General features: G+C 46.1%; 54 protein-coding genes (2 of these 54 only partly in view). 8 read left to right on the forward strand and 46 right to left on the reverse strand.

Annotation, left to right across the window (positions count from 1 at the left end; translation table 11 throughout):
* The 3 genes from DVH26_RS20705 to DVH26_RS20715 all read right to left on the reverse strand — a co-directional run.
* Positions 1–115 carry the 5' portion of a DinB family protein gene (locus DVH26_RS20705; protein ID WP_239624847.1) on the reverse strand. 377 nt of this gene lie to the left of the window's left edge, so only the first 115 of its 492 coding nucleotides appear in the window; it begins with the start codon at positions 113–115; its stop codon lies beyond the left edge, outside the window.
* A 617-nt stretch (positions 116–732) separates the two neighbouring features.
* Positions 733–1182, reverse strand: coding sequence for a pentapeptide repeat-containing protein (locus DVH26_RS20710; protein ID WP_239624849.1), 450 nt, complete (start codon positions 1180–1182; stop codon positions 733–735).
* A gap of 194 nt (positions 1183–1376) precedes the next feature.
* Positions 1377–2582 (reverse strand): FAD-dependent oxidoreductase, encoded by a 1206-nt coding sequence (locus DVH26_RS20715; RefSeq protein WP_239624852.1) that lies wholly within the window; start codon positions 2580–2582, stop codon positions 1377–1379.
* Between the two features lie 227 nt (positions 2583–2809).
* Between DVH26_RS20715 and DVH26_RS20720 the strand changes: the two genes are divergently transcribed.
* A complete protein-coding gene (locus tag DVH26_RS20720; protein ID WP_239624854.1) occupies positions 2810–3304 on the forward strand; it encodes a MarR family winged helix-turn-helix transcriptional regulator in 495 nt (164 codons plus the stop codon).
* A 318-nt stretch (positions 3305–3622) separates the two neighbouring features.
* Here the strand turns inward: DVH26_RS20720 and DVH26_RS20725 are convergent, their stop codons facing one another.
* The 5 genes from DVH26_RS20725 to DVH26_RS20745 form a co-directional block, all read right to left on the reverse strand.
* Entirely contained in the window at positions 3623–4192 is a 570-nt protein-coding gene (locus DVH26_RS20725; RefSeq protein WP_239624856.1) for a YdeI/OmpD-associated family protein, read from the reverse strand.
* 174 nt (positions 4193–4366) lie between these two features.
* Positions 4367–4837, reverse strand: coding sequence for a hypothetical protein (locus tag DVH26_RS20730; RefSeq protein ID WP_239624859.1), 471 nt, complete (start codon positions 4835–4837; stop codon positions 4367–4369).
* Positions 4776–5627 (reverse strand): DUF5683 domain-containing protein, encoded by an 852-nt coding sequence (locus tag DVH26_RS20735; RefSeq protein ID WP_239624861.1) that lies wholly within the window; start codon positions 5625–5627, stop codon positions 4776–4778. The genes DVH26_RS20730 and DVH26_RS20735 overlap by 62 nt, the downstream gene beginning before the upstream one ends.
* A gap of 307 nt (positions 5628–5934) precedes the next feature.
* Positions 5935–6438 carry a DinB family protein gene (locus DVH26_RS20740; RefSeq protein WP_239624863.1) on the reverse strand — a complete coding sequence of 168 codons (504 nt, stop codon included), beginning with the start codon at positions 6436–6438 and terminating at the stop codon, positions 5935–5937.
* 109 nt (positions 6439–6547) lie between these two features.
* Positions 6548–7486, reverse strand: a complete 939-nt coding sequence (locus DVH26_RS20745; protein WP_239624865.1) for a helix-turn-helix transcriptional regulator — start codon at positions 7484–7486, stop codon at positions 6548–6550.
* A gap of 306 nt (positions 7487–7792) precedes the next feature.
* Here DVH26_RS20745 and DVH26_RS20750 point away from each other — a divergent pair, with 306 nt between their 5' ends.
* A complete protein-coding gene (locus tag DVH26_RS20750) occupies positions 7793–8413 on the forward strand; it encodes a cysteine hydrolase family protein (RefSeq protein WP_239624868.1) in 621 nt (206 codons plus the stop codon).
* A gap of 299 nt (positions 8414–8712) precedes the next feature.
* On the opposite strand, the gene DVH26_RS20755 is transcribed toward DVH26_RS20750, so the two are convergent.
* The 4 genes from DVH26_RS20755 to DVH26_RS20770 all read right to left on the reverse strand — a co-directional run bounded on the left by DVH26_RS20755 (position 8713) and on the right by DVH26_RS20770 (position 13606).
* Complete coding sequence (locus DVH26_RS20755; protein WP_239624870.1) at positions 8713–9105, reverse strand: YmaF family protein; 393 nt, start codon at positions 9103–9105, stop codon at positions 8713–8715.
* Positions 9106–9489: 384 nt separating this feature from the next.
* Positions 9490–12024, reverse strand: coding sequence for a right-handed parallel beta-helix repeat-containing protein (locus DVH26_RS20760; protein WP_239624872.1), 2535 nt, complete (start codon positions 12022–12024; stop codon positions 9490–9492).
* 114 nt (positions 12025–12138) lie between these two features.
* Positions 12139–12930 carry a nucleotidyltransferase domain-containing protein gene (locus tag DVH26_RS20765; protein WP_239624874.1) on the reverse strand — a complete coding sequence of 264 codons (792 nt, stop codon included), beginning with the start codon at positions 12928–12930 and terminating at the stop codon, positions 12139–12141.
* 262 nt (positions 12931–13192) lie between these two features.
* Positions 13193–13606, reverse strand: a complete 414-nt coding sequence (locus DVH26_RS20770) for a nuclear transport factor 2 family protein (protein WP_239624877.1) — start codon at positions 13604–13606, stop codon at positions 13193–13195.
* Positions 13607–13836: 230 nt separating this feature from the next.
* Between DVH26_RS20770 and DVH26_RS20775 the strand changes: the two genes are divergently transcribed.
* The gene (locus DVH26_RS20775) at positions 13837–14241 is read left to right on the forward strand and encodes a CBS domain-containing protein (protein WP_239624879.1); all 405 of its coding nucleotides are present in this window, start codon (positions 13837–13839) and stop codon (positions 14239–14241) included.
* A gap of 99 nt (positions 14242–14340) precedes the next feature.
* On the opposite strand, the gene DVH26_RS20780 is transcribed toward DVH26_RS20775, so the two are convergent.
* Positions 14341–14865, reverse strand: a complete 525-nt coding sequence (locus tag DVH26_RS20780; protein ID WP_239624881.1) for a MerR family transcriptional regulator — start codon at positions 14863–14865, stop codon at positions 14341–14343.
* A 174-nt stretch (positions 14866–15039) separates the two neighbouring features.
* On the opposite strand from DVH26_RS20780, the gene DVH26_RS20785 reads away from it, so the two are divergent.
* Together DVH26_RS20785 and DVH26_RS20790 are read left to right on the forward strand one after the other, a co-directional pair.
* Positions 15040–15897: an SDR family NAD(P)-dependent oxidoreductase gene (locus DVH26_RS20785; protein WP_239635446.1), complete on the forward strand. Its 858-nt coding sequence runs from the start codon at positions 15040–15042 to the stop codon at positions 15895–15897.
* Between the two features lie 383 nt (positions 15898–16280).
* Positions 16281–16919 (forward strand): cysteine hydrolase family protein, encoded by a 639-nt coding sequence (locus DVH26_RS20790; protein ID WP_239624884.1) that lies wholly within the window; start codon positions 16281–16283, stop codon positions 16917–16919.
* Positions 16920–16969: 50 nt separating this feature from the next.
* On the opposite strand, the gene larA is transcribed toward DVH26_RS20790, so the two are convergent.
* The 19 genes from larA to DVH26_RS20885 form a co-directional block, all read right to left on the reverse strand.
* Positions 16970–18235, reverse strand: coding sequence for a nickel-dependent lactate racemase (gene larA / locus DVH26_RS20795; RefSeq protein WP_239624886.1), 1266 nt, complete (start codon positions 18233–18235; stop codon positions 16970–16972).
* Between the two features lie 13 nt (positions 18236–18248).
* Complete coding sequence (locus DVH26_RS20800) at positions 18249–19127, reverse strand: NAD(P)-dependent oxidoreductase (RefSeq protein ID WP_239624888.1); 879 nt, start codon at positions 19125–19127, stop codon at positions 18249–18251.
* Between the two features lie 109 nt (positions 19128–19236).
* Positions 19237–20115, reverse strand: a complete 879-nt coding sequence (locus DVH26_RS20805) for a carbohydrate ABC transporter permease (RefSeq protein ID WP_239624891.1) — start codon at positions 20113–20115, stop codon at positions 19237–19239.
* Between the two features lie 19 nt (positions 20116–20134).
* Positions 20135–21094 carry an ABC transporter permease gene (locus DVH26_RS20810; protein ID WP_239624893.1) on the reverse strand — a complete coding sequence of 320 codons (960 nt, stop codon included), beginning with the start codon at positions 21092–21094 and terminating at the stop codon, positions 20135–20137.
* Positions 21095–21167: 73 nt separating this feature from the next.
* The gene (locus DVH26_RS20815) at positions 21168–22649 is read right to left on the reverse strand and encodes an extracellular solute-binding protein (protein WP_239624896.1); all 1482 of its coding nucleotides are present in this window, start codon (positions 22647–22649) and stop codon (positions 21168–21170) included.
* Positions 22650–22688: 39 nt separating this feature from the next.
* Positions 22689–23984 carry an alpha-amylase family protein gene (locus DVH26_RS20820; protein ID WP_239624898.1) on the reverse strand — a complete coding sequence of 432 codons (1296 nt, stop codon included), beginning with the start codon at positions 23982–23984 and terminating at the stop codon, positions 22689–22691.
* Positions 23985–24004: 20 nt separating this feature from the next.
* Complete coding sequence (locus DVH26_RS20825; protein ID WP_239624900.1) at positions 24005–25036, reverse strand: Ldh family oxidoreductase; 1032 nt, start codon at positions 25034–25036, stop codon at positions 24005–24007.
* Between the two features lie 32 nt (positions 25037–25068).
* Positions 25069–26151, reverse strand: coding sequence for an amidohydrolase family protein (locus DVH26_RS20830; RefSeq protein WP_239624903.1), 1083 nt, complete (start codon positions 26149–26151; stop codon positions 25069–25071).
* Positions 26152–26177: 26 nt separating this feature from the next.
* Positions 26178–26585 carry a Rieske (2Fe-2S) protein gene (locus DVH26_RS20835; protein WP_239624905.1) on the reverse strand — a complete coding sequence of 136 codons (408 nt, stop codon included), beginning with the start codon at positions 26583–26585 and terminating at the stop codon, positions 26178–26180.
* 14 nt (positions 26586–26599) lie between these two features.
* Positions 26600–27703: an amidohydrolase family protein gene (locus DVH26_RS20840; RefSeq protein WP_239624907.1), complete on the reverse strand. Its 1104-nt coding sequence runs from the start codon at positions 27701–27703 to the stop codon at positions 26600–26602.
* Between the two features lie 14 nt (positions 27704–27717).
* Entirely contained in the window at positions 27718–28554 is an 837-nt protein-coding gene (locus DVH26_RS20845; protein ID WP_239624909.1) for a phytanoyl-CoA dioxygenase family protein, read from the reverse strand.
* Positions 28555–28677: 123 nt separating this feature from the next.
* Entirely contained in the window at positions 28678–30456 is a 1779-nt protein-coding gene (locus DVH26_RS20850; protein WP_239624911.1) for a sensor histidine kinase, read from the reverse strand.
* 11 nt (positions 30457–30467) lie between these two features.
* Entirely contained in the window at positions 30468–31244 is a 777-nt protein-coding gene (locus tag DVH26_RS20855) for a response regulator transcription factor (protein WP_239624914.1), read from the reverse strand.
* A gap of 211 nt (positions 31245–31455) precedes the next feature.
* A complete protein-coding gene (locus tag DVH26_RS20860) occupies positions 31456–32409 on the reverse strand; it encodes an aldo/keto reductase (RefSeq protein WP_239624916.1) in 954 nt (317 codons plus the stop codon).
* A 69-nt stretch (positions 32410–32478) separates the two neighbouring features.
* Positions 32479–32799, reverse strand: a complete 321-nt coding sequence (locus tag DVH26_RS20865; protein ID WP_239624918.1) for an NIPSNAP family protein — start codon at positions 32797–32799, stop codon at positions 32479–32481.
* Positions 32800–32884: 85 nt separating this feature from the next.
* Positions 32885–33349 carry a thioredoxin-dependent thiol peroxidase gene (gene bcp, locus DVH26_RS20870; protein WP_239624921.1) on the reverse strand — a complete coding sequence of 155 codons (465 nt, stop codon included), beginning with the start codon at positions 33347–33349 and terminating at the stop codon, positions 32885–32887.
* Between the two features lie 86 nt (positions 33350–33435).
* A complete protein-coding gene (locus tag DVH26_RS20875; protein ID WP_239624923.1) occupies positions 33436–34452 on the reverse strand; it encodes an aldo/keto reductase in 1017 nt (338 codons plus the stop codon).
* A 246-nt stretch (positions 34453–34698) separates the two neighbouring features.
* Positions 34699–36465, reverse strand: a complete 1767-nt coding sequence (locus DVH26_RS20880; RefSeq protein WP_239624925.1) for an ABC transporter ATP-binding protein — start codon at positions 36463–36465, stop codon at positions 34699–34701.
* Between the two features lie 60 nt (positions 36466–36525).
* Complete coding sequence (locus DVH26_RS20885; protein ID WP_239624927.1) at positions 36526–36879, reverse strand: metal-sensing transcriptional repressor; 354 nt, start codon at positions 36877–36879, stop codon at positions 36526–36528.
* A gap of 318 nt (positions 36880–37197) precedes the next feature.
* Between DVH26_RS20885 and DVH26_RS20890 the strand changes: the two genes are divergently transcribed.
* Positions 37198–38565: an MATE family efflux transporter gene (locus DVH26_RS20890; RefSeq protein ID WP_239624929.1), complete on the forward strand. Its 1368-nt coding sequence runs from the start codon at positions 37198–37200 to the stop codon at positions 38563–38565.
* Between the two features lie 270 nt (positions 38566–38835).
* Positions 38836–39261 carry an exosporium protein C gene (locus DVH26_RS20895; RefSeq protein WP_239624931.1) on the forward strand — a complete coding sequence of 142 codons (426 nt, stop codon included), beginning with the start codon at positions 38836–38838 and terminating at the stop codon, positions 39259–39261.
* 244 nt (positions 39262–39505) lie between these two features.
* Here DVH26_RS20895 and DVH26_RS20900 read toward each other — a convergent pair whose 3' ends face one another.
* The 12 genes from DVH26_RS20900 to DVH26_RS20955 form a co-directional block, all read right to left on the reverse strand.
* A complete protein-coding gene (locus DVH26_RS20900; protein WP_239624934.1) occupies positions 39506–40660 on the reverse strand; it encodes a GNAT family N-acetyltransferase in 1155 nt (384 codons plus the stop codon).
* A 71-nt stretch (positions 40661–40731) separates the two neighbouring features.
* Complete coding sequence (locus DVH26_RS20905) at positions 40732–41721, reverse strand: hydroxyacid dehydrogenase (protein WP_239624936.1); 990 nt, start codon at positions 41719–41721, stop codon at positions 40732–40734.
* 52 nt (positions 41722–41773) lie between these two features.
* On the reverse strand, positions 41774–42703 hold the full coding sequence (locus tag DVH26_RS20910; RefSeq protein ID WP_239624939.1) for a zinc-dependent alcohol dehydrogenase: 930 nt from the start codon (positions 42701–42703) through the stop codon (positions 41774–41776).
* A 358-nt stretch (positions 42704–43061) separates the two neighbouring features.
* The gene (locus tag DVH26_RS20915; RefSeq protein WP_239624941.1) at positions 43062–44588 is read right to left on the reverse strand and encodes an extracellular solute-binding protein; all 1527 of its coding nucleotides are present in this window, start codon (positions 44586–44588) and stop codon (positions 43062–43064) included.
* 39 nt (positions 44589–44627) lie between these two features.
* Positions 44628–45512: a carbohydrate ABC transporter permease gene (locus DVH26_RS20920; RefSeq protein ID WP_239624943.1), complete on the reverse strand. Its 885-nt coding sequence runs from the start codon at positions 45510–45512 to the stop codon at positions 44628–44630.
* Positions 45512–46429, reverse strand: coding sequence for an ABC transporter permease (locus DVH26_RS20925; protein ID WP_239624945.1), 918 nt, complete (start codon positions 46427–46429; stop codon positions 45512–45514). The genes DVH26_RS20920 and DVH26_RS20925 overlap by 1 nt, the downstream gene beginning before the upstream one ends.
* 128 nt (positions 46430–46557) lie before the next feature.
* Positions 46558–48060, reverse strand: coding sequence for a response regulator transcription factor (locus tag DVH26_RS20930; protein ID WP_345774007.1), 1503 nt, complete (start codon positions 48058–48060; stop codon positions 46558–46560).
* The gene (locus tag DVH26_RS20935) at positions 48057–50714 is read right to left on the reverse strand and encodes a sensor histidine kinase (RefSeq protein WP_239624948.1); all 2658 of its coding nucleotides are present in this window, start codon (positions 50712–50714) and stop codon (positions 48057–48059) included. The genes DVH26_RS20930 and DVH26_RS20935 overlap by 4 nt, the downstream gene beginning before the upstream one ends.
* Before the next feature lie 199 nt (positions 50715–50913).
* Positions 50914–52230: an ABC transporter substrate-binding protein gene (locus DVH26_RS20940; RefSeq protein ID WP_239624950.1), complete on the reverse strand. Its 1317-nt coding sequence runs from the start codon at positions 52228–52230 to the stop codon at positions 50914–50916.
* A 113-nt stretch (positions 52231–52343) separates the two neighbouring features.
* The gene (locus DVH26_RS20945; protein WP_239624952.1) at positions 52344–52832 is read right to left on the reverse strand and encodes a hypothetical protein; all 489 of its coding nucleotides are present in this window, start codon (positions 52830–52832) and stop codon (positions 52344–52346) included.
* 220 nt (positions 52833–53052) lie between these two features.
* Positions 53053–54510 carry a sulfatase family protein gene (locus DVH26_RS20950; RefSeq protein ID WP_239624954.1) on the reverse strand — a complete coding sequence of 486 codons (1458 nt, stop codon included), beginning with the start codon at positions 54508–54510 and terminating at the stop codon, positions 53053–53055.
* Positions 54507–54770 carry a hypothetical protein gene (locus DVH26_RS20955; protein ID WP_239624956.1) on the reverse strand — a complete coding sequence of 88 codons (264 nt, stop codon included), beginning with the start codon at positions 54768–54770 and terminating at the stop codon, positions 54507–54509. Before DVH26_RS20955 ends, DVH26_RS20950 begins: the two co-directional genes overlap by 4 nt.
* Before the next feature lie 284 nt (positions 54771–55054).
* Between DVH26_RS20955 and DVH26_RS20960 the strand changes: the two genes are divergently transcribed.
* Complete coding sequence (locus DVH26_RS20960; protein ID WP_239624958.1) at positions 55055–55795, forward strand: helix-turn-helix transcriptional regulator; 741 nt, start codon at positions 55055–55057, stop codon at positions 55793–55795.
* Positions 55796–55932: 137 nt separating this feature from the next.
* On the opposite strand, the gene DVH26_RS20965 is transcribed toward DVH26_RS20960, so the two are convergent.
* A complete protein-coding gene (locus tag DVH26_RS20965; RefSeq protein ID WP_239624960.1) occupies positions 55933–56916 on the reverse strand; it encodes a Gfo/Idh/MocA family protein in 984 nt (327 codons plus the stop codon).
* On the reverse strand, positions 56909–57671 hold the 3' portion of the coding sequence (locus tag DVH26_RS20970; protein WP_239624962.1) for a Gfo/Idh/MocA family protein. 239 nt of this gene lie beyond the right edge of the window; the window shows 763 of its 1002 coding nt (coding positions 240–1002); its start codon lies beyond the right edge, outside the window; it ends in the stop codon at positions 56909–56911. The genes DVH26_RS20965 and DVH26_RS20970 overlap by 8 nt, the downstream gene beginning before the upstream one ends.

Consider the following 57671-nt stretch of genomic DNA (forward strand, 5'->3'; position numbering starts at 1 on the left):
TCGATTTGGCATGCGGCTTCCAAGCCAGGCTAGCTTCTGGAATGCGATCCAGAACACGGCGTGTAGCCAGCTTTTCCCTCCGTAGTTCCTCCAACAAATCCTCTACTGTACTCATAAGTAATCTCCCTCCATAGTCGGTTTACCTCATTATAAAGCGAACTTACAAAAGGAGTTTCTTTTGAATTGCTATGTTACTAAACTTTCTTAGGCATCCGTTCTGATGATTCGTTGTTTACCCCAGTAGATATGCTTCAACCGGAAGTTTTTCTGGCGTGCAGAAAGCGTCTACGGTTACTTTAACGCTTTAAAGTGGTTAAACTTCCAGGATGATTCTGAACAGAAGCCGGGTTCCTGGAATGACCTTGACCAAACGCTCATACACGAAGCTTTTTGCAACATTTATATCAATTGAGTTGCCATCACCAACATCATGTTTGTACCGATTCGTTCAGGTTCAATTAAATTGTTAATCTGGAAACAGATTTCACATTTCCTCTTTGAAGACTATCAAAATCTATCTATCCGACACGCTTCACATTCTCCTGAGGTATGGCCCCTACGGAGCTTCGGCTCCACGGATTTCACAGATACTCATCGGGAATGAGTCAAGTTCTTGCCAATTTCGGATATGGATCAATATTGACATTAATGAGGCCGCCGATTGGTCCGTGGCGGCCTCAAATGAAGCGTTGAACTGTTGTACCCGTTAGTGAAATCAACTATTTAGTACATTTACTTGTTATTATAATTTTTTAAGAGTTCTTCAACCAGTATCCCATTAATCTTCATACCTTTTAGTTCACAATCCAATATCTCTACATTGCTAAGGTCACAGTTTGAAATCTGGCTACTCCTGAGTTCACAATTCTCAAATCTTATAGGCTGACCTGCCGTTTTTGGATTGTAGTGGGGATCTCCTTCTTTAGGGATACCAATGTTACGTATATAGGCTCCACCCATTTGAGCATCAGAAATTTCAAGATTACTCAAATTAGCGTCCGAAATTTTAAAGCCAGTCATATTCACATCATTTAATGCCATCCCACTCATATTTGCATTATTAATTTGCGTTCTTACTAAACAAACATCATTAAAGTTTAAATCCTCTGCTTTAACCTTTTCAAACCGAGACCCAGAAATATCAGCCATTTCTAATTCTAATTTTTCCACCTTCAAATTCATTCTTCAAAGTCCCCTTTCGCAGCTCATTGTTAATCTAACGATTATATTTTCGACATATAAGTAAGATTCCCTTTATTATCCATTTAAGCAAACCGCCCGTTAGCGTAATAAGTTTAGAGCTTTAGTTGTGCAAGGTAGATTAATTATCGGCCTTCTCCCCTTGTACTTCTGTACAACTAAAAATTCTAGCATACTCAACGTTCCCCCAAGCTCGGGATTTTCTCGTTCCAGTCGATGCGGTAATCGTACATCCACGAGAGCGACTGCTTGCTCGAGGTTTTCAAAAAGTGCGGAAGCATCAGATCACGGAAAAAGACCTGAACCGGGTTCGTTGCATGCTTACGCTGTCCGATCATTCTGGAATAACGCACTATCCGCTCCACCCTTTCCTGCCGGAGCATCTGAAATCGGGCAAAGGCCTTATCGAAGTCGTCCATATCTCTTAGGCACTTAGCCAAAACGAAAGCGTCCTCCAGCGCTAGAGATGCGCCTTGCCCGGCATTAGGGGAAACCGCATGAATAGCGTCGCCGATCCACACAGCCCTTCCGCTGTGCCATTCAGGCTGTGTGAGCATATCGTAGATCGGATACAAGCCGATCTCGTCTTCCGTCCGTCGAATGATGTCCGGAATCGGGGACGGATCGCGGCGGTACAGCTCCGTTATCGTTTGCCGCCACTCCGAGGCGGGTATAGATTGCAAATCTTTGCGTGTCGGCGTGCCCGGTATATTCATATTTCCGAACCAGTAGATTTCGCCGTCTTCCTTAACCAAATATCCGAAGAACGCTTTTTTGCCGAACACCATTTGCTGTACCCCTGGCTCGGGGACCAGCTCCTTGCTGCGCGCAAACCCTCCGAAGCTGATCAAACCGGTATAAGACGGCTGAGCAGCATTTGGCAAAAGGATGCTGCGCGACTTGGAGTGAATACCGTCACAGCCGATCAGGAAGTCCCCGGTCGCCGATGTCCCGTCTTGAAAATGTACAATCACTTGATCGGATGTCATTTGAACCTTGACGAGCTTTTTGCCGAGCTCGATAGGGATGCCTTGCCGTTGAGCTTCTTCACGCAGCACCCGGTGAAGCAGGCTCCTTTTGACGGTTACTCCGTGAGGCTCTGCTTCTTTTGTTCCGACGTTTCCCAACCATTTGCCCGAACCGCTTCGAAAGCTCATGACGCGCATTTCAAAGCCCTCCGCAATAAGCGAGCCGTTCACTCCGAGCTCCTCCAGCACACGCAAGCCGTTGCGGCCTACATTCAGGAACAAACCTGCATAATCGTCATGTTCTCTCATAGCTTCAAACACGATCGGCTCGAAACCGGCTCTTTTCACAAACAAGGCGGCCGCCGGTCCGGCGACTCCGCAACCGATAATCAATGCTTTTTTCATTGTTTTCATTGTTTCGTTTCTCCCGTCATTTTGGATATGATGCATATATCTTAATTTTTAAGATATCGTACATCGAAGCTTTGAAAGTATCTTAGTATACAATCGTCATTCTGAAAACAGTCCGAGGTCGTATTCGTTACCAGACCTTGGTCGAGGAAGTCCGGACAGCAGCTGTCCGAGATAAATCCTGATAATTCTTATGATATAATCAAATTTGGAAGGGATGGTAGTAAACCATGGAATTCAATCGACATATGCCGCCGGATCTCAGCAGGTCGCTTCAAGAAGCATCGAAGCGGCTTTCCACCCAAACTATTTTGTTTCATCAGACGGTAGCCGGCCATCTCGGTCTGAACATAACGGACCATAAAATATTGGACATCGTCCTCGGCTTGGGGAGGGCTACGGCTGGACAACTTGCAGAGCTAATGGAACTTACGACCGGCGCGATTACGAGTGCTCTGAATCGGTTGGAGAAATCCGGTTACATTCGCCGTATGAAGGACCCTAGCGACCTCCGCATTGTATGGGTAGAGCCTCTATTTGGCAATCTGCACAATCTCAAGAATGCCTTTTCCCCATTAGCCGAGGCTATGAATGAGCTTTATTCAAGGTACGATGAGGACGAGCTGCGGGTGCTGCTCGATTATCTGGAGAGATCGAACCAAATCCTGATTAACCAGACCCGGCAGTTAAAGAAGCAGGGGCGTAAAGGAGAAGAAACGGAATAGGATAGGTTCCGTCGAACCATGGCGAATATGACTCCTTCGCTCTTTTCGTCCAATTATTATGCAGTTAGTTATGACACGGTTCACCGCGTTGTCTGTAACGGCAAGTTTAAGGCATCCTTCTTCTAGGGTGTCCTCCAGAGAATTTTATCAATGCCACTTTTAAATTGCGGAAGCCTGGCTGGTAATGTCGGGTTCCAGCCACAAGCCTCCGCGACCGCGGCGGTTCGTCCGACGAATGCTCCCAGTATGGGATAATAACGCTCCGCCTCCATGATCAAGAGGGATTCTCCAAGTTCGCGGCGGCGAATTGAAGAAATATTAATAATCCAAGAGGCGTCCATCATCATGCCATTGACCGTACATTTTATTTTCCTTGGTGTTTGTTATAAATTTGTCTAATCTACTCTTGAATAATTCAGGCTGATGTTTATTGCTTTGTATTGTGTCGATCCGAACTCTTTTATAGAGAGCTGGAAAGGCCAAAAAATTCTCATATATGAGCCTCTCCTCTTTTAACCTTTGCTCAATAACCTCATCTATTTTAAAAGAATCGATATTCATATCTGGGAGTACCTTTCTTCCTTCATCACTCATTAACCCCAGCTTTTCGAGGCGGCGGACACGTTCTTTATTCAATTCAGTCCAATGACTTCTTTTGTTTCTAGGAGAAAGTCTCTGCGCCAGTTGGGTTTCCGATATTTTCTTTTTGACTCCATCAATCCAACCAAAACACAATGATTCTTCGACTGAGTCCAAATATAGAATCGTATCAGGCTTTGGCGTCATACTAACGGCTACCCAACAAGCTTTTTCAGTTTTACTATGCTCCTGCAGCCAAATCCTTAATTCTGTTCGCGATTTTACTGGAAGCAGATTTACAATTTCCATAAATATTATTCAATCTCCTTTCCACATGATTTACAACAAATTATAGAGGACGCCATGTAATTATAAAAAAAGAAATAGGACAACAGTCTGTCATACTTCTTCAATAAAGTTGAAATGTGATCTTGTTTGGCTTTTACTTCACAGATGCAGATTTATCTTCGACTTGAAGATCTGCTAAGAGGATATTTCCATGACTTGACCGATGGACATAGCTCTATATTGCCAAAGGACTTGAACCGCGTCTTGGAATTGCTCTTCGCCGCAGCGGATGATTATCGTTAGGTCGGGGGACTTGGATTTTCGGAAGGTGAAATGCTTTTGGGTTAAGAATTGAATCCATAACGTTATGGCTGATGCCAGTAAGAATCCGGCAATAGCAGTGATAAGCCCCCAGATAAGCGGCCCCCAGATCAAACGGTACCCGAAGCTAATCCCGAGAACGGAGAAAGCGGTAGCGCAAGCCATCCCGACTTCAAAGGAAAGCGTTACTTGTTCCGAAGGCTGTCTTAGCTTCTCGACCGGCTTGCTACCCTTGCTTTCTAATGTGACCACCATAATATGGTGCTGGGGGATACCCATTTTCTCAAGAACGGCCAGCGCCTGTTCCACCTCTAATGAATGTTTGAAGTTGCTGATTATTAGCATCCTGCCGCCCTCCATCCATTGGAAAAAGGTATAATTTATAATGAGGGTACCGTTCCCCTAAAAATTGCTTTTGCTCCAGACGAAACAATCCGTTGTTATCCCTTGCCGTCATGAAAGCATCGTACATAGCTCCTCCTATAACGGAAGGCATGAATAACAGCCATTGAGGGTCAAGTACATTCCAGTTCCCTTGAGCATTACCTTGAATAAGAGACAGGAGAACGGCGTGAGACCGGGAAAACGTCATATAAACAAACCACCAGAACAGTCCGTAAAATCCTAAAGCTATACGATTATTATAAAGCTGTCCCAAACCTGGAAACATGAAGGAACAGAGCATCGCAGCCCAAGGCCTTTTGATAGATAAATAAGTGATGTTCAACGAAAGTATCTGATATGGAACCAGTCTGCTGTTCTCCATCATCGCAAGATGATGCAGCTTATTGGCCTCGATACTCTTAATATAGCTATCCCAAATAGCATACATGTACACAAGCATGTAAGCGAATAACCATAAAGGCTCAATTACTTCCTTAGCCATTTCAACTCTGCCGCTGAACGAATAGACAATCGCTTCGTTAATATGCGTCAGTCGGTTAATAATGACTTCCCATAACGACAGTAAAAAGCCGCGAATATATTGATGCAGCAAAAAATGACCAAAGCCGGGAAACGAGGCGGACCACCATACGATAATCCAAGGGTTTTGCCAACGCAAATAGGTTAAGCCATCTTGGCTGTGCAAAAGCATCTGTCTTCTGGGAGGAGATGGTTGATTTACACCGCTCAATGAGTTGAACTCCTTAATAATTTGGAAATATTACATATAGTATGTAGTATTTGGAAGAAAAGTATTCGTCAAAGTGAGTTTAAAATAGAAGGTGAAAAACCAAAGTCCCGCCATAATGGCCTCGATCCTCTCCACGATAACCCATGGCTATGCACAAGGTTTTGATGTAATTGCTTTATTATGGCCGTGATTTCTTCGAACGCAAAAAAAATCGGTTGCTTATGCAACCGATTCCCTTGTTAAGGCACCTTACTTATAATAGGAAGTGCTCACAAGAACCACAAAGCCGCCGCCGTACTGATGATCATCATACAACAGGAGCTTCCATCCCCATTGCTGCCCATTCTTCTTTGGCAGGACCAAAAATCCCCGGTATCATTAAACCGGCTTGCCGCATTAAGACCGTCATTTGACCGCGATGGTGAACCTCATGCATCAGAAATGAGCTTAAAGTAAACCCGTTTTTCCAAGGCTCTCCGTATAGATCAACCTCCTGGAGCAAGGTTTCATCCGTCCATTGGGTGCGAATCGCCTCCAGCATGGACTGAACTGCCGTCCGGTAGGTTGCGGCAATTTCGGCGGCCGATGCCGGCGGTTCGGTATGTTCATACGGTGCATCGAATTTTAGCCCTGTGCGGTGAAGCATTTCTGGAACCGTGGTCACGATATGCCAAGCCAGCCTTCCGAGTGTCCGGTATCCGGGCAGGACTTCCTGATTCAGGGATGCATCGGTCAAGAGATCCATGAGCTTCTGGGTGCCCTCTGCCTCGTAAGAATACTCTTTAATAAAACTTTGCAACGATGTGTACATAATAATAGCCTCCTTGAAATTTATCAAGCTGGACATCTGCCCTACAGCTTTAGTATGTACCATTACCACTGACAACGTATTGTCAGCGATTAATGCATTTTTTTAAAAATCATGTATTCAATTCTACAATCCGCCGTGCTTGTCCGCTAATTTCCTCAGCGAGGGACTTCGGCTCCAGAACTTGCACATTAGGTCCATAACTAAGGATCATCCCGTTAAGCCAAGCATCTGCCGGATGTTCCGATCTTACGAGCAGCGATCCGTCCTCCTCCACCTTCACCTGCTCCGGGCCAAAGTACTCTTCCACTCGGACCCTGACTCTTGGATGAAAACGGAGCACCATTGTGATATAGGACTCGGCACCTCTCTGCCCCCATTTGGCATCCAGATCTTCGAGACGCTCAGGCCGGCGGGGAAACACTTCCATATCAACCTGCAGCTTGCGGATGCGGGACAGCTTGAACGTCCGGCAATCTTGTCTAAGCCTGCAATAAGCGTACAGGTACCAAGCGTTTCCTTTCCAGGCAAGCCCAATAGGTTCTACGGCCCTCACCGCGGTATCCCCTTCGGAACTGGCATAGGTAAGCCATACGACGTTCCGCTTCTTGGCGGCGAGCCGAAGCTCTGCCAGCTTGTCCTTGAACTCTTCCACCCTCGTCATCCAAGGATTCACACCGATAATCAGCTGCTCACCCGCTTCTTCAATCCGGTTCTGCTCGCTTTTGGTAATCAGCGCGGTAATCTTGGTCAATAGATCATCCATTTGCTGATCCTGCAAGGTAGACTGCATTCCTTTCAGGGCCGTTACAATAGACGAGAGATCATCGAAGGTGACGATCTGTCGTTCAATGCGGAATTGATCCATAATCTCAAATCCGCCATCTACCCCGGCAAATGAAGCAATAGGTACTCCGGCGGCATTAATCGCTTCAATATCCCTGTAAATAGTACGCAGCGAGACCTCAAAGCGGTCAGCCAATTCCTGGGCGCCGACCCTCTTACGGCTGAGCAGCAGCATGGTGATACCCAGCAATCGTTGGAACTTCAATGACGTAGACCTCCCGTAATAAGTCTTTAACATGATTTTACCAAACTATTCCTGTTCTATAAACCTTCCTTCGTTCATAAAACTGTGCACGTACACAGCACAAAAAATACCTCCCTGATTGTGCGTTGTATGTGTCGCCGGAGAGGATCTGATAATTCGATTCCTGCTAATGTGCGATCGATTGCGACAGCAGCAGAATATGTCCAAGCAGCCATTAATATATATTCACAAAAGAACTATAGTCGTATCATTGAAAAAATTGTTACTAATGAATGAGATATTAATTATGTAATACGGAGGAAAAACATGTTTAAACCTGATCCTGCTAATACAGCAATTGTCATTACGGATCCACAAAATGATTTTCTTTCTCCTGGAGGTAAAGGCTACCATTTAACTAAAAATATTATTGAGCGTTACAACACACTACATAACCTTGAAATTCTAATTGGTACAGCCATGAGCAAAGGATATCAACTTTTTATATCCCCCCATTATATTTATCCGCATGATTATAGTTGGAAATTTACTGGAGCTGAACAAGAAATGTTATTAAAACTTCGAGTATTTCAAAAGCATAATGACTACACTTCAATAGGAGCTGACTGGGTTCCATCACTTAAGCCATATATTTTAGCTAATACTACAGTCATTGCCACCGCACATAAGATTGCTAGTCCGCAGAGCAATGATCTGGTTTACCAATTACGTCAGCATAGTAAAGAAAAGATCATTTTGGCAGGTGTCCTATCCAACATTTGTGTAGAATCACATATGAGAGACTTAATCGAAAATGGATTCCAAACAGCTGTTGTTTATGATGCCACCGCCACTACAAGCGAAATGGATTTTCAAGCAGCTGTTACAAATTATCAAGCATTCAGCAGTGCTACGTGGTCAACTCAACAGGCGATCTCTCAATTATAAATCTATCCAGTAACTCTTTCATGGAAATTCTATATTTCGTGATTGAAAAAGAGGAGCCAACCTGTCTCCTCCATTCTGTTTAACTTTCGTGCTCCTTTTCCCCAAACCTCTTTTTTCAGTTGCCAAGTCGATTCTACCTGTGTTCAGGAGAAAAACATGCCTCAACCCAATTGAAAACAGGAGAAAAAACCGACAATGAGAAAGAAAACACCTTTAAGCCCCATCTTCATGGGCCGAAAGGTGTTAAACGGTGTTCCGTACTGGGGTAAACGCTTCTAAATAATTGGATGATCCAACTCTCATCGGGAAGCGGTATTAACCTCATTACCAGTATTTCCGCGGTAGGCATGCGAATGAGGGTGCTGGCCGTTAATCGTTGTATGCCCTTCAAATGCATGATAATGACCGCCGCCGGGAAGAGCAATAGCCGGACCCGTAGTTCCTTGAATGATGTGGGTGTGACCGGAATCTAACGAGGTCATGGCATAATAACCATGCACATGAGGCACTCCTGTCGGGGCGGGAGCAGTCCAGGCAGCATACCGATGGGAATGGCCATCTTCTACGGAGGTTACTCCGGAGAAAGGATGCACATGGACAGCCCTTCCATTCCAGGAGGTTATATACAATCTGTGCGAATGAGAATCGTCGTCTCCAGAATCCAAGACAAATCCGGTAACAGGAATTTTCATAAAGACTCCTTTCAGCAGCAGATGGTTAAAATACGGAGTAGTGTATGTAGGCCGGTGTTTGTCTGGAAACGGCAAGAGCCTAGCAATAAAGGTCCAATGACAAAAGTCCCGAGAAAAGCCAAAGCCTACATCCTCCACGTCCAAATATTCATCCGTTTTGCTTCGGTAATATATTGCCGACGATTGGTGCAGGATTCGTCCAGATAGGATTGCAGATGCTCTGAACTTGATGTATCAATTAAAAGGAAAAATGAAAAGGGCGCCGCTGCAGGACGCCCTTAATCTATATATGTGTTTGCCGTCATGACCATTTCTATCCAATTTTTGACTGCGGGCAAATGAAAAGAGAATCGCCTCTGTCAAACCGGTTTGTCTATGCCCGACTTAGTAAGCGTCGGCAATAACGATCTCATCCAGGTATAGACTGTCACTCGGACCTCCTGACGGGCTATATACCTCGAGATAAACACTTGCAGTCCCGTTCGGCGCGGCAATGTTAGCAACAGCCTGCTGCCAGTTAGTCGATAACCCACTTAGCGGTATAAGATCGGTTTGAATTAGTGTCTGGCTTCTATCAAACCATTTAACCCTGAGCGTCACCTCGGATATCGATCCGGTACCTTGCTTGGCCCAATAACTCACCCGCTTATTGCCAGAACTTGCCGTAAACCCTGGCCAATTTGCGGCTACTATGCCCCAACCCCATGGATCCCTTACGTCTACTCGAAGGCTGCCGGTCCCACGATGCGCTTCGTATGTCGATGCAATAACAGAAGCGGAATACCAGGACTGCCACTGACCGGCCGAGGTTTCTCCACCAGCTGTGTCGGCATCAAGCGCATTAGGCGCATCACCTACTACCATGTCGTCCAGGTAAAAATAATCTCCCGGATCCCCCAATCCGATAAGTGAGACGAGCACGGTTGATGCTCCTTCAGGTGCATCAACCAATGCAGACGATTGCTGCCACGCGGTCGTCAGAGCAGGTGATTTCAGTTCGTTCGTTTGCAGTACCTTCTTGTTACTATCCAGCCATTTTACAATCATCCTGGGTTGTATGCTTGTCCCCGAACCAAGCTTTCCCCAGAAGCTAAGCTTCTTCAATCCTGCTGTCGTAGAAAACCCGGGCCAATTCGAAACCACTCCCCAGCCCCATGGGTCGGTAACATCGATACGAAGACTGTGCGTTCCGCTATTCACCTCGTATGTAGACTGCGAGATTGTTGCAGAATACCAGTTTTTCCATCCTCCGATAGAACCTTCTAGAGTAGCCGTATCCGCGTCCAGATCATTTGCAGCAGGTGCTGCCGGCGGCGGCGTCCCGCCGCTTGTACCGCCAAAGTCAGGATCACCGTTGAATGTGCTATTCATATCTTGGCTGAATGGCGCAGATCTCCAAGTATTAAAAGACACGGCCTCTCCGTATCCTTTGGCAAAGCGCCAATTACCAAAGTATTGATTATCATGAAAGCGGTTATTGTTCCCGAACATCACATCATTTTGAATACCAGCAACGGTATAGGGCGACCAAGGTATATTATCGGCTCCAGTTGCAATCAAAGCCTGTACACCGCAGTAAGTACCCGCGCAAGGCACAACATTCTCGTCAAAATGAAACTCGTTGTTGTTTACCTCAATATCGCTTGCATGCCAGCGGCAGTCAGTCCTGTATGGTTCGGCGGCAATATCGGTATAGCAAGGATGCGTGTCACTAATCGGATTCGGGTAATCATAGTTGTGGGAGTCGGGAATAATCGTTGGGACCACGAATGGCGTACAGTATCCCTTACTTGTATTGCCGTTTGAATTACAGAATCGGTTTGCATTTTCGTAGATAGATACGCCGGAGAAATTATTGATGAACGAATTGTTGTAAATTCGGATCTTTGGCGCCCCGCTTACAGTCGAAGCAAGACGTGCGTCACCGCCCGATTCGGAAAGGTAAATGGCCGGACCGGGCGACCCTTGATTGTTATTTCCGCTTGCCCATGCATTGCGGCTGATCGTATTGCTTCGGATCGTAGCGTTGTAACTAATTTCGTACCAAATGCCTTCACCGTCGTTATGGTCAATCCAATTCCCTTCAATCAGGAAATCGATGTTATTCGTATCTGCCCACAGGCCGGTTCCTTTGTTATCGTGTATGTAGTTGCTGGTTATCTTCGCGCCCTCCACATCCCAAAATTTACCGCCACCTGTACAACCGCATCCGGGAATCTGAGCTTCCCAGTTATCCGTATTATTGCCGGTAATTTCGTTATGGTCGAGCACGATATTTTTAATCGCCGAATCTCCTTCAATTGGAGGTTTATACATACTAAAGCCATACTGACCGTTATCCTTCAGGCAATTGTAACGGATAACATTATCAGTGCCTAGAAATACGCCTGCGCCGTCATTATTGGAAATCGTGTTATATTGAACGGTCCAACCGGTACCGGCATCGTGGTTGACGACGCCTTCGTTATTGTTATCATTGCCTCGGCCAAAGTTTGTGATGGTGAGATGCTGGATGGTTACGTTCGGCACGTCGCCCGTGAATGCATACAAATTAGTATTCCGTCCATCGAGAATTGCACCTGGAGCTCCAATATAGGTCGTGTTGGCCTTCGCTTGAATCTGACCATATATATCATTTGCAAGCGTGTGTGTGCCTGGCTCAAACCAGAACGTAGCCCCTGGCCGATTGAAATCGAAGCTGCTGTTATCCCCTGCCGGGACTATCACAGCCCCATCGGGAGCGACGCTTGGACCACTTAATAATCTCGTATCGCTACATACAGCCGCTGGCGGTGAAGTAGGCCAAGAAACATCAGCATAGGCATAATTGACGAAGGATGGCATAATGGTTCCAGCGAAAAAAAGCGTCAACAGCACGACAATGAACATAGTGCTATGACGATGACGAATGGCTTGCATTGGGCACTCTACCTTTCTTGGTTATATTTTCCTACCATAGTGCCCTTCTTTGACACAATTCGTCAATGATTATAAAGCCTCATTCGTTGGGTGGGTTTATTGGCCTATTAATACTTATTTATCTAAAGAGGAGTAAACTGTTTCTAGGTAAGCAACTGAAACTTGTTCCGCCTCTCTTTTATTTTCGAAATTTCCTAAATGCTGACGAAGTTGTTGATAGAGTCGAATGGTCATTTGTAAAGCGTGGTAACAGCTCTCAGTACTGTGGTTTGGAATAGTATCCTTTAGTTCGTCAAGTCCTTCGCTCACATATTTTTCGAGTCTTCTTACTCCCGACGGAAGTTCACCGTTCTTGATAAGATACAATGGTCCAAGAACTGCGTTTCGCATATAGGTAACGTGATCGATTAACTCGAACAATTCTCCCCTCCCAAGTTTTGTCGCACCATAATGCACCCATACCCAAAATCGATCCTCGATCCATTGGGGACTGGGGTATGGATAGATTGGTGAGGTCCTTTGAATTAAAGCACTGATTTCGTCTCCTCTCTCCCAAAGGATTATAGGATTCTCAACCCTTTGTTCAAGTTCCTGAACGGTAACAAACTTTAAATCAACATGTAGTGGCGGTGGTCCATATAAGCAAATCACCACACGCGGTTCTCCCACATGTTCGCCTGTAAAGCCAGATAACAAGTTGCCCAGCTTTTCTGCAATTCGTACACGTTGATTCATTATCTCTTCTTGGTATCCAGCATCGTATACTACAATTAAATCCAAATCGCTGTACTCATCCATAGTACTTGTAATCATGGAACCACCTGCAAGAAGTCCAAGAATTCGATGGTCCTGAAGAAGCTTCTCTTTGGCGAGATTAATAAAATCTTCATGCATTTGTAAAGGCATTTATACCACCCCTAAAATAGTGACCCTAAAAAGGGCATTAGATCAGTATATCAAGTGACTCATCACCAGTCAAACAGTATATTATGCCGAACATAAAATACCAAAATCCATTATTTGACATCATTCTATTTAGTTTCATCTCATATATAGTGAGTCTCGTAATTGTGAGGTCTATATTCCTTCATAGCGCCTTCCCAATCTTGCACCGGAATCAATTTTGAAATTCATCCATTTATTATATTCTGAATGACCAAGTGCTGCGTTAATTTAAGCAGTATCGAAGTAATGGCAATGCTTCTTTAACTAAATGGTCCTTAATTTTTAATATTTGAGCGAAAGGTAAGCGAACTTCTTTTTCAGATTGTCTTGCCTTAGCCACTAAAGTACACCCCATAAAAAGGGTGTCACCATCTAATGTAGCAACCATGTTCTCGATGTTTATGGAACTCCAGGTATTATGCATTGTATTAAAGAGTCTTTTGAGTTCTTCATACCCACACCTATCTCCCGGATAAGGTAGCAATGCAGCTTCATGAACAACGAGATCGGGGTGAAAGGCATATTTAGTGCCGCTGAAGTTATTTCCGTCTGAACGCATACATTCCATTTCGGCTGAAAACATTCGATTTAATATTTCCATTTCCTTTGTGCTGTAGTTGCTTAAAGTATTATTCATTCATATAATCCTCCAATCATTTTGACTCCGCTCCGTCTTCATTATAGAACATAGGAACTTTCGATTTGTTGCTGTTATATTCCCCACGGAATTGATGCAGAAGATTATATAACAATTGTTTTTCAACCTGTTTGTTTGGCTTAGCATCCTTTATTCTAGGCATGCCCCACTCACTTCCACATGCGCTCCGTGACGAAATATGCTTTAATATACCAAAGGAGCGTGATTCAATGGACATCAAATCGTTTCTATATCCTAAGAGCGAGGTCTCTTACCTCATGACATCCTCAAATATGAAAGAAGCCATGGATAAATTGGAGGCGAGCAACTATACGGCCATTCCGATATTGGACGACAATGGCTTATATTTCGGAACGCTATCTGAGGGAGATTTATTATGGAAACTGAAAGCCACACCCGGCCTCGGCTTCGATACGATGCACGAAATTCCTGTCGTCTCTATCAAAAAACGGATGAAAGTCGAATGCGTCGAGATCAACGCCGATTTGGACGATATGCTGGCGTTGGCGGCCGATCAGAACTTCGTTCCAGTAGTAGACGCCGACCGCGTCTTCCTCGGAATCATTCGCCGCAAAGATATCATCGAATACTATACCCGAAATATTACTGATTAGTTGATCTTGTGTATCATGAAGGCTGCCGTTCGCTGACAGCCTTCTCTTTGATCTCAAAACGAGTGATCTCAACGGACTGCTGCAGTTCATGCGAGAAAGTTACCGCTTACTACGAGCATATCTTAAGGGGGCAGGTGATTTACCCGCTTTGGCCGATACGGAAAAATAACTCATCTCAACCGGTGAAACGGGCTTTGGTTTCGGTTCTCCCACTCTTTTCTCTGATAAGCTGTCTAAACCTTCATCCGAGCAGTCCCGTCGGTATTTCCCCTCCTCCAGCTTCATGTCGATAAAATCGACGACCTGTTGCAGCGAAGCGATTTGGCTCACCATATTTTTACGGTGGCTTCTTAAGAGTTCCACCAGTTCGGGATATTCCGCGGGATCGGTATCGGCGGAGACCCCCAAAAAGGGCCGCATTTCTTCTAGCGGCATCCCCGTTTTTTTAAGGCATGCTATCAGCCGGATCGTATTGATATCCTCCTGCCGGTAGATGCGGTGCCCGTTGTCCTTCCGCTCTGCACGAGGCAGCAGCGCGATCTTTTCGTAATAACGGATCGTATCCTCAGTAATTCCGGTTTGTTCGGCGGTTTGCTTTATCGTAAAGGTTTGCTCTTCCTTCATCCTGTTCCCTCCCGGAGATTGTTTTTTGTGCATTATACATCTTGGAGCTGGCTCCAAGTCAAGTCTCCTATCCTTAGAAAAAACTTTGTTTTAGCGCCTTGACTTGGAGTCGACTTCAAGTTATAGAATGTGCGCTATCAGAGCAAATATCACGATATCAGGAGGGGATGCACAATGAACAGGAACCCACATGAACATATCGCATTGATTACAGGTGCAAGCGCGGGGATTGGGTTGGAATTAACCCGGAAAATGCTATCGGAGGACTGGCAGGTGGTTGCTTTGAACCGTTCCGACTTTCCAGTGGACGATCTGAACATCCAAAATGCGGTCAAGACTGGATCGCTTCGAATTTATAAAACAGATGATCTTGCTGATTATGCCAGCTTGAGGCGTACTCTGGAAGAGATCAAAAGCAAGGAGCAGCGGATCGATATTTTGTTCAATAACGCCGGAGGGTCCTTTCCCAAGCTGAGCTATTCGAAACAAGGACGCGAGAAGCATTATGAGCTGTTGACGGTCGTTCCGTATATTATTCTGATGGAGTTGAAGGAACTTCTAAAAATCGGTGCCTTAAAAACGGTGATCAATACCTCATCTTCAGCGCTAAAATTTACAAAAGAGTTTACTATCGATATCCTGGAACGTCCCAAAACCTTCCGCAAGCTGCTTGGTCCTTACGCAACCTCAAAGCTAGCTCTTTCACTGTGGACTCAGGCCATCGCTTCTCAGCTTGCCAAGGACGACATTAAGATCCGCAGCGTTGACCCAGGCAGCAACAATACGCTAAGAAAAGGGAAACAATCCGGACTGCCCCTTTTGGTTAAAGTGTTAATGAAGCTATTTTTTTCACCACCTAGTCACGGCGCCAACAATCTGTATGAAGGGGCTCTCGGTGAACACCGGAATAAGACTGGGGTGTATTTGCTGAAAGGTCAGGTTGCGGAATTAAAATTTAATAACCAGGCGCGGAACGTTTTGGAAAGAATTCAAGCGATCTATGAACATGAATTTTTGAAACGTAATGTTTAAAATTGACGGCTAAAGCAGCCGATCCTATTGACCGGCTGCGTCGTAACATTATTGAACGATCTTACCCGTTAGCGTGTTGCCTAATCGCTCCCAGAAGGTTAACTGCATGCTCTGCAACGAATAAGAAGGTGAAGATATGCAGCAATATGATCGGCGACAGGACCGTCTCAACGGCCAGGCCGAAGCTGTGATTGCTCATATGTTGCAGAGTTCTCTACATAAACAGCGCAGTCGCGGCCAGACCGCTCGGACTTCGCTGCGGCTTTCGCACTCCAGAAGCCCCTGTGTGAAACCCTTAACTGGTTTTAACAAACCAGATGCGATTGCTGGAATAACTAGGCATAGAATTGGAATAATAACCATGGTTAAGGAGGGCGAAAAAGTTGGAAAAATTAAAACAGAACCTGGAACAGAAAAACGCAGCGGTCATCGTTGTGGATATGCAAAACGATTATTGCCATCCAGATGGAGCGATTGCCAAAAGTGGGATCGATGTCAGCGCGGTCAATAAAATAATACCGAGATTGCGCAGCTTGTTGGATGCGGCAAAAGCGCACTCGGTTCCAATCATTTTCCTGCAGACGAATCATGAGAAGGTTACTGATTCCGAGGTTTGGCTTTCCCGCTTTCCAGACGGCGTTAACCCAATTTGCCACACGGGCAGCTGGGGAGCAGAATTTTACGAAGTTGCGCCGCAGCATGACGACATCATCGTGAAGAAGCATCGTTACAGCGGGTTCGTACATACTAGACTGGAGTCCGTATTGCAAACTCTTAAAATCGAAACCTTAATTATAACGGGTGTCAGCACAAATCTTTGCGTGGAATCAACCGCCAGGCAGGGGTTTATGCTGGATTATCGGATTGTCCTCATGAGCGATGCTTGCGCGGCTTTTTCGCAAGAAGAACACGATATGAGCTTAAAAACCGTAGACACCTATTTCGGAATGGTAACAGATACGGAACAGGTTGTTTCCTTTTGGCAGCTGCAAGCGCCTCATTCTCCCCAACTTATTACCTAAACGGTTGAAGGTTTACCCGGTCTGCATCATAGGCCGGGTTTCAGTTCAAGTTATTCATCCTTTACATAAGGAATGGTTAGTGGACCTAGAGGGAGCACCGCGACAGTCATTTGCTCGCCATACGTGTTCCTCAGCTCCCTTAGCTTCGAACTGATATCGTCCATCGGCTTCAGCATCATTTTCTCGATGTCTTGAGCCGGAAGGGAGGAATATACATAAACATTCGCCCACATTTGAATCACGGCTTGCTTTTGTACCTGCCATTGATCGAATTTTAGGAAAGCGGGGTCGTGGATCAATTCCAGGATCTCCTGCGGACTGCTTCTCATTTGCAAAATCTCGGCATAGTTCCCATGGCTCGGAATCCCGTCCGAGCATTCCGAAGCGCATAGAATGCTTCCGCCCTGCTTCACGATTTTATGCGCCGCGCTCATGCCCTTTACTGCTTGATACAGATTTTGATCCAGCGGGTATCCCGAATTGGACGTGATTACCACATCAAACCGCTCGTGAACGGGAACCATGGCATGCTCTTTCGCAAAGGTGCAGCCCTGCCTATGACTCTCAAACAGCTCCCCGGCAAATACTTGTGTTATTTCCTTTGCGCCGTTTAGGGTCACGTTCAGCATAAAATCGGGCTTGCACATCCGGTTGACTTCCCCGGCCATTTCCTGCAGTGGATTCCGCTGAAGGTTCCCCCAGGTGGAGAGCGGATCCCCGATCATTCTGGCATTATGGAAGGTAAGTATCGTTTCAATGCCTGCGATTCCTGGCATAATCCCCTTCGGCCCGCCCGAAAATCCGGCGAAGAAATGCGGTTCGATAAATCCGGTCACAATCCGGAAGTCGGCTTCCACATATTCCTTGTTTAAATAAACGTCACACCCCAAGCAGCTTTTGCCGACCCAAGTCAACTCCCCCGGATTATGGCAGTGGTGATTGATGATCCGAATGCGGCTAACCACGTCCTCGCCCAGCATTTGTACAAATTCGTCCCGTGTTTGATCCCGGTGTGTTCCGGTGCCGTTAATGATGACGAATTGCCCGCATGGGACGTGCTCCAGCTCCTCAAGCAGCCACGGGATCAGTTTATGGTTGGGTGTAGGACGGGTAATATCGCTTATGACAATCGCCACTTTGTCTGTCGACTTGACCATGCTCTTGAGCGGGGGGAGGCCAATCGGCTGGCGCAACGCCCCCTTGACCGCCTCTTTCTCGTTTGCCAGACCGTCCGTATGCCGCGGCTCGATGATCGTCGAATGATCCGGTACCTCAATCCGCAAGGCTCCTTTTCCATACTGCAAGAAAGCTTCCATCCAACATCACCGCTTAATTGTAGATTTTATAAAGGGCCTGAGTGCCGCTATTCTCTTCTCCAAGCTCCGCGAGTCGCTCATACAGTTCCTTTGCCTGCTTAAGGCCGTAGATGTCCAGCCCCATCTCCTCCGCAGCTTGTAACGCGATTCCCATATCCTTAATGAAGTGCTTTATATAAAACCCCGGCCCAAAGTGGCCTCCGATGATTCTAGGTCCCAGATTACTGAGCGACCAGCTTCCCGCGGCGCCGGATTCAATGCTTTTCAGCACTGTCGACTGATCAAGCCCTGCCTTCTTGGCGTATGCCAGTGCTTCACAGACACCCATCATGTTGGATGCAATGGCAATTTGATTGCACATCTTCGTATGCTGCCCTGCACCTGCCATGCCCTGATAAACGATATTCGTACCGAGCGCTTGAAAAACCGGCATTACGGCATCGAACACATCCGCCTCGCCGCCGACCATAATGGATAGCTTGGCGTCCCGCGCACCGACATCGCCACCGGAAACCGGGGCATCCAGCGAATGACAATGCTTAAGCTTCGCCTCATGTTCGATCCGTTTGGCAAGAGTTGGACTGGAGGTCGTCATATCCACCAGATAGGTACCGGGCTTGGCGTTTTGCAGCACTCCGCGCTCACTTAAATACACCTCTTCCACATCATGAGGATACCCGACCATCGAAATGACTACATCAACCGTTCGGGCTAATTCGGCCGGGGAGTTCTGCCATAAGGCGCCCAACCCTACAAGATCATCCGTTCTAGCCTTCGTGCGGCTGTAAACATGCACCTTATATCCGGCACGGATCAAGTTCTTCACCATGCTTGTTCCCATGACGCCCGTACCGATAAACCCGATGGACGCCCCTTGTTGAATAATTCTCATACTTACATGCCTCCTTGACTCATTCACCATTGTTCTTACAGAAAAAGGGGATATTCCTCTAGTCTTTTAGACCGTTTGGGACAGCCCCTAAGTGTTACCTCCAACTATTCTAGCCTTTTACCGAACCGAGCATAACCCCTTTAGCGAAATGTTTCTGTAGGAACGGATACACTACTAAGATGGGCAGAATCGCTAAAATGATCGAAGCCGAGCGTACCGTTTCCGAGGGCGGCGTTGAATCTCCGATCGACGACTCCATCCCCGCAACCGTAGCGCTGTTGTCCAGCACGAGTGATTTTACAAGAACCTGGAGCGTCCACTTCTTGGAATCGGTTAGAAACATCAGCGCGTTAAAATATGTATTCCAGTGAGCCACCGCAAAAAACAGCACGAAGGCGGCAAGTGCCGGCATACTTAACGGAATCACGATTTTCCAAAACACGCCCAGATCGTTGCAGCCATCGATTTTGGCCGATTCAATCACCTCGATTGGCAAAGAATCCATGAAGCTCTTAACTACGATGAGACTCCATGCATTCGTGAGAGAGGGAATAATTAAAGACCAGTACGAATTCATTAAACCAAGCTCCTTCACGAGCAGGAACGTTGGAATGATGCCGGCGCTAAATACAAGCGAGAACACCACAAGTCCGTAGATCCACCGCCGGTGGGGCAATTTTTTTTCTGTCAGCCCATAGGCCATCGTAAAAGTAAACACCAGGTTGAGAATGGTCCCGACGACCGTAATGAACAGTGTGCTTTGCAACGCGCTCATGAAGCTGTTGGACTGCAAAATATACGAATACGCACCTAACGACCACTTTTCAGGCAATAAATGAAACTCATATGGAACATAAACGGAAAAATGTGTCAAAGAAACGCTAATGATATAAAGAAACGGAAATATGCAGCAAAGCGAAATCATGGTCAGCAATGTATAATTAACGATATCGAACAAAGTCATTTTTTTTTGCTGAACAAAGCTCAATGTGAATTCCCCCGCTTCCTTAGTAAATACCTTCGTGGCCCATGCGTTTGACGAAATAATTGGATATCATCACAAGCGCAAGCCCGACGAACCCTTTGAACAAGCCGACCGTGACCCCGACGCTGTACATGCCTCGCAGGATCCCCTGATTATACACGTACGTATCGAAAACATCCGCCACATCGCGGACAAGCGGGTTCATCATAAGCAGTACCTGTTCGAAGTTGACATCGGTCATATGTCCCAACCGAAGGATGAGCAGAATAACAATGGTCGGACGGATCGCCGGCAGCGTAACATGCCAGATTTGCCTGAAACGGTTCGCCCCGTCGACGACGGCTGCTTCATACCGCTCGGGATTGACCCCGGCAATAGCGGCCAAGAAAATAATGGTCCCCCACCCGGCATCCTTCCATATGCTTTGGACCGTGAGCATTCCCCAGAAAAACCGGCTTTCGTTCAAAAAGGAAACCGGCTCTAAACCTAGAACCCGGATCAGCTTGTTAACCAAACCGATATCTACAGACAGCATGAAGAAAGTGATGCTGGCAATGACAACCCATGATAAAAAGTGCGGCATGTAAACAAGAGACTGGTTAATTCTCTTGAACAACTCGTGGCGAACCTCGTTAAGCATAATGGCCAGGATGATCGGCAGCGGGAAGAAAAATACCAGGCCAAAGATGTTAATGAGAAGTGTATTTCGCAGCATCAGGTAGAAATGGCCGTCGGAGAACATGTCGGTGAAATGCTTCAGACCGACCCATTGGCTGCCGCTGAAGCCAAGCATAGGATGATAATCTTTAAAGGCAAGCAGCAGTCCCCACATCGGAATCAGCTTAAATACTAGGAAATATAAGAAGCCCGGTATGACGAGCAAATACATATACCGGTATTTCACATAGTCCTTCCATAACGATTGAAAGCCGGTGTGAAGCTTGGAGGAATGTTTTTTTAAACTGATTTCTTCTGTTTTCATCCAATCAAACTCCTTCCAACCTTGAGGAAAAAGGGACGACGAAGCATCTCCGTCGTCCGCCCTTCTCCTATCCTCAGTTGCCGAAATATTCCTTGTAGCTGGCGGCAAGCTCCACGAACGCTTTCTTGAGCCCTGGATTATTCCTCAAGCCTTCGATGTACTTCTTGTAGTCATCCATGGAGATTCTGCCCATGATCGCCTCGGTTCGTTTTTTCTCAAATTCATCCACATGCTTCGTCCATTCGGCGGACCAGGTGGCGGAACGGATAATTCGGAACGGATCGACCGTTAAAGCTGTATAAGTCACTTTGACCTTCTCGCGGTTAGCCAAATCGACTTCAATCGGGGCAAGCGGACTATCCACCTTATCCCACTCATTGCGTTTGATCGTGAACGGATCGTTCGTAAAGCTTTGAATTTCCTTCAACCCGATGTCACTCATAATATATTTGCCGTTCTCGACTTTATGATGAGTTCCCTCGTAGCCGTAGAACAAAGCATGCGAGTTGGCATCGCTTGCCGCCATGTTAAACACCTCGAGAAGCTTCCTTACGCGCTCCTCAGGTACCTTCTTTGGAATGAACAAGCCGCCTGTAAAGCCCGGCTCCAAATAGTTGGCGTTGCCGCCTGGCCCTTTAAGATAAGCAACGATCTCCACTTTGGCGTTCGGCTTCAGCTTTTTATTTTCCTGCTCCATCCGGTATTGATGCCAGTAGTTTTTCGTGTGGAAAACGGTTCTTCCGCTGGAGAAGAAGTTGTCAGGCTCCGCTCCTTTTATCGTGGAAAACTCAGGGGTCATTAAGCCGTCCTTATACAATTTGCTGTACCACTCGACCATGTTCGTGTAAGCATCAGTTAGCACATTCCGGTATAACCCGCCCTCACTGTTGTACTGCGGCTTGAACGAGCCGAAGGCAGAAGCCATCGATTCCATAAACAGCGTACCGATCAGCTTGCCGCTGGTATCCTTTGCTTTCACCGCCTTCAGGGCAGCATGCAGCTCATCCGTAGTTTGCGGTACCGGAACACCCGCCTCATCAAGTAAGTCCTTGCGGATAAGAAACCCTGTATTGATTTGCGAGCGGGCTCTTGGAATAAAATAATACGTTCCTTTATATTTGGAATATTTCCAGGCCACTTCAGGAATGTTTTTCTTCAGGTTCGGATATTTGCTGAGATCGCCGAGGAACGGACCCAAATCCCAGAATAGCCCTTTCTCGATCGCGTTAATGTTATTGATATCATGCGGGTTTTGAGCCGATACGACGTCCGGAAGCTCACCTGTCGCCATCGCCAGGTTTAATTTGGTCTGAAACTCGGGATCGGGAATCCACTGTACCTCCATCTCGAGATTATTCTCCTTTTGAAAGCGTGTCCAAAATTGGTTTTTCATATCCGGCACTTCCGCGAAGGTAGAGACCATCGTGCTGTACTTGAAAGGCTTGTTGTCTCCCGCCGTCGGATTGCCGTCCCCCGTCGAAGGAGCTTGAGTCTCGGAGCCGGTGCAAGCAGCAATCACGGATAATGACATCGCACATGCTACCAAAGCAGCCATGGAACTGAAACCTCTCCTTTTCATGCCAACATCCCCTTTTTATTTAAGTAAGAAGATTTCCCCGTCCGCCATCCCGTCTCTGACCGCCTTCAGCCTGGAGAACGTCGCATCGTCATAATGTCCAAGTGAAATGCCGTCGATCCCTAAGGAGCCGAGCATCTTAACGCTGGCGCGGAGAATATCTTCATTGGAACCGCCGTAATCGTTCGGCCTGACATCGACGGCAGCAATCAAATCTTTGTCATAGCCTATGCCTCTGCGAATTTTATGAAGCTTCTGCAGCTTGCCTTGCAGATGGCGCATCTCCCCGCGCTGCTCCGCATAATCCGATTCGCGGATCGAATCCACATAATCTTTAATGGCGGAGAAGCTGAGACCAGCCATTTCCGTATACTTCAAGTACGTATTGTAACGGAATTCCGTCCGCGGATTCGCCCTCTTGATCCCCTCATAGATCCGCTTGAATAAAGCGGTAATGCTCTTCTCCCTGAATTCAAGCCACTGATACAGGGACGGATTCTCCATCAGAAAGCCCGTTCCTGTCAAATTCCCGTCATCCAGCAGCTTCTTCTCCAAAATGTCGGCTAACTCCGCTTGTTTAGCCACGTCATAGAGTCGGTTCAAGTCGGACGCGATCCGGTCCCAGTCGTATCCCATCTCGATCGCTTTTGTTCTGCAGCTGGAGCAGAAGCAGCCGCCTTCTAGCACGGCAAGCAGAATATCCAGCTCCTTCTCATCGCTGATACCATGGTTCTCTGTTTTGAGCCTGCCCCCCTGATGAAACAAGATCAGACAGCTTTGAATAAAATCAATGTCGTGGTTTTTCACGGTATCATAGAACAGTGCCACGATATATTCCTGAACGTGCTCATGATTGGGACATAGCAGCTTGCCGGCGCTGATCGGCGCTCCCTTGACATTCCGCTGCAGAAGCTGGGGAAACTCGGAGAGCGCCCGCTTGGCATCGTAAATTGTATGCGATATTTCACAGCCTACTTTCAGTCCCCTTTGTCTGGCCGTCGTTATCAACTGATCGAGCCAATCGGTATCCTTCAGCCAGTCGACCGAGCTGTAGATCGGCTTTAGCGGTGTGTTCTTGAAATTCGCTTCATCCATCCGGTAATACACCCGGCTGTCTTCGGGCAGATAAAATTTCCGTTTCGGATTGTGCGGATAATACAGCCCGCGCAGAGGACGTTTCTCCTTGTGCATGATGCCGACCAAATACACACTGTTCACATTGGTGTGCTCCACTAAATTATCTACGCAGGTTTCCACACCCTCATCGTGAAGATCCCATGGATATAAGCTGGCTGCCATTTCTTTAATATACATATAGTTGGCCTCCTGTAATTCTAATTTGCTTGCATCAACGGGGCTACCTGAAGCTGAGCGCACCATTCGTTCAGCTTCGCGACAAGCTGCTCCGTAAGCTCAATCGCCCCTTCGCTTATCATCCTCTCCTTGCTTGCCGCCGAGCGCTGACCTGGTATGTGCAAACCGGGGGCTCTTGCCAGCATCCGGTCGATCATCTCCGTAGCTCTGCCTCTAAGTTGCTCTTCTCCGATCAGCGCGTCCGCTTTAATGCAAATCGCCGTATGCGATGGCTGGCCGATGGCGCCTGTTCCCGGCTGCGGCTCGTCGATGAGCTGCCCTTCGGATAGAAGACCGGTAATGATTTCACCGAATATCGTGAGTCCGAAACCTTTATGACCGCCTATCGGCTGACGGGTTCCTTTGGATATCTCGGCCGGATTGGAGGTAGGAATACCATCGACATCGAGTCCCCAGTAAGCCGGGACCGCTTCGCCAAGCATTGCCTTCTCCTTCAATACTCCGTTGGAGGCGTATGCAATACAGGCATCGAACATCAACGGGTAGCCTTTATCCGTAGGAACGGCATACCCCATCGGGCTTGTGCCGATGACCTTCTCAACTCGGCCCGGGGCACCCATGGTCGGTGCTCCGCGCGTAATCATGTATCCGATATACCCTTGCTCAGCCGCAGACTCCACGTAGGGCGACGAAGCCAGGATGTGGTTCGTGTTTCGAACGGTGCATAAGCCGATGCCGTATTCGTCCGCCAGCTGTTGCGCACGCTTCATCACGAACATGCCGCACAGCTCCCCGAGCCCGTTATCGCCCTCGTAGCTTTCCATTGCCGCATAGTGCTGAAGCTTCTCGATCCGTGCATTGGCATTAATTTTGCCTGAAACTAAGCCTTGGATTCTGCCGGGCAGCTCGTAAACATCATGGTGACTCAACCCACGGTAGGTTGCTCTCATGAACACTTCCGTCACAGTTACAGCATCCTGCTTTGGTAGGCCGGACGCATGCAGCAGCTGAAGCGTTACTCGTTCCACCTCATCTAAACCAACCTTAGCCACCGGATCTCCTCCCTCAATTTTCAATTGATAGATTATAGCGAATAAAGCTCCCTGGCATTTGTCGAGTAAATTCTTTCACGCAGATCCTTTGGCAATGCAGGAAACGCGAATGTAGGAGAGTCGAAATCCCAGTGCGGATAATCGCTTGAAAAGAGGAGGATATGCTCCGCATCCATCGCTTCCAGCGTGTTCAGCAGAAACTTGTCGTTGTCGGGACGCTCTAACGGCTGGGATGTGATTCTGACATGGTCGCGGAGGTATTCGCTCGGTCTTTTCTTCAGCCAAGGCACCTCATAGCGGAGCGCTTTATACTCGGCATCCAGCCTCCACATCAGTGCAGGCAGCCACGAGACTCCGCCTTCCACGAGGACAATCTTAAAGCCCGGAAACCGCTCGAACACCCCCTCCGTAAGGAAGCTGACCAAATGCGCCTGGAAGCCGAGAGACAAGCAGGTATGCCATTCGATATAATGGGTCGGGTACCCCGGCGTTGGCTGAACGTTAATACCCATTCCGTCTGTTCCAGGATGAATGGCAAGCGGTAGGCCGTGCCGGGCGCATGCCTCGTAGATCGGGTAATATTGGCGCTGCCCGAAGGGGGCGCGGGCTCCGGAGTCCGTCATCACCTGAACGAAGTGAGGGTGTCCTGCCCAGCGGTTGATTTCTGCCGCCGCAGCCGCCGGGTCCTGGTGAGCAATCGTAATCGAGCCCTTGAACACGCCGTCCTCGTTGTACTTGCCGAGCCATGTATCGGCCAGCCAGTCGTTGTATGCGGCAGCGATGGCTGCAGCGAAATCCGGATCGGGGTGGAGATTGCAGAACGCCCGGGGCAGCAAAATGCAATGATCGATCCCGTATTTCCTCACATGCTGCTCTCTAAGAAACTCGGGGTCGGAGCCGCCCGGTCCGCCTCCGGGCGGCCGGGAGTCCAATCTTTCTCCATGAATCGGGTTTCCGTAAAAACCTCTGCCTCCGCCGTTGAACCTTTCCTTCCAAGGCTGAGACATGTATCGCTGAATCTCTTCTTTATTTTTCGGATATGGATGAACATCACAATCGATGATGCCGGTTGTACGGCTGCGCTGTTTCGTTTTCTTATTGAAAGGCTGCTCCAAATGAATTCACCTCCTGGCACATGATCCTATCGCTTAATAAACACAACAACCTGTTCTTCCTCAACTTCAACCGGGAACGTCTCGAGCTTCGGCGGCTCATCGGGCGTCTCTACGCCCACCTCGTATGTTTTAACCCAGCACCGATTCGGGTCGAATAAGGATTGGCCGTTCGTCAAATCGAACTCCCAGCCATGCCATGGGCACCGAATAATTTCACCTTCCCGCCCGTATAGAAATTCACCCGGCTTCGAAGGCAGTGTAGTGCCTGTAACTCTGCCCACGCAAAGCGGTGCTTGTTGATGGGGGCAGCTGTTTTTGACGGCATAATATTGGCCGCCTACATTAAAAACACCGATGGAGATGCCCTCCAAGGAAACGATTTTGCGTTGTCCTGCCGTAAGCTCGCTTGTCGTCGCTACAACATGTTTAGCCATCCAAGGGGCCCTCCTTAATCCAAGTTGTAAAATTGCTCGGCATTCTCAAAGAAAATCCGGTTGTACAGCTTCTCCGGCAGCTTGGGAAACGCCAGCTTCGGGTTGTCGAAGTCCCAGTGCGGGTAGTCGCTGGAGAACATCATGATATGCTCCGCATCCATCATCCGCAGCATATGCAGCAGGTCCTCGTCGTCGTCCGGCCGCTCCAAAGGCTGTGAGGTGACTCTGATGTGATCGCGCAAATAATCGCTCGGCCGCTTTTTCACCCATGGAATCTCGTGACGCAATGCCTTGTACTCCATATTGAGCCTCCACATCAACGGAACGATCCAAGTAGAGCTTCCCTCCACTAACACAATCCGCAAATCCGGATACCGCTCGAATGTGCCTTCCGTCAACAGGCTGACGAGATGTGCCATGAAGCTTAACGACATACACGTATGCCACTCGATATAATGGCTTGGATTCCCGGGTGACGGAAGAATGTTAATGCCGATGCCGTCCAAACCCGGGTGGAGCGCGAGTGGCAGGTTATGCCGGCAGCAGGCCTCGAAGATGGGGTGGAAATTGCGGTGACCCATCAGAAACCTCGCCCCTGAATCCGTCGTCACTTGTACAACGTGCTTATGTCCCGCCCAACGGTCGATTTCCTTGGCAGCTGCAATGGGGTCGCTATGGTTAATTACAATCGATGTTTTGAACACACCGTCTGGATTATCGGGGCCGATCCACGTATCGGCGATCCATTCATTGTAGGCTGAAGCGATCGCGTTGCCATAATCCAGATCCGGGAATTGGCAGCTGTTCTCTCGAGGGATGAGAATAGCCTTCTTGATGTTGAACGGTTCAATCAGCTGCTTGCGGACAAAATTCGGATCCGAACCGGCTGGCCCGCCTTCCGGCGGTACAGCATCGAGCCGGTGTCCGTGTGAAGGATTGCCATAGAATAGCCCCCTGCCGCCTCCTCGAAACCGGCCTTGCCAATACTTCGGCATATACTGCCGGATTTGATCCAGACTTTTCGGTATCGGATGCAGATCGCAGTCGATGATGCCGGGCTTCACCTTCTTTCGGTTCGGCTTCAAGTCAGCTTCTAATGCTTCTTCATTTACGGACATGCCGGTACCCTCCTTTATTTTCTCACTTGATTAGGCGCATGCTGCTCCAGCCAGCCCTTAAGCGGAACATCCTCAGGAAGCGGGGTATAATACCCGTTGCAATTCGTACCGGCCCCGAGCAATTGGCGTCGGATCGGATCGGCACCCTCCCACAAATCCTGGACGGTCATATCGTCCTTTGTTCGGATCCACCGATAACCGTAGCCATAGAAAAGTACCTTTCGGGTAATATCCGACCAGTTCGTACTCGCCGTATGCCACAGTCTTCTGTCGAAAAATACGGCCGTTCCCGGTTTCACACAGACTGGAATCGCACCCTCCGGTTGGCCGTAACCGCTCTCTGGACGCTGTATCGTGTTGCTCAGATGGCTATTTGGCACAATCCAGAAATTACCACGGCCCGGCTCGGAAAGATCCGATAGGAAGTAGGCAACCTTTAATGACATGCGCGGACGAGGCTCCGTTTCCATCTCGATATTCATCCGCCCGCTGTCCTGATGCCAACCAAAGGTTTTATCGTTTGGTTCCTGTCCTGTCGGAGGAGTCACAATCATGTGAGCATGATACAAATAAATGTTCCAGCCCAAAATTCCCCATACTTTTGGCAGCACCTTTTCATAATCGACCAGATCCAGGAACAGCTTGTGGTCCGGTATGAAATTCGGATGAAACAGAGCCTTTGTCGTATCATGTCCGGACTTCACATGCTTAGCGAATATACGGTCCACTTCTTCCGTCAGGGCACTGATATGCTCGGGAGACAGTGCATTCTCAAGCACCAAATAACCGGTATCGTTAAATGTCTTCCGTTCTTCTTCTGTCAGGGAGTATTGCAAACAAGATGGGTTCATTCTAACAACCTCCATTAACTATTTTTTAAAATATCATCAATACAACACTATACATTTATTGTAATCGCTTTCTGAACAAAATATAGGGACACGATTCGGATGAATGGGGACTGCTTTCGGAACTTATTCGATACCTTGGTCCACAACTGGAATTTGAAGCACCACCGTTGTACCTGCATTTACCTTGCTATAAATTTCAATTCCGTATCGCTCTCCGAAAGCTAGCTGTATTCGTCTTTGAATATTTAGTAAGCCGACTCCTCTTGCCGAGACGTTCCGGTCATCATCAGACCTGCTAAGCCTCTCGCGAAGGCTGATCAGCTCCTCCTCTTCTATCCCTTTGCCGTCATCAATAAATTCAAATCTCACGCAATTTCCTTGCATGACGAAACCTTTAATCGTCAACGTACCTTTATTATTTTTTCTTTCCAGACCATGATAAACGGCATTCTCTACAATGGGCTGAAGTATCATCTTCGGTATTCGCATATTCATGATTGTTTCTTCAATAAGGATTTCCGTCCGAAATTTTTCCATATATCGGATCGACATAATTCGCAAATAATCCTGAATGCATTTCACCTCACTGGCAATATGTACGATCGGGTCCTCCTTAATGCTGTATCTGAAGATTTTTGCCATGGCCGTTGATATTTCCACAATTTCTTTAATTCGATTCGCGAGACCGATACTTCGCAAACATTCCAGCGTATTGTACAAAAAATGCGGGTTGATTTGACTTTGCAAAAACGATAGTTCCGCCTGCTTCTTAGCGAGCTCCATTTGATAAAGTGATACGTTTGCTTGAACAAACTTTTCGTTCGTTTCGTCCATTTTATCAAGCATCTTATTGATTTCGGTCGCTAATATGCCGATCTCATTTCTTAACGGCATCTTCATCCGCCGTTTCCCGCCATTATTTCCGATAAAGTTAACGAACCGGATAATTCGGCCGAGTGGCTGCGTCACACTGCGGATGAAAAAGTACCCCATAATAAATATCAGCAGCGTCATCACAATTCCGATTATAAAGCCCATGTTCCGTATCGCTCTAAGCTTATCGGTCATTTCATTTATGGGGATCAAGCTGATGATTTTCCAGTGCAAGGCCTCAATGTCTTTTACTTGGATATGATTCATCCTCTGATAGTAGAAAGCCTTATGCTCACTACTGTTCTTCACGCCTTCAAGGATCGTTTGGTCAAACTGCGTTTCCTTCAGCGAAATTTCATCACTGCTAACAATGCTGAACTGATTATCCAAAATAAAAAGCATCGAGTTCGGCGTGGCCTTCGTATCCATGACCATACGGTCGAGCATGTCGGATTTATAAATTACGACACAAGTGCCGAGCTCTGCAGCATCATTCGGGTCGTTAAGGGTTGAAAAAATGGGATGCACAAAAAAATAAGCAGGTTTCTCCATCTCCTTCGGATCGAATACTTTTCCGTAGAATTGCTCCTGCTTATTCATTGGCAGCATATATTGCTTCTCGATTTCCCTCAGCACGACATAATCGAACGGATTGGATGCACCAACGGTGTGTCCCTTTTTGTCGACAAGCATAATGGATTTGATATTTTTGTTTGATGATTTAATGCCTGACATAATTTCAATGACGACTTTGTTCAGCTTCAGCCTGTAAATCGGGTCATCGGAACCTAAGTAATCTTGAATTATCGTATTATAGGAAGAGGCCAGCGCAGCGTCTTTAATATCCTGCATGAAGGAAAGCAGCCTCTCCTCCACCTGCTTCATGATTTTGGACGTATGCACGTTCTCCTTGTCTTCGGTCAAGCTGTAGAAGCTGGCATAATAATAAATTTGCAATGTAAAAATCATAAGGGTTGAAATGCCGATCAACAGCATAAGCTTTTGTTTTAAGCTCGCTCCTGATTTCATGAGCACCTGTCTCACCTGCCCTCTCCGTGGAATCCGACTTTGTTCTTGCGGAAGCCGGAAGGAGTGACACCGTACCATTTCTTAAACACCTTCGAAAAATAGTTGTAGTCCTTATAGCCGACATGCTGACTAACTTCCCAAATGCTTAGCTTATTTTCGGAAAGCAGCTGCTTGGCCTTGCTAAGCCGCAGACGGGTTACGTAGTCCGTGAAGGTGGATTTCATTGATTTTTGAAACAGGTCACAGCAATAGGTATAATTAATATAATATTTATGGGACAGATCTTTCAGATGCAGATCTTCTTCATAGTGACCGTTCACATACTCGAGCAATTCCTTGAACTTCTCGTTGTTCAGCATGTCGCGGTCGATTGTAGCCGAGGCCGTGTCCTCCTCTCCTTTGCCCGGATTCGAATCCTGCAGATGGTGATACAGCCGTTCCAAAAGCTTATCCGCTTCTTCGAATTCAAGCGGCTTCAGCAAGTAGTCAAAACAGCCCAGTCGGATCGAATCCTGGGCATAGTGAAAATCAGCGGCACCGCTTATGATGACGAATTCGGATTTAATCCCCAGATCTCGGCTCCTCTTCATCAATTCTATTCCTGTCAGCTCCGGCATACGAATGTCTGTCATGACCACATCCGGGTGATCCCGTTCGATCATCACAAGGGCTTCGAGCGAATCTGTCGTATCCGCAATTACCTTAAACCCCATTTGCTCCCATTTGAACGTACTGCGAATCCCTTTCAACACCCATGGCTCATCATCTACAATTAATACCCGATACATGAAGGTTCACTCCACTCCGAATGATTAGGGGCTCTAGCTCGGACAGGACTCCCTATTTAAAGGGTATTGCTTACTATCGCATTAATGCATAGTTAGGAAATCTTCTTAATAAAGTATTTGACTTTGAAACCTTCATTGTGCAGCATGGTGCGTATGAGAAGAAAAACTCCCGCCCCCCTATAGGGACGAGAGTTAGACTTCGTGTTGTGTACTAAACGGGAAATGCGTCGTCTAACCTCTGCGTCTGCTCCTCGGTAAGCCTCCAGCCTATAGCACCTACATTTTCACGAAGCTGTTCCAATCGGCTGACTCCTATGATGGCTGCTGAAACCGCAGGGCGATCGATAATCCAATTCAAGCTAACCTGTGCAGGCGTTTTACCTAATTCGTTCGCAACTTGCTTCAACACTTTAACACCATCTTGGAACTTCCTCGCCCTTTCTGCAACTGCTGGCTCGTCTGCTCCCCTGCTTCCTTCCGGAACAGCTTCCTCATACTTGCCGGAAAGTATACCTCCACCCATTGGACTATATAAAATCATACCGATCCCTTGGTCGACACAAAGCGGTTGGAGTTCTTTTTCTATTGCGCGGTTGGCCAGGCTATAGTTGGGTTGCACCGATATAAAGCTGGCGAGCTTATTGACATCGCTTACCCACAGTGACTTGGCAAGCACCCATGCAGGAAAATTCGAGCAGCCGATATAGCGTACTTTTCCCTGGCGGATCAGATCATCATATGCCCGTAGCGATTCTTCTAGTGGGGTTTCCCAGTCCACACCATGGGCCTGATAAAGATCGATATAATCCGTACCGAGCCGCCGCAGGCTGTTTTCAACTTCGTGCATAATATGCAAACGAGATTGTCCTCTGTTGTTGATACCTGGCCCTACTTCACCATGCACTTTGGTTGCGACAACAACTTCGTCTCGACGTCCCTTGATCGCCCTGCCCAGTATCTCCTCCGCTTCCCCGCCCGTATACCGGTTGGCATTATCGAATAAATTGATCCCATGATCAATAGCCTCATGGATGATCCGTTCCGAATCTTCGGGCGTAACTTTTCCCGCTTTCCCCCAGCGTGGGTTCGAACTTCCGAAATTCCAGCAGCCTAAACTGAGTCGCGATACCTTTAGTCCCGATTTACCCAATCTAACGTATTCCATTCTCTTTCACCCTCCTTAGAGCTTTCGATTTTCGATATAATTACTTACGGTTACATGTTGTGAACTTGATTATTTTTGAAAAAAGGGTGCCTGTTTTAGATAAATGCTTTCAACTTTTTCCACGATGGGATTGTCTCTTTCCGTTTCCTCTTTCACCTTCTGCCATTCGGGATCATTGCGAAAAGCCTCAAAGCTCTTATTGCGCGACTCCATGTCCGGAAATTCCATTACATAGTAAAGCCGGTTGTGCTCCGGGTCCGTATCAATCCAAAAATCGGTTACGCGCATACCATGTTTGGCAAAAATCCCTAAAGTATGCTTAGCGAAACGGTCGTTAATGTCCTGCATTTTCCCTGGATATATATAATAAATTCGAAGTTCATACAGCATAAAACAATTCCCCTCTCTGTTTTTTTGGGTAAGAACATTTGCCACATTCTCTAGGAAACAGCAGCTTCCGTTACTTCCCTGGCTGCTACTGTTTAATAGCCTCCAGCACTTCCGCAACATGCCCATCCACTTGAACTGCACGCCATTCTCTCACTAGAACACCTTGTTCATCAATAAGGAATGTAGACCGCTCCACACCATAAAACTGCTGCCCATCTCTTTCTCTCCGTTTCCAAACCCCGAATTCATTGCATACCTTCTGCTCAACGTCGGAAAGCAGCAGAAATGGAAGCTGATATTCCGCTATAAACTGATCGTGTGAGACCATATCGTCTGGACTGATACCAATGACTTCCGTATTCAGACTTGCAAATTGGCCGTTGTAATCTCTGAATTCGCATGATTCTTTCGTACAACCCGGGGTCATGTCTTTGGGATAAAAGTAAATAACTAACCTTTTGCCTCGAAAATCACTTAACGATACTTCCTTACCGTTCGATGCTGGCAGAGTGAAATCAGGAACAATTTGTTGGATTTGTACAGTGGACATGTTATTTCCTCCTTAGGGATAATTTCTATGATAGTTGCCGTCCAATAATTGCACATACAGTACTTTTGTGTGTGAGTAAGGATAATTTATCCTCTTCCCGCCCTCTGCTGTCGGTCCGCACCGCTATCATACGGATAAGTCACAGGAAGCAGGGAAGCTTCATTTAAGCGATTCATATGGTCGACACTTAAGGACCAGCCGGATGCACTTAGATTGCTTGTCAATTGCTCGATAGTCCTTGCTCCAATAATCGGTGAGGTCACGCCTTCGCGCTGCAGCAGCCAATTGATCGCTGTTTGAGCAGGTGTTTTACCAGCCTCTTCAGCCACTGCATAGAGAGCATCGAGCACCTTCCAAGTATGTTCATTGTTATAGTTTTTCCATGATTCGCCCCAGCCCTTGGCATCCGCTTGTGACACTCTGGAACCTTCGGGAGGAATATCCATGCCTCTGTGATACTTTCCGCTTAACCATCCGCCTCTGAGCGGACTCCAAGGAATGACACCGATGCCCTCACTTACACAGACCGGGATAATCTCAAATTCGGTCGCGCGGCATAACAGATTGTATTGAGGCTGCAGACATGCAAATGGCTCCCAACCGTTCTGTCTGCTGAGATCAACGGCTTTTTGCAATTGCCAGCCACGAAAGTTACTTGCTCCGATATAACGAACCCAACCTCGTTTCACTAATTCGTTCAGTGTGCTGAGTGTTTCCTCCAAAGGGGTTTTGGGGTCCCATGCATGAACTTGATAAAGGTCGATGTAATCAGTGCCAAGTCGGCGAAGACTGGCTTCCACACCCGCCATAATATGTTTGCGGCTTAGTCCCACATCGTTCGGCCCGCTGCCCATGACAAAGCGCACTTTAGTAGCGATCACCAAATCGTCGCGTTTTTTTTGCTTTAACCAGCGACCAACTATTTCTTCAGATACTCCAAGACTATAAACATCGGCCGTATCGATTAAATTCCCACCTGCATTCACAAAATGGTCCATAATGCTAAAGCTGTCCTGCTCGCTCGTTTCTCGGCCAAATGTCATTGCACCCAAACTAAGCTCACTTACCCGGAGACCCGTTTTTCCCATATAACGATATTCCACGCAGTTACCTCCTTAGTTTTTTCATCCATTTGCATCCTAACTTCATCATACATAAAAAAAAAGAATAGTATAAGGGCTGATTTTAATGATATTTAGTAACTTTAGAGTAAGCTATGTGATTTGAAACGATCGTTTTATTTCTCTAGAAAAGTGTCAATTACACATTATTCTCCGAAATTTGAGGATAATTGCATCACGAATGATAAAAAAAGAGACCGACTCGGCCTCTTTTTCATGAGCTTATTTCTAAAAAGAATCAGTTTTTACTGTTTCGTTCAAGTTCTGTACATTAAATAAACGTGCATATGCCCCTTCTTTTTTCATTAGTTCCTCATGGGTGCCTTTTTCTTTAATTTCACCATGTTCAATGAGAACAATTTGGTCTGCATGTGTAATCGTTGATAGTCGATGTGCAACAATTAGCGTTGTTCTATCTTTTGCCAATTGCTCCAAAGCTTCTTGGATTAAATGCTCCGACTCTAAATCAAGAGCAGATGTAGCTTCATCAAGCACCAAAATTCTCGGGTCTTTTAGAAATACTCTTGCAATCGCTATCCTCTGCTTCTGACCTCCGGATAGCTTCACGCCACGTTCTCCAATCTCAGTATCGTATCCGTTTGGTAAATTTAAAATAAAGTCATGGGCATTAGCAGCACGGGCCGCGTGAATGATCTCTTTCTCTGAAGCCCCTGGTTTCCCAAACAATATATTTTCTCTGACGCTGCCGCTAAACAAAATATTATCTTGTAATACCATCCCAATCTGACTGCGCAAGCTTTTTATGGATAAATCTTTGAGATCCACATCATCCAGCAAGATTCTACCTTGTTGAATATCGTAAAACCGGGGAATCAAACTAATTAAGGATGATTTCCCTCCTCCGCTCATCCCTACTAGCGCAATGGTTTCTCCAGGACGAATATTCAAGCGGATATCGTTTAAAACCCAATCAGCAGAGTTATCATAACGAAAACTAACATGTTCAAAATCGATTTTCCCTTTTACTTCTTGTACGGATTTGGCTGCTGGTGAATCGACAATATCATAAGGCTCATTTAGCAGTTCAATGACTCGTTCCAACGAGGCGCTCGCCTGGGTTAATTCTGTAGAAGAGTTGACCAAACGGCGAAGTGGACTGTATAAACGGTCCAAGTATGCGAAAAAGGCTACAAAAGCACCTAGCGTGATACCGCCTTGAATAACCTGATACCCTCCATAAAATAAAACTAATAATGGAGCGATATCTGTCAAAGTATTAATTATCGCGTTCGTCAATGCATTCCATTTGGTTAATGCCAATGCTTTTTGCAGGAAAAGAAGATTCTTCTTATCAAAGTTATCTTTCTCCACATCTTCTAGGGTGAAGCTTTTAATGACGGAGATTCCGTTCACGCGTTCAAAAAGATGAGCCTGCATATCAGCCAGCGCTTGAGATCTTGATTTGGAAAAAGCTCTTAGTTTACTATACAGCTTCTTTACGGATAGAGCGTAAAAAGGAAAAACGGCAATAGCAACCAAGGTTAATTCGACGTCCATATAAAACATAAACCCCATAGCAATGGAAAGCGTGAATAAATCCAGCCATACATTCATCATTCCGGTTTCAACAATGTTCTTGGTATTATCGGCATCATTGATCATGCGCGAGATAATTTCACCGGTCTTATGGTTGTGATAATACCGGATGGATAGCTTTTGAATATGGTCATATAGACGGTTGCGCAGATCATACAGAATACGGCTTGTTGTTAATTGAGCAAAATATTGTCTCAAATACTCTATCGGTGCTCTAACTATAACAAACAAAGCGAACGCAAAGAGCATCACATAGATCAGCTTCTGAACTTTCACTTCAGCCGGTAAAGAACTGAGCAGCAGGTCATCAACGACGTATTTCAGAATGAGCGGTAATGTCAAGGGGATACCGAACTTTATCATCCCTATAAGCACTGTAATAACAACAAGCTTCCAATATGGTTTTACGAAAGATAAATAGGTTTTAAAGCCTGACATAGGGAGCTCCTTTAATGATGATCACAAGGTAAATTGAAGTAGAGTATCGATAAGGTCCAATTACCGGATAAACTTATCAAGCGCCTCGTTTAGCTGCTTCATGACTTCTTGTTCCGTACCAGATTTGGCAGCCTCAATGACGCACCCTTCCAAGTGATCTTTTAATATCAGTTTTCCGCAATTATCCAATGCGGAACGTATCGCGGCAATTTGGATGAGCAGATCGCCACACTCTCTTCCGTTTGCTGCCATATCTTTAACAGAACGGACATGACCTTCGATTCGAGCTAAACGATTGACTACACTTTTCCGATGACGGTGATGGTCTTCGCCAGCATGGTCATGAGTATGGCCGTGGGAATGGTTATTGCTATGATTAAGGTTATGTTCATTTATTTCTTTATTCTTGCTCATGTAAGATTCTCCCTCCATGGTTATACCATTAACATCAACATGTTTAGTCTAATGGTATCCCCCAAGGCAGGTCAAATCGCACTGCCATTCATCGGTGTATTGAACTACATTGGGTTGCTTGATATTACTTATTGGATAACCCCCTGAGGGGGTTGTATGAAGTATACTGCTACCATTTTTTCAAGTCAATTGATTTTAGAGATTATGAAAAATATACTACCCTTTCAGATAAAAGGACCTCACAAATGAATTCACTTTCAAGATAAAGATTGAAATAACCCCCCTAGGGGGATATAATCATAACCATGAGGAGTGAATATGGATGAAAGGATGAGCCACATGACCATTCCCGGCTTGGCTAATGAACAACCGACAAGTAAACGGAAATTAATGATTGTTCTAGCGCTTGCGATCCCAGCCATTATTGAAAATCTGCTCCAAACCCTCGTTGGATTTGTTGACACCCTATTTGTCGCAAAGCTGGGAATAAACGAAGTCGCTGCTGTAGGAGTTGTGAATGCTATTCTGGCGGTATATCTTGCTATCTTTATGGCACTCGGTATCGGCACTTCTTCCTTAATTGCCAGAAGTATCGGTGCGGGTGATTTGGAAAGAGCTAAAAAAATTGCCAAAGAATCGACCATGGTAGCAGTGGGAGCAGGTATATTGTTTGGACTTATCACTATATTTTTTGCAGAACCCCTATTACGGATCATGGGAGCTGAGCCTCAAGTATTGGTGGACGGAGCAGTCTACTTCCGTATTGTTGCTATACCCTCCATTTTCATTTCGCTTATGACCATATTCGGTAGTATTCTTCGAGCGGCGGGAGATACCAAAACCCCAATGAAAGTGAGTTTTTGGGTCAATATTATACATATAGCACTAGATTATGTGCTCATATTCGGTATTGCTGGAGTTGGAGGGTTAGGTATTGCTGGGGCGGCTTGGGCAACCGTGATCGTACGGTTTATCGGTACGGCGGCATTATATGCATACATTCGAAAGTCCAAGGTTTCGTTTGTATTTAATGATCTGGCTTTCTCAAAAGAGTTCTCCATGCCAATGCTGCAGATTTCAATCCCTGCAGCTGTGGAAAGGCTCATCATGCGGCTCGGACAAGTTCTTTATTTCGGGCTCATTATAAAAATTAGCACTGAAACATATGCAGCCCATGTGATTGCAGGTAATATAGAAATCTTTTCTTACATGCCCGGATACGGTTTGGCTGTAGCTGCTACTACATTAGTCGGTCAGCAAGTGGGTGCAAAGCATCATCATGAAGCGTATTCTTACGGTATGATCACAACCGGTGTTGCTATAGTTATAATGACTCTCATTGGCATCCTTCTTTTCATTGTCTCCCCTTGGCTCGCTACTTGGTTTACATCTGATCGCGGCGTCATTGACATGGTCGTAACCGCGCTTCGTATCGACGCTTTTGCCCAACCTGCCTTGGCTGTAAGTCTCGTGCTAGCCGGAGCACTTCAAGGTGCAGGAGACGCAAAGAGTCCGATGTACAGCACCGCTATAGGCATGTGGCTCATTCGGGTTCTCGGAGTTTATTTAATGTGCTTGTATTTTGATATGGGGATTGCAGGTGTTTGGCTTTCCATTGCTTTTGATTTGTGGGTCCGTGCTGTCTTTTTGTTTATTCAATTCAAGAAGAAGGTCACGCTTAATTAACACATTAATATCATGCAAATGTACTGAAGCTGAAGGATGTATTATGTGATTCAGTAGGACCAGAGCTGATAATTACCAAGTAAGTTTACCATTGCATTCTCTACTTACTTATCTATTTTCCTACTATAAAAATCAGCAATAAATCTTGACGTAGCCAAATGTCATATTATGGTTACGTATTCCCAAATCTATGTAATCATCATATATGTGTCCAATCATTCTCTTTATCTCTTACATAAAATAGAGTACTAATAAAGAGGAGCTGATAGTGTGGTACGTATCCTTGATAAAGCAGCCGTCCAGCCGCTTAGTCGCTTCAACCCGGCTAGATCGTTTACTATTCGGCGGTCCCCACAAAAATCTGGCATCGCATCGATCCCAATACGGATTCCAGTGAATTCTCAACCGAACCGGGTAGATTTAGTGGTATCCGTTGGTGTCAGAGGTATCACAGGCATTGGGCAAATTCGGTTTAGAGTCTTCCGCGGTAATACAGAAATTTTCAACACACAGCAAGGTATCGAATCTGCGGGTTCAGAGCAAAATTATATAGTTACCTTCCAAGCTGAAGATAGAAATGTACCAGCAGGTACTCATTCTTACACAGTCACAGCAGAAAACCGAACTGCAAATACAAGAGTAGATGTCGTAGGACCCATATCGTTTAGTGGGTTAGCTGTGAAAACCAGAAACTAGTGTTGACGCGAAAATAAACATCTTGTATTTGTATTGAAGACTGAAAATGGGACAATGTTTGTGTCGCTGGATCGCGACAGGCACATTGTCCCATTATTTTAAAGCCTCAATACATATAACCATTGTGGCACATGTGTCTGCCATAAAGATCTTGTCTACCGACAACTGTCCGGTGACGCTATACTTTTAGCACGTAAAAATACTAATCCTTGAATGATTTTTTAGTTATCCGTGCCCGTTCCCGTTAAATGTAATTCAAGCCGCTTACATAGGGAAAAGGCAACGGAAACAGCCGCTTTAAGTCGGCAGCTAGTATGTGATCGACGTCCGGCAGCTGAGGTATTTCATCGAATAGAAGCGAGACGAGCTGACTGTCCGTTATCGTCGCTTGATGTCCTTCGCAGGCGACGATGACATACCCAAGTTCACTGGCTCGCTCCATGCGTAGACTGCCGAACGTGAACTCATGCTTGTCTCGCAAGCAAGACGCGGCCTGCTCGATCAGCCTGCCTGGATCGACAATGCGGACGGTACCGCTGTTGCGAAGCTCGATCCGTTCCGTACCGTATTTCTCCAGCTTTGCCCCAAGCTCCCTATCCTCTTTCTCATGTATGGACAATACTACTTTGATAGCGTCAAGACCGTGCTCACTTATTACATGTGCAAACAGCTGCGCGCAGCCTTCCGGAGAACCGCCGTACTCGACAACGAACGGATGATGCGTTGCTTCCGGACTCCCTGGTATTGCAACCACCACAAAGGCTTCTACCTTCCCTTGTCTCTCGGCCAGGTATACTTGATGCGTATATCCCCTGGATTTGGCAATAGGAACGGTCTTAATCAGAAACGCGGCGTCCCATACGCTGCGCTCGAACCGAGTGGTTCGATCCGCGAATAAACGGTTTAGGTCGAACAGGTCGGTTTCAATCATCGGACGAAGATGTACATCCTTGGCACGCTCGGCCATAATCGCTGCCGCTACCTCCTTACCAATCCGGTACTGAGTGAATGCACCAAAAGGGTAGCAGCCGGCGCGTGTGTACAGTTGCCGGTGTCCGGATACGAGAATGAGCGACGCTCCTGCCTGTTCGGCATGGCGAATGACGTGCTTTAATACCTCACCGGCGTAGCCTCGTCCAGCGTAATCCGGATGAGTACAAACCGAACCCACAGAGTATACGTTTAGTCGTGCAGCCCCAATGGTGACGACGGATGGAACGAACCCGATAAACGATGCGAGTCGGTTATCGGCAAACAAACCGTATGAATGACTCGTCGCATCGGTGTAAATATGAGGGAATGCCGTCTCCAAAGAAATACGCCCATCCCTTTTAAACACCCAGTCAGCTAGTCTCACCGCTTCATTGAAATCATGGCCTTTCAGCAACCGAATTTCCATCTGATCAACCTCCCCTGTGTGTCCCTTCGCGATTTGCTTTTTAAAGCGCTGTTCGTAATCTTATATACTGCTCAAGCTAGAATATCCCACAAGTGCTCTTGTACTTCGAAACGGGTAGGCTCGCTGCGTTCTTTGCGTAAAATATCGGCAACTATCTCATCCATGAGCGCCAAATGCCCGTCTACGGTATCTCCTGCCACATGAGGAGTCACCAATACGTTGGATAGCTCACGAAGAGATGAATCTTTGGAAGGATTCTTTATAAATACATCAAGTGCAGCATAAAATCGGCCGGTCTTCAGCTCCGCGAATAGCACTTCTTCATCCAGAACGGCTCCGCGTGAGGAATTGATTAGAATAGCACCGTCCTTGATACGGCGAATCAGATCGGCATTCACTAGATTATCGGTCGCCGGGATGGATGGAGCATGAATGGAAATAATGGGGCAATCCATCACCTCTTCCAACGTTGCACGTCGCACTCCCAGCTCCTCCGCTCTTTGTTCACTCAAATATGGATCGTACACCAAGATATTCACTTGAAAAGGTTTCAACAGCTGGATAAACGCCCTTCCGGTTGAACTGGCCGATACAATGCCTATTGTTTTTCCGAACAATTCATTGCCTCTAACATGCTTCAGCTTCCATCCGCCTTGGCGGAAATTCGTATCGTATTGAGGAAGCTTCCTCATCAATGTCAATAATGCAGAGAGGCAATATTCCCCTACACTCCATGCAAGACGAGGAGCTGCTGAATAAATTCCTATCCCTTGTCCGAAAGCTTGCTTAGGAATCCGTTGTTTAACCGTACCCGCTGCGTGTCCAATATAGCGCAGCTTCGGGGCTTTCTTCAACATTTCCTCCGAAATGCTCGGCGATCCCCAGCTTGTAAGTATCACTTCGGCATCGGCCATTATTTCCATTAACTGCTCCGGCGTATACTCCTCATTCGTTTCATTCCAAACAGGGATGAAATGCTCCTCAAGCCACTCTTTGCATGTCGTAGAACAAATTTTTTCTAACAAGGGCTTTGATGGCAGGACATAGGCTTTCATCTTCATAACCGAACATCTCCTAATTAGATTTTATAAGGCAAAGAGCTGGAATCTGTTATCATTTCTCACAGTCGATCATGACGTGAATGGTGTTTCCCTGATGCGAGTTGCGGATGCGGAACGCTTCTCCGACTTCGGATAGAGGAACAATATGCGTAATCATTTCTTTCGTATTAACAAGCCCATCCATTACAAGCCGCAGTCCCTCATCGAAAAATCTCCGGTTGTCGATATCCCGCTTCGGCTCCGTCGAATAAATATCCAGTCTTTTCTTGTGTACTTTGAAAAAGTCGACAGGCTTGTGGCAAGTCCCGATACAGCCGTACATTACAATGCGTCCGTTCTGGGCGGCAGCGTCAATCGCATCAACCATACCGGAGCCTTCTAACAAACAAGGTATGACGACATCAAATCCGTCGGGAAAATCATTGTACAGCACATCCATTGTCCGTGAATCACTTGACGGGAGTTTATACGTGTGAGTCGCTCCGTACCTGCGGGCAAGCTCCAGCTTCTCATCGAACAAATCGGTAACAACTAGATTGCGTGGGCTAAATAACGAAACTACCTGCGTCAGCACAAGACCGCTAACGCCTTGGCCCATAATCAGCACGTTCTTGTTCGGAGAAATCTCCCCTAACTCAGCAGCGTGTAGGATTCCAGGCAATACTTCGATTAGCGAGCCTTCCAGCAGGGGCAATTGTTTGGGCAGTACCTTAACTGAGAATGGACTACAGCATACGTATTCCGCGAATGCCCCCCATACATATCTGAGTGCAACGTGATCGCCTTCTTGAAGTCCAATGACCCCTGGTCCGACTTTATCTATAACCCCGGCCACTTCATGACCGAGTCTAGTAGGGTAAGATACGAACTCTGGCTCGCGGGCACCTCTGAACACCTCGATATCACTACCGCATATACCAACCCATTTGACCTTGACACGAACCTCGTGATCCTCAGGCTCCGGGATAAAAGCTCTGCGCAAGGTAATTTCCCCTATCCTTTCAACAACTGCGCACATTTGTGTGTCTGCTCCCGTAGAATCTGTAAGTTCCAGAGGAGGCACTGACATTTTTCTTACCATATCGTCATCCCTACCTTTACTAGATTATTTGCCCCGATAGAAGCGCTTACTTATATCATCCTATTACCTAAGTTATCATGGATTACGCCAGAAACGAATGTCAGAATAATTAATGTACTTGTAAAAATGTGTGATTTTAGCAATTGACGCTAAAAGCAAAGGAGCTAGGCACCTACAAACGGCTTAGCTCCTTTTTTTCATTACCTATTCATCTGATATCGCTTGAGACTGTCTTTCAGATCGCTTTTCGTGCCAGTAGTTACTTGCCCCTTTTATTCGTATTTTGTTCAACTGCCTCAGTGAGCTTTCTGATCCCGGTGTCATTCATTTCTTTCACATATTGATCCCAATTAGAGTTAATATCCTTAGCTCCGGTTACAAAATTGATCATCCATTCATTATATTTTTTTTCAATAGACGGCATTAAATCCTTGGAAGCTCCGTAGCTCAACGCCGTTATCGGAGGTGCGATACCGGATTTTAATGAGTACTCATAATTGTCTTTTAGTGCGCCTTCTACATCCCCTGATGCTAATGAATAATCCGTTGTCATGGCTGTTAAGTGTCCCAATGACGGAATGATATCCCGATCATAGAGTGCGGTTTTCACCATCTTGCCGTTTTCCATTGTATAATGAACGCCTTCAATTCCATAGTTGAGTATCCTAATCCCTTCTTCACTATGGGTGTAATCAATAATAGCAGCAACTCTTGCCAAGAAATCTTCATCCCGATTTTTTTTAATAACTACGATTGGTTCCGTGAAGCTCGCGTCAACTCTGCCAAAGCCCCCTGCAGGTCCTTTAGGCATCGGAATGAGCAGCGATAGCTTGGCACTTTTGTTGGATTCCGCTAGATCCTTTTCGAGAGCCACATATCTTTCCGTAGGAGCCACGATGACACCGGAGCTCCCGGAGATGAACTTGGCCTTAGCTTGAGCCTCATTAGATGTAAATAATTCCCGGTCAATTAAACCTTCCCGATAGAGTTCACTCGCAAATTGCAGGAATGTTTTATATTGCGGCATGACTGCTTCATACATCCACTTGCCGTCCGCTTTCCCCCAAGTATTGACGCCAGTATAACTAGTAGATAGATTCAGAAATGCGCCGGATCCGAACGCAAACGTGATAGGCACTGTGTTAGCGCCCCCCAATTTATTATCTTTAAATGCTTTCAGCATCGCTTTGAATTCATCCATAGTCGTCGGCTTCTTCAATCCAAGCTTATCCAACCAATCCTGACGAACTACCACCACACTAGGGATGACTCCCGCTTTGCGGGATGGGAGCTGATAAACCCCGTTCTCTTCACGGAACTCCTCGGTCCCGGGTTGCTTCATATAAGTCTTTATACCTTTTAAATCATATTTTTCGGCATAGTCGTTGAAATTCATCAAAAAACCGTCTTCATATAGCTGGCTATAAATATGCGCTCCAGTACTGAGCGAATATCGGAATACATCGGGCATGTCACCTGCCGCAATTTTTAACTCCAGGTTTTTTACATATTCTTTAGCTAAGATCCGCTCCACTTTAATATTTACATTAAATTTTTCATTTAAATATTTGATAATGGCATCATCAGGATGTATGTCGCGAGGACCCCACTGAAACCACTTAATGTCATACTTTTTCGCCAAACTAATGTTACCATATTTAGCAGCGGAATCTTGACTCTGGTCACTCTTGGAATCCATGGTGGTTCCTGATTGATTCGAGCACCCGAGAACAGCAATCGCCAGTACGAGGATAAGGATTAAAGCGGTCGTTTTTCTTAATATCATACCTTCAAACACCCTTTCTACTCTCAATGGTTTGGAAAACTAGCCTTTCAAGGAACCCATCATGATTCCATTCACAAAATATTTTTGCAAAAACGGATAAACCGTGACGATAGGCAGTAAGACCAGCACGATATTCGCTAAACGTATAGTTTCTGAATTAAAGCCCTCTTCTCCGGATTCAGCGAGCATGACGGCTTCCAAATCTTGCGTGCTGCTAATCATTTTTTGCAAATATTCCTGAACCGTCTTTAACTCTTTGTCGGTAATAAAGAATACCGATTGCATATAAGTGTTCCAGAAGCTTACCATGAAAAATAATCCGATTGCGGCCAAAATAGGTTTGGATAACGGCAAGACGATAGTGAAGAAGATCCGAAAATCATTACAGCCATCGATACGGGCTGCCTCCTCTAATTCTTTAGGAAACTCCATAAAAGTCGATCTCATAATAATTAGATAAAAGGTATTGATCATATAAGGAACTATGTAAACAGCGAAATTATTGATCAGCCCGAGCTCCTTATAATTCATATAATCAGGAATCAAACCGGCATTCATGAACATCGTCATAACGATCAGAAACATAACTATTTTTGAGCCTTTGAACGGTTTGGATAATCCATAAGCCGAATAGGCGGTCATAAATAAGGCGACAGTAGTCCCGATTACTGTAATTAAGAATGTAACCTTGAGATGAATAAAGATCGTACCGTCTTGAAAAATTTGCTTATATGACGCTAAAGTGGGTGCTGTCACTATCATTTTGAACCGAGAAGTTAAGTATTCGGATTCCGTCATGAATGAAGCGACCACCGTCTGCCAAAATGGATACAGCATAATAATGCACAACAATAGCATGATCGCATTATTCAACTTATCACCTATTTGATGCTTACTATCCCGAATCGTGCTAGTACTAGCCATCAAATAATCCCCCTTTGCCCTATGACCTTGGCCAACCGATCTGCCGAGTAAACGAGAATGGCTGCTACCAATGTTTTAAATAGTCCTGCCGCAGTGGCCAGACTGTGTTTGCCTTCTTGGAGACCGACACGAAATACATAGGTATCGATAATGTCCGCCACATTGATTACCATAGGATTGCTCATCACCAGAATCTGTTCAAAACCGACATCAAGCAAATGACCGACTTGGATAATGAACAGCACCACGATTGTGGTGGAGATACCTGGAAGCGTAATATGCCATAACTGCTGCGAGCGTGAAGCGCCATCGACACGGGCTGCTTCATAAAGGGACACATCGATACGGGTTAAGGCCGCTAAATACAATATGGTCCCCCACCCCATCGTTTTCCACACTTCCGATGCAACCAGAATCCCTCGAAAATACTCCTTGCTTCCCATAAAATAAATCGGCTCGTGTCCGAACCATTTGACAATCTCATTTACTAACCCGTCATGTACAGATAATAAACCATAGATGATTCCTCCCAGTACTGACCAGGAAATAAAATGAGGAAGATACAGGATAGACTGGCTGACTCTTTTGAATATTGCATTTTTCAGTCCATTCAACATTAATGCTAATAAGATAGGTGCCGGAAAACCGAACAAGATCTTATAGAAACTGATTATCAGTGTGTTGAGTAGAGCTTGTTGAAAGTCGGTTGAATGAAATAGCGTGACAAAATGATCGAAGCCAACCCATGGGCTATTCTCTAGCGTTCGTGTAATTCTGAAGTCCTTGAACGCAATCTGGATAAAGTACAATGGTTTGTACCTGAAGATAATGTAGTAAATTAAAGCCGGTACAATAAAAAGAAATATTTGATACTTAGAATAAAACATCTGAATTTTGTAAAACTTGTTGTGCTCCATCTTATCTCCCCTTTGGTATGTAACCGCATACATTTGATACTTACAGTATACGTTGCACCCCAATAAAAAACAGAAGGTGAAACACCCCAAAAAGGTGGATATTTTTACGAAGTAAGCCGGTGTAAATTTTACTTGCAATGCCTGCGATATTCCCTTGGCCCCATCTTCTTTAATTGGGTGAACAGCTTGCTAAAATGCTTCTCGTCCGAGTAACCGACTTCTTTGGCAATTTCATAAATTTTCATTTCGGTTCCAGCCAACAATTGGGAAGCTGTTTCGATTCGTTTCGTTATCAAATACTTGGAGAATGTCATTCCGGTGTACTCTTTGAATTTGGAGGATAAGTAACCCGGACTGAAATAAAACTGCCGTGCGACATCTTCCAGGTTCAAATTGGTCGTATACATCCCATCCACATATTCTTTAACGGATGATATGCTTTCGTTCTTTTGCTGCTGAAATCTACGATTAGCAAGGATGCATTGTTCTTTTACAATTTGAAGCATAGGAGCTTCTAAATCCGTAATCGAATCAAATTCATTCAAAGAAAGGGTTTCATTCTTTTTGACTTTAGTAACTTTTTCGAATTGAGCGACAATCTGAAAGCATAAATACTTTATATCCGAGACATTTATATTTTTATTTAAGCAGCCTTCGGCAAACACCGTCTTCATCCAGCTGATCAGATTTTCCGTGTCACCGGTATAGACCCAGTTGACCCAATGCATATTTGAAGCCATTTTAAACTGAGTGCTCGTATCCTGCCCCTGCCAACTTCCATAAAATAAGACGGACCGTGTTGAGTTAGCTGAATCTCTAGCTCTAAGATAATCGGTCGTCTTCATTGCTTCATTGAAGCTACGAGGAATTTCCGAGATGTGAGGCTTGATGGACCCAATTCCGATTTTGTATGCGGTAACCATCATATCGCACAAATAAGACTCAATGATGTGAATCGACTCTATTATTTTATTATGAAAGAGTTGGATTTCATCGTTCTCCTTAATGAAAATAATATAGATATAGCGGTTTTCCTGTTTTAACATCATCTTTAGGGGAATTTTGATTTGGCTTAATCTATTCACATCTAATGGATGGAGCGAAGGAAGCCATATACTTGCCACGCTATAATAAGATTTCTCCGCAGCTCGATTGAGCTCTGAGCTCAAATAGCCCTTAATATATTGTTGAAACGTAAAATCGTTTTTGAGCATCAAAAGCTCATTGTATTGTCGGCTCTCCTCCTGCTTGTGGGACAAGACGTGATACAACTTCTTTAAGCATTCCTCCAGCTCCGGAAACATAGTCAGTTTTATGATATAGTCGAATGCCCCTTCCTGAATTCCTTTTTTGGCATAAGCGAATTCGTCGTACCCGCTAAGCAGAATAACCTCTGTTTCAGGATGCAAGCATTTAAACTTCTCCAGCACTTCTAGTCCACTTAGGTCAGGCATATGAATATCCATAATAACCGCTTCCGGCTTATGCTCCTGGAACAGCTCCAGTGCCTCTTCACCATCAGCGGCAACGGCCACCAGTTTAAATCCCAACGCCTCCCAATTTATGGAGCTGCACAACCCGTCTCTAATGATCCTCTCATCATCCACGATCATAAGTGTAAACTTGTTCATGTCTCCAACCTCCGCAGTGGCAGTCTGATTTTCATTTTAATGTGAGTACCTGTCCCCTTGGCACTTCTAATTTCCAGTCCGCACCCTTCGCCGAATTCAAGGGTTAATCTTTCATGAACATTGGACAATCCGCAATGAGCGGATTGTGCTTTGTTGTACATCGTGTGAATTGCGTTTGCTAATTGAACAGCATCCATTCCTTTACCATCATCTTCGATAAGGATGATTAAGTTATTGTTTTCTGTTATTTCGCTGGAAATTCTGATTGTTAATACCCGATTCTTTTCCATCGCATGGTGAATCGCGTTTTCTACGATCGGTTGCAAAATTAACTTAGGAACGAACACCTTGTAGTAGGCTTCATCTACATTAACCTGAAAAACCAGTTGGTGCTCAAAGCGGATACTTTGGATTTGAATATAATTTTGTACATGCTCCAGCTCCTCTTCAAGCGTAATTAAATCTCTTGACCCAGATAAGCTTGTTTTCAGAAATTTGGCTGTTGCTACAAGCATCTTACTCGCTTCCTCGGACTTCCCTGTTTTGAGCAGCAGCATGATGGAAGTGAAGATATTTTGCAGAAAGTGCGGATTGATTTGCGACTGCAAAGCTTTGAACAAGAGCTTATTGATCCGTTTTTCCATTTCTAAGTTTTCGTTCTCTTTAGTCATTAGCTCAATCGATAAGGATTCCAGCCGACTTAGCATATTGTTGAAATTGTAGGCTAGAACAACAAATTCAAAGTCATGCTCCGTACCGCGTAATCGAATGGACTGATCATGCGGATATCCTTCCATCAAGTGGATCGCCCTTCGTACCGGAGCGGTCATACGCTTACCCAATAGGTAAGAGGCAATAATAATAATGCAGAGCATGCAGGAAATCTCAATCAAATATAGGATGATAAAAATATACCGCTGCTCTTCCCAGGAGGCCGGAACAAACAGACCTAGATTCCACTCTTCCAGGTCATGAATCGGAATTGTGGAGAACAACGTTTTTTGACCCTTGACGGTTATATATTTATGATCAATCGGATCTCCTATCATTTCCGCGCCATGCTTGCGTATATATTCGGTATACTTGTGATCCATGGGTGAACTAATCATTTGGACATCGTCGTTATCACTTTTACGGTTCATGAGGTTAACGGCTGATGTACCTGCTGCATGCCGCTGGTTATCTAGAACACTGTTGATTCCGAATTCAATGTATCCCATGTACTTAAACAGGTTCGATTTATCAAGCGTATTGGCTAAATATTTGATTTCCTTTTTCATAACCAATAAGGGCTGTGTAGGTGTAATCGCCGGTTTATTTTTCGTATTGGAGAACACAAGCCGGTTATGCGCATCGTAGATGGAAATATAACTTAAGCTCTTATCAATGACACCCTTCCTAATTAAAGTATCCGAGAAGTCCCGGCTCCTTTGTAGCGAATCCCCGTTAACATTCATCATTAGCTCTTGAAATTCTCTATTAAGAATCAAATAACTCATATAAGAATGGTACGATTGCAGGTTATTTTCTGTTCTTTTTGCGGTCTGTTTGAACATTTGAATGTTAGCTTGTCGTGAATTCTCTTCAATAACTTGGTCGAAATGATAATATGAAATAAGAATCATGCTGAGTGTAGGAATAATTATCATGGAGAAAAAAAGAAACAGCTTTTTATACGCACTTGAGTGCTCTCTATAAGTTGTAATGTAGCGGTGAATTGATTCACGTTCTTCGAATCCCTTTACCTGCTTAAGCTTCTGAATGAAATCATACACCGGTCTTAAAATCATTCCCGTATTAAAATGGGATATCGCAGCAAATACAATGAATATAATCAACCCATAACCAACAAGCTTCCACACGATTTGATTGATGCTATGGTCGACTGGACTAATATCCCGCAATAAAAAGTATTTGTTTCCATCTTTATTCTTAACGGAGACGATCTGATTTTCGAGTCGAAACGTCACGCTAGCCCCGGGATCAGGCTCAGTAAATCGATGATTTAAAAGATCATCTGTCTTTTGTTGATCACCGTATATCACTTGATGTTTCGCGTTAAGCTTATTTAATTGTAGATCGCTTTGGTCGAGGAGCTTCTGAAAATCCAGTACTGCAATAAGGTAAGCCCCCTCTTGTATCGGTGCTATTATTAAGTTTTCTTCAAAAAAATCGCTCTGTCCGTATTTCCAATCTTCCTTCAATTGAGTCCATATGTATTCGTTTAGTGACTGAGTAGCCGCTCTCTCATCCATGTCTTCTGTATATGAAATCACTTCATTCGCCAAGGAAGTCCCGATAAGCACTTGATTTTGGTATAAAAAGATACCCTTGAATTCTCTATTGGAATACAGGAACGTTCGCAGCTCGGAATTGAAGTCAAAGGCCTTTCTTAGAATGAAATTGCTGTCTTTAACGTCGACGCTGTCAAAATGAAATTGGAAGTCATCCATAAATAATTGAAACTTTTCCTTGCTCTTATTAATGGAATTTTCCATTGTTTCAAGATTGATCGACAGTTCGCTTTCGTTCGACAGCTTTATGTTATCGATGATTAATTTTTGGGATACAAAATAACTAATGAAGGAAGAGATTGCCATGAAGGCAAGCGTAAGTCCTAGAAACAATCCGTTTAACTTCATCCTGAACGACACTGAATCACTCCTTGAACACAGGATGCGGAATTACTAACTCAAGGTTTCAAAGTAGTAACAGGCCAACCAGAATAGTTCTGGCTAGCCTGCTAATACGAGAATGCCGCTGTTACGCAGCATTAGGAGCATCTGGCATCACGATCTCGTGTTACCGCGAGACGTACGACTTCCCGCAAGATTTCATCGCTTATTGTTATCTTTACTTCGACGCAGCTTTTTTCTCCTGATCGATCATCAGATTTATTCCTTCATTCAAATCGCGCAAAGCCGTGTTGACATCTTTCAAATCTTTAATGTATGCATTGAATTCTTTGGAAACGAGGCTTGAGGTGGGTACCGATACCAGCTTGGCGTCGCGGGCCCGACTTACTTTTACCGGTTTGTTGACGTACAGAGCGCCGGTGTTTTTCCCCTTCAGCTTGGCAAAATCTTGTCCGTATGCTTTGCGAATCTCTTCGTTGTCCAGCACTGTGCCGTACCCCGTTTTGCTGGCCATCATTTGCATCTCGTCGGTCAATAAAAATTCGATCAGCTTGAACGCTTCAACTTTATGCTTGCTCGAGCTCATGATGTAGTAAAACCTTGGGTTTAGTTGGGCGTTCAAACGAGGCGCCTCCGCCATAGTAGGCAGCGATACCATGTCCCAATTGACGAAATCGTCAGGAAAGCTCTCGATCGCAGCCGTTACATCCGCATGCATCGCGGAAATCCGGTCTTTCGTAAAATCGTTCACTTCCACGGGGCGGCTGCGGTCTGTCAGCGGCTTACTCATGGGCAGTTTGTAAAATTGACCGAACGTTTTGAATATCGAGCGCCATTGGTCAGTATCCATAATCGCCTGATTCTCCTTCGGATGCAAATATGGAGCGGCCAACTGATTGTTATCGAATAAATAGGGAAAATTCATCGTCATTCCTTTATACTGAATGCCGGCGTCTTCTCTGGTTAGCTTGCGCGCCAACTCATAAGTCTCGTCCCATGTCATCCCGTCTTTCGGATACGCAACGCCGAATTTGTCGAAGACGTCCTTGTTGTAAAAAAGAACGGGTGTGAACGTTGTCACGGGAAGGCCGTAATAGGTGCCTCCGAGCGATTCTGATGCAGCGCGGATGATATCTAAGTATGCAGGATCGAGCCTGTTCATATTGAAGCCCGTTTTTTTTATCAGCTCGGACATATCATATTGCATATTATATTTGATGATTTCATTGTTCAAACCGCTTAACCCTTGATAATACACATCTGGGGGTTGTCCTGCTGCTATGAGATCCTCTAGTTTTCCGCCTGCCGTATTCCCTGCATAAAATTCAACAGTGATATGTGGAAATTTTTGCTTTACTTTATCGCTTGTCAGACGCTTCTGGAAGTTATTATCTCCACTAAAAAATCTAAGGGTAATCGGCTCAGGCGGCTTTAATCCATCCCCCTTCTCTCCTGTTTCATCTGAGCTGCAGGCGGACAGGAATAAAGCTGACAAACCTAGAAACATTACCGAGACACTCATTTTACTAGGCATAAAAAAGCTCTCCTTTGCATTTTGATTATGGAATGACCTTCCACATAATTAAGAAAGCGTTGTCATCTCATTTTTTAAAAATAGGGTTTGGACGCCGGTGGCGTCCCCCCTGTTTACCAGAACAGCTCCGTCTGTCCGCGCAGCTTCGCCAGCGCTTCGACGAAATAGTAATCTCCGTAGATCAAGCCGACGTCGATATTTTTGTTGGCAGGCCAGTGGCCCGTGCCGTGAGGCAGAATCGCTTCGTCGCTCGCGTCCCAGATCGCGTAACGCTCCGCCATCGACTTCAAGATGCGTCTCGCCGACGTCCCGTACAATCGGCCTTCTTCCGCAGGCAGCAGCTCTTCCAGCAGCAGCAGACCGCTCGACGCAATCGCCGCAGCCGAGGAGTCTCTCGGCGCCCCCTCCTGCGTCGTCAAGCGGAAGTCCCAGTAAGGAACGAGGTCTTCCGGCAAATTGGCCAGGAAGAAGTGGGCTACCTTCTTGCTCCCCTGCAAGTACTTATCGTCCTTCGTATACTTGTAGCACAGCGCCAAGCCGTACAGTGCCCATGCTGCACCTCTCGCCCACGCCGATTCCGGTGCGAAGCCTTGGCCTCCCAATGCGCCGACGCGCTCCCCGCTCTCCGGATCGAACTGGACGATATGATAGACGGAGCCGTATTATCGTATTTGCCTTCCTTGGACACGTGCGGAAATCCCGCTCCGATCGTCCGGCTCGTTTGACCGATCTTGGCTGCTGCCTTGCTCCATGCTTCCTCAATCCATTGTGCGTTCGGTTGTACACTCATTCTTGCGTTCTCTCCTTAAGATACAAGTTCTCTTATACTTTGAATAGCTCGTAATCGGCCAAAAATCGCTCGTACAGCCCATCCGGCAGCGCCAGCAAATCGTTCGTATCGCGCATGTGCCGTCTTAAAGCTTCCAGCATGGTTTCGATACGGAGGCCATGTTCCTCCGACTGAAACGCCAAATTGGTCATTTCCTGCGGGTCGTTCGTCACATCGTACAGCTCGATGAACATTTCATCCTTGAAAATATCGACGATCAGCTTGTAATCTCCCTCGACCACGCACCGCTGGAAGTTGCTACGCGCCCCGTTGCCGTCGAACTGGATGAAGATCCGCTCGCGTTCGAGCTTCTCCCGCTCTCCGCGCAGGAGCGGCATCAAGGAGAGGCCCGATACGCCGTCCGACGTCTCGATGCCGAGATAATCGCACAGCGTAGGAAGCACGTCGACGCTGCTGACGAGCTCGCCGGAACGGGTTACAGCCGGAGTGAACCCGGACGGAAACTTCATGTACAGCGGCGTTTTCACCGATTCCTCGTACATGCACATCTTTTGCCAAAGCCGGTGCGAGCCGAGCATTTCCCCGTGGTCGCTGGTGAACACAATCAGCGTGTTGTCGTACAAGCCCTCCTGCTTCAGCTCGAATACGAGCCTTCCAACGCAATAGTCGAGCAGCGCGACAAGTCCGGTATACACCTTCCAGATGCGCTCCCACTCCTCGCGCGTGTAGGAAGATCCGAGCATCCCCGTCAGGTTGTACAGCTGAAGCGGCGACTGGTTGTCGGCCCATACGCCGACGTTATCCGGCAGCTTCACGTCCCGGATCATCGAATACCACGGCTCGGGTATGTCGAGTGGTGGATGCGGCGCGAGGAACATCGCGTTCAGCGCGAACGGCTTGCTGCGGTCTCGGCTGCGTATCGCCTTGAGCGAATCGTTGAGGATGAAGCCGTCGTAGAAGTAGTCGAGCTCCTCCTCATATCGGCCGATAGTCGGGATCGAGTATTTGCGCTTTCGCGTAATTTTGCCGAAGGCAAGCTCGGGTACGAGACCCTGAAAAGCAGGTCCACCCGGTTTCTTTTTGCCGTTGGCCTTCAAGAACGATTCATACCGCTGCTCCAGCTGCAGCCAATGGGTTTTGCTATCTTCGCTATGCTCCAGCTTCGGCTCGGTGAACAGATGCTGCTTGCCGGTATGCCAGCTGTCCCACTGCTCCTCCAGCAGCGAATACCAATGCTCATGCTCGGGGCGAACCATGCCGTGCTGCTTCTCCTGCTCCTCCCACGGGTTGATCAGCGAGCCCGTCACATTCGGATACTTGCCGGTAAAAAAAGCTCCTCTAGCCGGGACGCATAACGGTGATGCGCAGTACGCCCGGTCGAAGACAACGCTCTCCGCCTTCAGCTGATTAATGTTCGGCGTATGCTCCCCGAACGCATCCCAGCGGAGCTGGTCGGCCATGATGACGACGACATTCAGCTTCTCGCTCATTGTGCGTTCCCTCCTTCGCCGAACCGAGCTTGATCAGCGTCTCCGTGTCCGCGGTAGCTCAACCGGATTTGTCCGGCTGCGGCTGTCCACGTCCAGTGCAGCACGCCGCTCTCGTCGGTCACTGTTTCCGTGGCAAGGTGCCGCCGCTCCCAGGCCGCTCCTTGCGAAGCCGGTGATTCCAGCTCCGCCGGCACATGCTGTCGCCGCAGAAACAACCTTGGATGCTCCGGAGGCGGGGTAAACGTTGGTTTTTGATACATAAGTTTGTTCTCCTATCATTAAATTTGATCACCAGAATGGGTAAATCCCTCTAACTTACATGTACTTTTGAAGCAGGCATGAGTGTTAGTCGCACGTCCCTCCTTCTGTCGATTTGATGATCTCGGGTACATCCTTCTCTTGTATTAATCCCCTTGTGAGCTCATAATTGTTGTTCTATAATACTTTTAAAATATCATGCACTTTTCAAAAAGCGAATGTCCAAATAATCGTAATACTTGTATAAATGTCGCATTCCTAGTATATACATCCGAGGAGGATTGCAATGAAATCCAAAGTGCTCTCCGTTGGTTTTGGGTCGAAATCTTCACCATCTAAAGTGATACCTCATAGGCACGATTATTGGCAGCTTGAAATTGTTACTCAAGGAGTTATTAAATGCAGTATATCCGGTGAGGTATTATCTCTGGAGATTGGCGACATGCTGCTAGTCCCTCCAGGCTTGGAGCATGGATTTTGGTACAGTGAGCCGCCCGTTGCCTGGATATCAATAAAGTTTGAGCGCGAAGAAGAGGACCTTCCCCATTGGGCTGGGGTTATTCGCAGCAATCTAATCACAAGAAAGCTCATTTCCTCTTTTAAGACGGCCATTCATGAATCTCCTTACTTGCAATGCGAGAAAGTATTTGTAATCGGCTTTCTTGAAACGATTCTTCATTATGTTCATTACGACCATTTTCGGGAAAATGACAATTCGTCCGAGTTGTTAGTAAAACATATTATGGACAAGGTATATAAGCGAAACGGTAAATCCATTACGATCTATGAGCTTGCTGAAGAGTTATCGTATTCACGCAGTCATCTATCTAAGAAGTTCAAGGAGATTACCGGAGAAAGCTTGAAATCTTATATTGATCATATTCGGATTCAGAAGATTGAGGAATTGCTCCGATACAGAGAGCATAGTATTTCTGAAATTGCTGCGGATCTTGGATTTAGTGACGTATTTTCATTCTCCAAGTTTTTTAAAAAGCACACAGGGATGAGTCCGCGAAAATATATATAAGAAGTCAGTTCTATCTACCAAAATCAACCGAATCCTATGCAACAAAAAAAGCAACGAGAGATTTCGTTACTTCTTTGCTCAATACACGGGAGAGCTATCATTGCTCCTTGAGTTTTTCAGTCTTTGTGCATCGTTTTTTAAAGATTTACCGGCTTCTTTAACCGAACCGATTCATAGGCAGCCAGCGCAATAACCGTTGAGTTATACCCGTCCTCACCGTTGATAGGAACTTCTTTTCCTTCATTAAGGCATGTAATAAAATCATCGATCAGCAGCTCATCCTTATTGTCGCCCCAATAGCTCCATTCCGCGTGGTCGGTCGTTTGACTGTAAACCTCGTTGATCTGGGCAAAGTAATCAATCGATAGCGTCCCGTCTGTCCCTATGATTTCCATCGTCAAATCGCGTTTGTATGGAAAAGCGTGCGTACGAGACCAGCTTGCATCAAGGGCGGCAAACACACCATTCTCGAATTTCACATGAACTATGCCGGCATCATCAATGTCGACGCCATGGAACAGGCTTCCCGATACCGCGTAGACCTCAACCGCTTTGGAACGCAGCATCCAATTCAATAAATCCATAACGTGTACCGTATGATCAATGAGCGCTCCTCCTCCGGATAATGAGGGGTCATTGAACCATCCTCCTATCATCTCGCCTTTATTTGTAGCTTTAACGGCCACCACTTGGCCTATTTCCCCACGATCGATAGCTTCTTTAGCCTGCACTATCATGGGTATATATCGGTTTGGAAACGAGGTCATGAGCTGGACGCCATGCTCTTTGCACGCTTCGATCATTTGACGCATCTCATTCTTGGAAATACCTAACGGCTTCTCGCACAAAACATGCTTTTTATGCTTTGCAGCCTCTATTGTCATTTCCGCATGTCGCGAGTTTTCGGAACTGATGATTACGGCATCGGCATCACCAGCCAACAGCTCGCGATAATCCGCAAAGTATGGAATCTGGTACTGCCGGCAGAACGGCTCTACCCTCTCCCGGTTCTCATCGGATATACCGAGTAGCTCCACATCATTGCGCTGCAGCAAGACGTGCAAGTAGCTGACGGCATGAAGATGGGCAAAGCTGATCAACCCTATTTTCAACTTACGCATCGTTCCCCACCCCTTCGCTAAATAGATTTACCGGTTGTCCGGTATGTAGCGATTGAGAAGCGGCTGCTACAACCCGCATCGTTTCAAACGCATCTTCTACAGTCATTGCCGGCTCCTTGTCCTTATCGAGACAATCAAGCATGTGTACCAAGTTATCATATTCCGGATTACGGAAGGATGGGCTGAATCCGCGCGTACCCGGATTTACGTCGCTATCGGCTCTTCTATGCACATGGAAAGCATTTGTTTTACGGTTGTCATAACGAATTACGCCTTTCGAGCCTGCATATTCGACAGCCGATGTATATGCTCCGGGATATCCCGAGTAGGCTTCGAGGTTGGCAATCACTCCGCTTCGAAACTGCAGAGTCACCAAAACGTAATCAAGCGGCCTGATGCTTGCGCGCATGGCATAAACCGTATCCACTTCACCTGCAATCCAGCGCAGCAAATCAATCTCCTTCAGAGCCAGACGATTTAAGGCGGCTCCTCCATCGATAATCGGTACCCCTACATCATCATCAGGTATTAGCGGACAATATCGCTTGGAGTTAATCATACCAAGACTGCCGATCGCACCGTCTTCAATACGCTTTTTTAAGTCTCTATTGTGATAATAAAAACGCTCCGGATTTGCAAATAACAACCGGCCTCCGGAGCTGCTGGAAACTGACGCTAGTAGTTCTTGAATATCTCCAAGGCGGTATCCCTGCATACCGGCTATCACATGATAGCCCGATTTCAGCGCTTGGAGT

The organism is Paenibacillus sp. H1-7, assembly GCF_022354825.1.
Classification (GTDB): Bacteria; Bacillota; Bacilli; order Paenibacillales; family NBRC-103111; genus Paenibacillus_S.

Coding starts and splice junctions, on each gene's coding strand:
- DVH26_RS20820 (WP_239624898.1), bottom strand. CDS start 23,984: ATGTATATTAAAGAAATGGCAGCCAGCTTATATCCATGGGATCTTCAC.
- DVH26_RS20855 (WP_239624914.1), bottom strand. CDS start 31,244: ATGTATCGGGTATTAATTGTAGATGATGAGCCATGGGTGTTGAAAGGG.
- DVH26_RS20860 (WP_239624916.1), bottom strand. CDS start 32,409: ATGGAATACGTTAGATTGGGTAAATCGGGACTAAAGGTATCGCGACTC.
- DVH26_RS20940 (WP_239624950.1), bottom strand. CDS start 52,230: ATGCCTAGTAAAATGAGTGTCTCGGTAATGTTTCTAGGTTTGTCAGCT.
- DVH26_RS20955 (WP_239624956.1), bottom strand. CDS start 54,770: ATGTATCAAAAACCAACGTTTACCCCGCCTCCGGAGCATCCAAGGTTG.
- DVH26_RS20920 (WP_239624943.1), bottom strand. CDS start 45,512: ATGGCTAGTACTAGCACGATTCGGGATAGTAAGCATCAAATAGGTGAT.
- DVH26_RS20810 (WP_239624893.1), bottom strand. CDS start 21,094: ATGAAAACAGAAGAAATCAGTTTAAAAAAACATTCCTCCAAGCTTCAC.
- DVH26_RS20725 (WP_239624856.1), bottom strand. CDS start 4,192: ATGGAAATTGTAAATCTGCTTCCAGTAAAATCGCGAACAGAATTAAGG.
- DVH26_RS20785 (WP_239635446.1), top strand. CDS start 15,040: ATGAACAGGAACCCACATGAACATATCGCATTGATTACAGGTGCAAGC.
- DVH26_RS20755 (WP_239624870.1), bottom strand. CDS start 9,105: ATGAAAATTCCTGTTACCGGATTTGTCTTGGATTCTGGAGACGACGAT.
- DVH26_RS20925 (WP_239624945.1), bottom strand. CDS start 46,429: ATGGAGCACAACAAGTTTTACAAAATTCAGATGTTTTATTCTAAGTAT.
- DVH26_RS20965 (WP_239624960.1), bottom strand. CDS start 56,916: ATGCGTAAGTTGAAAATAGGGTTGATCAGCTTTGCCCATCTTCATGCC.
- DVH26_RS20750 (WP_239624868.1), top strand. CDS start 7,793: ATGTTTAAACCTGATCCTGCTAATACAGCAATTGTCATTACGGATCCA.
- DVH26_RS20760 (WP_239624872.1), bottom strand. CDS start 12,024: ATGCAAGCCATTCGTCATCGTCATAGCACTATGTTCATTGTCGTGCTG.
- DVH26_RS20880 (WP_239624925.1), bottom strand. CDS start 36,465: ATGTCAGGCTTTAAAACCTATTTATCTTTCGTAAAACCATATTGGAAG.
- DVH26_RS20715 (WP_239624852.1), bottom strand. CDS start 2,582: ATGAAAACAATGAAAAAAGCATTGATTATCGGTTGCGGAGTCGCCGGA.
- DVH26_RS20775 (WP_239624879.1), top strand. CDS start 13,837: ATGGACATCAAATCGTTTCTATATCCTAAGAGCGAGGTCTCTTACCTC.
- DVH26_RS20815 (WP_239624896.1), bottom strand. CDS start 22,649: ATGGCTGCTTTGGTAGCATGTGCGATGTCATTATCCGTGATTGCTGCT.
- DVH26_RS20850 (WP_239624911.1), bottom strand. CDS start 30,456: ATGAAATCAGGAGCGAGCTTAAAACAAAAGCTTATGCTGTTGATCGGC.
- bcp (WP_239624921.1), bottom strand. CDS start 33,349: ATGTCCACTGTACAAATCCAACAAATTGTTCCTGATTTCACTCTGCCA.
- DVH26_RS20890 (WP_239624929.1), top strand. CDS start 37,198: ATGGATGAAAGGATGAGCCACATGACCATTCCCGGCTTGGCTAATGAA.
- DVH26_RS20840 (WP_239624907.1), bottom strand. CDS start 27,703: ATGTCCGTAAATGAAGAAGCATTAGAAGCTGACTTGAAGCCGAACCGA.
- DVH26_RS20885 (WP_239624927.1), bottom strand. CDS start 36,879: ATGAGCAAGAATAAAGAAATAAATGAACATAACCTTAATCATAGCAAT.
- DVH26_RS20770 (WP_239624877.1), bottom strand. CDS start 13,606: ATGAATAATACTTTAAGCAACTACAGCACAAAGGAAATGGAAATATTA.
- DVH26_RS20835 (WP_239624905.1), bottom strand. CDS start 26,585: ATGGCTAAACATGTTGTAGCGACGACAAGCGAGCTTACGGCAGGACAA.
- DVH26_RS20740 (WP_239624863.1), bottom strand. CDS start 6,438: ATGTACACATCGTTGCAAAGTTTTATTAAAGAGTATTCTTACGAGGCA.
- DVH26_RS20900 (WP_239624934.1), bottom strand. CDS start 40,660: ATGGAAATTCGGTTGCTGAAAGGCCATGATTTCAATGAAGCGGTGAGA.
- DVH26_RS20780 (WP_239624881.1), bottom strand. CDS start 14,865: ATGAAGGAAGAGCAAACCTTTACGATAAAGCAAACCGCCGAACAAACC.
- DVH26_RS20930 (WP_345774007.1), bottom strand. CDS start 48,060: ATGAACAAGTTTACACTTATGATCGTGGATGATGAGAGGATCATTAGA.
- DVH26_RS20800 (WP_239624888.1), bottom strand. CDS start 19,127: ATGAGAATTATTCAACAAGGGGCGTCCATCGGGTTTATCGGTACGGGC.
- DVH26_RS20845 (WP_239624909.1), bottom strand. CDS start 28,554: ATGAACCCATCTTGTTTGCAATACTCCCTGACAGAAGAAGAACGGAAG.
- larA (WP_239624886.1), bottom strand. CDS start 18,235: ATGGAAGCTTTCTTGCAGTATGGAAAAGGAGCCTTGCGGATTGAGGTA.
- DVH26_RS20905 (WP_239624936.1), bottom strand. CDS start 41,721: ATGAAGATGAAAGCCTATGTCCTGCCATCAAAGCCCTTGTTAGAAAAA.
- DVH26_RS20950 (WP_239624954.1), bottom strand. CDS start 54,510: ATGAGCGAGAAGCTGAATGTCGTCGTCATCATGGCCGACCAGCTCCGC.
- DVH26_RS20730 (WP_239624859.1), bottom strand. CDS start 4,837: ATGCTAATAATCAGCAACTTCAAACATTCATTAGAGGTGGAACAGGCG.
- DVH26_RS20865 (WP_239624918.1), bottom strand. CDS start 32,799: ATGCTGTATGAACTTCGAATTTATTATATATATCCAGGGAAAATGCAG.
- DVH26_RS20765 (WP_239624874.1), bottom strand. CDS start 12,930: ATGCCTTTACAAATGCATGAAGATTTTATTAATCTCGCCAAAGAGAAG.
- DVH26_RS20915 (WP_239624941.1), bottom strand. CDS start 44,588: ATGATATTAAGAAAAACGACCGCTTTAATCCTTATCCTCGTACTGGCG.
- DVH26_RS20960 (WP_239624958.1), top strand. CDS start 55,055: ATGAAATCCAAAGTGCTCTCCGTTGGTTTTGGGTCGAAATCTTCACCA.
- DVH26_RS20720 (WP_239624854.1), top strand. CDS start 2,810: ATGGAATTCAATCGACATATGCCGCCGGATCTCAGCAGGTCGCTTCAA.
- DVH26_RS20710 (WP_239624849.1), bottom strand. CDS start 1,182: ATGAATTTGAAGGTGGAAAAATTAGAATTAGAAATGGCTGATATTTCT.